We start from the raw sequence: 55241 nt of genomic DNA on the forward strand, positions 1-55241 counted from the left end.
CCCAGATCAAGTGGGGCCTGGACTACATGAACTCCCGCTACGGCAGCCCCGTCGGCGCCTGGAACTTCTGGCAGACCCACCACTGGTACTAAGCCGACCCGGCTAGGCACCCCAGTGGCAGCAGAGACCACAACAGCACCACCCGCACGCGCCCCCGCACCAGCGGTGCGGCAGCGCACCGACAGACGCCCGGCCGAGGATCCTCAGCCGGGCGTTCTGCATGTGCGGATGCGGACACGACCGCGACGCTCCCCAGCGGGCTACGCGGGGCCCTCCCAGCGCATCAGGTTCTGGAAGAGCTCGCCCTGCTCGATCGCGTCGTCCAGGGCGTTGTGCGTGTGGGGACGCGTAGACAGCAGGTGACCCGGCATCGACCGCTTCGTCGCCTCCCCGATCCGCACGTCGGCCTTGGCCGCGTACAACGACTTCAGGTCCATGCAGCGGGAATGGCCGAACGGCGAACCGCCGTCCGCGAACCGCATGAAGTACCAGTACATCCACATCCAGTCGTAACCCAGCGGGTAGGCGACGAACACCGGCGTGGCGCCCAGCTCTTGCGACACGGTGGCCAGCCACGCGGCCGCACCGTTCATCGCTTCGGCCGGATCCCGCCCTTCCCGCGCCAGCAGCCCCCGGTCCAGGCCGCTGACCGCCAGGGCCTCCGGGTCGAAGGCGTCACTGATCGGCTTCAGCTCGGCGTAGAAGGTGCGCTCGGCGGGATCGACCGCCCGGAACCCGTCCCCGTCGCGGACCCCCGCCACCGCCAGACCGAAGCTCGACATCGAGAACGGCCCGGGCACCGGCCCGTCGGCCTCGACGTCGGCCGAAACGTAGAACTCCGCTTTCGTCATGCTCTCGCCCTTCCGGGTACTAGGAGGGGACCTGGGCCGTGACGGTCAGCCCCGCGTGGGCCGCCGCGTCCAGAATCCTTCGCCGCAGCGCCTCCACCTCGTCGGCGGGCAGCGGGTCGCGCGCGTAGACGAGGGAGACCAGCCAGTCGTCATCCGCGTAGCGCCACAGCGACAGTTTCACCCGGCCCTCCTCCTTGGCGCGCAGCTCCAGCCTCCCGAGCTCCGCGTCCCAGTCGTCATTGACACGACCGCGCCGAGCCAGCCCCACCTGGTCGCGGAACACCGAAAGCCCTCCCTTGGAGAAGGCCCCCTTCAGCCGGACACTCAGCTGACTATCCATGTACGTCGCCTCCCGGGCGGTTGATGATCCATTCGGATTCACGAAAATGCGTGGGACCGTGCCGAGCCGGATCGGGCGGCGCCGGTCCGCCGCCTCCGGGGTTACGGCGAACTCGGGGCGCAGCGCGAACCGTACGCCGGGTACTTCCCGGGCCGGCAGGCGGGCCAGGGCCGCCGGCAGCTCCGAGCCAGGGTGGAAGGGGCAGCGTGCCACGCCCGGTGGGTTGGCCCCGGTCCCGGCCGTGAGCACCGGCGCCAGGTCGCCCGGTCGTGATGGTCGCGGGCGTGGAAGGCCAAGACGAGGGCGGCGAAACCGGTGCCCGCGCAGTTCGTCGTCGGGTCCGGCCGAGGCCGACGCGTCGGGAGGCTGGCGCGGCACCCCGGTCAGCGCGTCCGGGGACATGCCCTGGAGGCAGCGCCACGCCTCGGAAGTAGGTGCCGCAGCCGTCACCTACTGCGGCCCGGCGACGCTTCCGTGCTGCCTTCTCGCGGCATGGTCGACACAGCCCGGCCCCCGTAGATCGATCTCGACGGCTCATCCTAGGGTTGATCGAGATCGGGTCCAACTGGAGGGGCGGCGCCGGGATTCGGGACATTCGACTGGACGCCGGGCCAGTGTCGGCGAGCGGCGCGGCGCTCAGCTCACCGTGATGCACCCGCACCTGCGCGAGGGGGCCCAGGAGGTGATCGGCAGCGGCCCGGTCGGCTACATGAAGCCGGGCAGCCACCGGGAACGCGGCGCCCGGCGGCCCCGGCCCCCGTCCGCGTACGGAGGAGGGGGCCGGGGCCGCCGGTCCGGCGTCGGCTGACAGTCCCTAGAGGCGCTGAATGATCGTCCCCGTGGCCAGCGCGCCGCCCGCGCACATGGTGATCAGGGCGAACTCCTTGTCGCGCCGCTCCAGCTCGTGCAGCGCGGTGATGATGAGGCGGGCTCCGGTGGCGCCGACGGGGTGGCCGAGCGCGATGCCGCCCCCGTTGACGTTGACCTTCTCCAGGTCCTGGTCGAAGACCTTGGCCCAGCTGAGGACCACGGAGGCGAAGGCCTCGTTGATCTCGACGAGGTCGATGTCCCGGAGCGACATGCCCGCCTTGCCCAGTACGGCCCGCGTGGCGTCGATCGGACCGTCGAGGTGGAAGTGCGGGTCGGACCCGACCAGCGCCTGGGCGACGATGCGGGCGCGCGGGCGCAGCTTGAGCGCCCGGGCCATCTTGCGCGAGGCCCACATGACGGCGGCGGCTCCGTCGGAGATCTGCGAGGAGTTCCCGGCGGTGTGCACGGCCGTCGGCATGACGGGCTTGAGCCGGGCCAGGCCCTCCATGCTGGTGTCGCGCATGCCCTCGTCCCGGTCGACCAGGCGCCACATGCCCTGGCCCGCCGCCTGCTCGGCCTCGGTGGTGGGGACCTGGACGGCGAAGGTCTCGCGCTTGAAGCGTTCCTCGGCCCAGGCGGCCGCGGCCCGCTCCTGGGAGAGCACGCCCAGCGCGTCGACGTCCTCGCGGGTGAGGCCGCGGTGGCGGGCTATGCGCTCGGCGGCCTCGAACTGGTTCGGGAGGTCGACGTTCCATTCGTCGGGGAAGGGCTTGCCCGGGCCGTGCTTGGAGCCGGATCCCAGCGGGACGCGGCTCATGGCCTCGACGCCGCAGGCGATGCCGACGTCGATGACCCCGCCGGAGATCATGTTGGCGACCATGTGGTTCGCCTGCTGGGAGCTGCCGCACTGACAGTCCACGGTGGTCGCGGCGGTCTCGTACGGGAGTCCCATGGCGAGCCAGGCGTTGCGGGCGGGGTTCATGGACTGTTCGCCGGCGTGGGTGACGGTGCCGCCGACGATCTGTTCGACGCAGTCGGGCTGGATTCCGGTCCGGGCGAGGAGTTCGCGGTAGGTCTCGCCGAGGAGGTAGGCGGGATGGAGGTTGGCCAGCGCGCCCCCGCGTTTCCCGATGGGGGTGCGTACGGCTTCGACGATGACGGGTTCCGCGGCCATGAGCTCGTCCTCTCCTGCACAGCGCCAGCGCGGCGGGCCGTCCCGGCGCCCCGCCCGAACTAGTACGCGTTCTAGTTCTCCCCCGCAGTCTTATGACCTGGACCCCCGGCACGCAAGGGTCGTGCACACGGCTCCACGGATTCCACACGCAACAGTTGGCGTTCCGACCCTTGTCACTTGTAGAACTCGTTACTACCTTCAAGCCAACTTCTGATGGTCCGTCAGACTTTGGAGTTGCCCCGATGTCCTGCCCCGCGCTGCCCGAAGGCTTCGACGCCACCGACCCCGATCTGCTCCAAAGCCGCGTCCCCCTCCCGGAGTTCGCCCAGCTGAGGCAGACCGCGCCCGTGTGGTGGTGCCCGCAGCGGCGGGGCATCACCGGCTTCGACGACGAGGGCTACTGGGTCGTGACCCGGCACGCGGACGTCAAGTACGTCTCCACGCACCCGGAACTCTTCTCCTCCACCACCAACACCGCGATCATCCGCTTCAACGAGCACATCCCGCGCGATGCCATTGATGCCCAGCGACTGATCATGCTGAACATGGATCCGCCGGAACACACGCGCGTACGCCAGATCGTGCAGCGGGGCTTCACCCCGCGTGCCATCCGCGGCCTGGAACAGGCCCTGCGCGACCGGGCCCGGAAGATCGCCGACGAGGCCCTGGCGGCGTCGGCCGACGGCAGCTTCGACTTCGTCACGCAAGTCGCCTGCGAACTCCCCCTCCAGGCCATCGCCGAACTGATCGGCGTGCCGCAGGAGGACCGGGCGCGGATCTTCGACTGGTCGAACAAGATGATCGCCTACGACGACCCCGAGTACGCGATCACCGAAGAGGTCGGCGCGAACGCGGCCATGGAACTCATCGGCTACGCGATGAACCTGGCCGCCGCACGCAAGGAGTGTCCGGCCAAGGACATCGTCACGCAGCTGGTCGCCGCCGAGGGCCAGGGCAACCTCGGCTCCGACGAGTTCGGCTTCTTCGTCCTGCTGCTCGCGGTCGCGGGCAACGAGACCACCCGCAACGCCATCAGCCACGGCATGCACGCCTTCCTCACCCACCCCGACCAGTGGGAGCTGTACAAGGAGACCCGGCCGGCCACCGCGGCCGAGGAGATCGTGCGCTGGGCCACCCCGGTGGTGTCCTTCCAGCGCACCGCCACCCAGGACACCGAACTGGGCGGCCAGAAGATCAAGGCGGGCGACCGGGTGGGCATGTTCTACTCCTCCGCCAACCACGACCCCGAGGTCTTCACCGACCCCGGCCGCTTCGACGTCACCCGCGACCCGAACCCGCACCTCGGCTTCGGCGGCGGCGGCCCGCACTTCTGCCTCGGCAAGTCCCTGGCCATCATGGAGATCGACCTGATCTTCAACGCCCTCGCCGACGTCCTGCCCGACCTGCGCCTCACCGGCGAGGACCCGCGCCGCCTGCGCGCCGCCTGGCTCAACGGCATCAAGGAACTCCGGGTCACCCGCGGTTGAGCACGCGCGACCGCACCGGTTCCCGGGCGGCAGGGGCCGTTCCACCCACGCCCCGGCCCCTGCCGCCCGCCGCCCGGCGTGACCGCCCGAGTGGCGCGATCGCACCGGGGGCCCGATCCTGACAGGACGCGGCGATCCATCGGAGGGGCGCCGGGGCGGTGACGCCCGGGCGCCCCTCCGGCACGTCCGGGGCCGGGACGGCCGCAGGCTCCTCCCCTCCCCCGGGTCGGGGGTCAGGTACGCGCGGGGGCGCGGGCCTCTTCCCGGGCGGCCGCCGCGCGCTGCGCGGGCAGGCTCACCCGCACGCCCCGCGGCCCGGACAGGACGTGGACCAGAGCGAAGCCCGCGGCGACGACGAGCGCGCCGCCCACCGCGTCGAGGACCCAGTGGTTGGCCGTGGCGACGATCGCGCACACCGTGATCAGCGGGTGCAGCACGCCCAGCAGCTTCTGCCAGCCCTTCGGCGCGAGGACCACGATGACGATCCCGCACCACAGTGACCAGCCGAAGTGCAGCGAGGGCATCGCCGCGTACTGGTTGGAGATCGCGGTCATCGCCCCGTACGAGGGGTTCGCCAGGTCCTGCACACCGTGCACGGTGTCGATGAAGCCGAGGCCGGGCATCAGGCGCGGCGGCGCGAGCGGGTACAGCCAGAAACCGAAGAGGGCGAGGACGGTGGCGAGGCCGAGCGAGGCGCGGGCCCAGCGGTAGTCGCCGGGCCGGCGCCAGTACAGGACGCCCAGGATGCCCAGCGGGACCACGAAGTGGAAGGAGGTGTAGTAGAAGTTGAAGAACGCCTCCAGCCAGGGCGTGTTCACCACGGCGTGGTTCACGGCGTGCTCGATGTCGATGCCGAGCGCCCGCTCGATCCCGTGGACCTCGGCGGCGTTGCCCTCGGCGAGCGGGCGGCTCGCGGGGGCGGCGGCGCGGATGTGCGAGTAGAGCGAGTAGCCGACCCGTATCAGCAGCAGTTCCAGCAGCAGGTTGGGCCGGGTCATCACCCGCCGCCAGAACGGCAGCAGCGGTACCCGCGCCCAGCGGGACGCCCCGGGACGCACGTGGACGGTGGGCACGGGCGCGCGCCAGTACGGCGAGGAGCGCGGCAGGAACGGCACGGCGCAGGCGGCGGCGAGGGCCGTCAGGAGCGGCACGTTGTCCCGTACGGGGGCCAGCGCGGTCATGTTCGGCAGCAGGACCGAGCTCGGCAGGGTCATGGCGAGGACGACGGCGACCGGCCACACGCGCCGGTCGGCGGCCCGCTCGCCGACCTTGCCGGCCACCGCGAGCAGCACCCACAGCAGCTGGTGGCGCCAGCCGGCCGGGGAGACGGCGACGGCCACGCAGCCCGTGACGGCGACGGCGAGCAGCAGCTGGCCGTCGCGGGCGTAGCGGGCCGCGCGGCGCAGGCCGAACCAGGTGACGGCCGCGGCGAGGGCGAGGTAGAGGGCGATCTCGGCGGGGCCGCCGAGGCCGAGGCGCAGCAGCGCGCCGTGGAGGGACTGGTTGGCGAGGCCGTCCGGGGCTCCACCGAGGCCGGTGCCGGCGACGTGCTCGACCCAGTACGTCCAGGAGTCGCGCGGCAGGGAGGCCCAGGACAGGGCGGTGGCGCCGGCGAAGGTGACGGCGGCGGCCTGCGCGGAGGGGCGACGGCCGGTGAGCCACAGCAGCGCGGCGAAGACCAGCAGGGGCGGCTGGAGGGCGGCGGCGAGGCCGAGGAGGAAGCCGGCGGGGCGGTCGCCGGGTACCCGGAACACGGCCAGCAGCACCAGCAACACGGGCAGCACCGCGGTCTGCCCCGGGGAGGCGGCCTCGCGGACGGGCAGCGAGACCATCATCACCGCGACCGCCAGGGGCGCGGCGAGCAGAGCCGTGCGGCGGGGCACGGGGTCGGGTAGACCGCGCGCGGCGACGAGCCCGATCGCGGCGACGAAGAGCAGGGTCACGCAGGTCCAGGCCACCTCCAGGGAGGGGGCGGCGAAACCGGTCAGCGGCTTCAGGACGAGGCCCGCGAAGGGAGTACCGGTGAACTGGCCCGCGTCGTAGAGCGAACCGGGCAGGCTGCCGGGGAGGTGGAAGCCGCCGAGCCACTCGCCGGGCGGCACCCGCAGCACGGCAGCGGCCTGTCTGACGGCGAGTGCCCCGGCCAGCACCCACAGGACCAGGCGCACCGCGCCCAGCCGTGCGCCGCCACCGCCTATGGCCCCGGCACGTCCGTTCGCACCGCCGTGCTCCGCCGCGTCAGCCACGCCCCGTCGTCCTCCCGACCTGTCGCCCCGTCGACCGCGACCCCGACTTCGCCTGGCTGCCGCGCTGCGTACCGCGTTTGACTACCTGGACGACGATATCCCCCGCGGGGATACCTAGGATGGCGTCCATGAGCATCGTGAAGATCAACGCCCTGACCGTGCCGGCCGAGCAGCGGGAGGTCCTGGAGAAGCGCTTCGCCTCCCGGGCGGGCACCGTCGAGGGCTCGGACGGCTTCGAGTGGTTCGAGCTGCTGCGTCCCGTCGAGGGCACCGACCAGTACCTCGTGTACACCCGGTGGCGCTCGGAGGAGGACTTCCAGGCGTGGATGGAGGGCCCGATGAAGGCCGCCCACCAGGGCCCGGCGGGCGGCGACCGCCCGAAGCCGGCGTCCTCCGCCTCCTCGGTCTGGTCCTTCGAGGTGGTCCAGCAGACGGGGCCTAAGCAGGCCTGACGGCGGAGGGTTGGGGGGCGGGGCGGTCCCGGCCGAACGGCTGCGGCGGCCGCCCCGCGGCCACCCCTCGGGGTGACCCGGGGCTCCGGGGCTCCGGGCCTCCGGGCCTCCGGGACGGCTATCGCCTATCGACTTTCGCCTTTCGCCTACGGCCCGCTCGGGCCGCCGGAGCCCCGCCCCCGGGTGCGCCCTGCCCGGCCGGCGCCGAATCCGGCGGGCACCGCACCCGGCACCCGGGCGGCCGGCCGGGCGGCTGGCCGGGCGGCCGGAAGCCCCGCTACCCCCAGAACCCGTCCGACTCGTCGATGTCCTCCGTGCACTGGTCGACGTCCGTGATCTTCCCGCCGACGATGGTGAAGAAGAGGCCTTCGTGGATCTCGATGCCCCGGTCGCCGCGGTCGCCCTGCGCCAGGTGGAACGCCATCACGTGCCCCCGGCCGTCCGCCAGGACCTTGTCCAGGCGGATCCGGAGGGTGCCGCGGGTTTCCTCGCCGAGCCGCCGGTAGAGGTCGAGGACCGCCTCCCGACCCTTGTGGTGCCCGGAGAGCGGGCTGCTGCCGGGTACGTGGTGGATGACGTCAGCCGTCATCAGGGTGCCCAGCGTCTCCATGTCGCCCCTGCCGAAGGCCTCGTAGCCCCGGCGGACCAGCGCACAGTCCGGATGCTCCGCCATGCCTCTCACACCCTCCATTTGCCGTATTTTCACCTTTCCTCATCATCGACCCGTGCCTGTGGATATTCCACGCGGCCGACGCGGACCCCGCTCCACAATGGCGACATGAACACCGACGCGATCATCACCAGGACCCCGACGACCTCGACGACCTCCATGACCTCGACGACCTCGACGACGCCGACGACGACCCCCGTCACCCTCACGACCCCCGCCCCCGGCGCCTGGAGCGTCGTCCCGGAGCCCTACACCACCCCGGACGCGACCACCCTGCGGCGCGCGTACTACGCCGAGGTGGCCGGCCGCTACTGGAAGCGGTCCGTCACCGAGGCCGAGATCGACCAGGGGATGCTGGACTTCCCGGCGGACGACCTGGCCCCACCGGCGGGCCGTTTCCTGGTCGGGCGACTGGACGGGCGGCCGATGTCCTGCGGCGGCATCCGCCTCATCGACCCCGTCACCGCCGAGCTCACCCGGGTGTACGTCGACCCGCGCGCCCGCGGCACCGGCGGCGGGGCGGCCCTGCTCGGCGCGCTGGAGGAGGCGGGCCGGGCCATGGGCGCCGAGCGGGTCCGCCTCGACACCCGGTCCGACCTCGTCGAGGCCCGCGCCCTGTACGCGCGGCACGGGTACCGGGAAATACCGGCCTACAACTCCGGCCCCTACGCCGAGCACTGGTTCGAAAAGCCCCTGGTCCAGGCCGCCCCTTCCGCCTGACCGCCGCCGCCCTCAGTGCGCGGCGTGGTCCCTCCGCGCCAGCGTGTCGTACGGCTCCTCGGAGTCGGATCCGCACAGCTCCCGGTTGATCTCCTCGACCAGTTTGACCAGGTCGGTGGGGCGTTCCGGCCCCCACCAGTCGCCGAGCAGCTCGGCCAGGGATTCCTGGCGGGCATCGGAGAGACGGCGCGCGGCCACCCGCCCCCGGTCCGTGAGGACCAGCGCGATCCCGTCGCGGGAGGCGAGCCCCCGTTCCTCGACCTGCCGGGCGGCGTCCGTGACGGCCCTGAGCGGGACGATGGTGCGTTCCGCGAGCACCGCCGGTTCGGCGGAGCCGTACTTGTTGATCCGCAGCAGCAGCCAGCTCGCGGCGGGGAGCAGGTCGTACCCGGCCTTCTCGGTGATCTTCTCGTAGACGTGCCGCCGGCCCTCGCGGGTGCCCAGCACGGACAGCGCGCGGGCGACCTCCTCGTGGGAGGAGCGCTGGACGGGGTTGGAGGCGAGCGTTTCCGTCACGTCGGGCGCGGTGACGGACGCGCGGAGCTTGTCCTCCTTGAGGAACCAGGCGATCACGAAGGCGATCAGCACCACGGGCACCGCGTAGAGGAAGACGTCGGTGATGGAGTTGGAGTAGGCGTCGAGCACTCGGGTCCGCACCTCGGCGGGCAGTTGGGCGACGGCCCGCGGATCGGCCTCCAGCTGGGCGACGTCCACGCCCGGTGGCAGCGCGACGCCGGCCAGGGCGGCGGAGAGCTGGTCGCCGAGCCGGTTGGTGAAGACCGTGCCGAAGATGGCGACGCCGAAGGAGGCGCCGATGGAACGGAAGAAGGTGGCGCCGGAGGTGGCGACGCCGAGGTCGGCGTAGCTGACCGAGTTCTGTACGACGAGGACGAGTACCTGCATGACGAGACCGAGGCCCACGCCGAAGACGAAGAAGTAGACGCTCATCTCCCAGTCGGAGCTGTCGCGGTGCAGCTGGTGCAGGAGCAGCAGGCCCACGGCGGTGACGCCGGTGCCCAGGATGGGGAAGACCTTCCACCGTCCCGTGCGGCTGACGATCTGCCCGGATGCGGTGGAGGCGATCAGCAGGCCGAGCACCATCGGCAGCATGTGCACGCCCGACATGGTGGGTGAGACGCCCCGCACCACCTGGAGGAAGGTCGGCAGGTAGACCATCGCGCCGAACATCGCGAAGCCGATGACGAAGCTGATCACCGAGCAGAGCGTGAAGGTGCGGACGCGGAACAGGCCGAGCGGCAGGACAGGTTCGGCGGCCCGCCGCTCGACGGCCACGAAGACGGCCAGGAGCACGGCGCCGAGGACGGCGAGCCCGATGATCCGGGCCGAACCCCAGCCCCAGGTACCGCCGAGGGAGGCCACGAGCACGAGGCAGGTGGCGACGCAGGCGATGAGGAAGGTGCCCAGGTAGTCGATGGTGTGGCGGGAGGAGCGGGCCGGGATGCGCAGCGCCGTGGCGATGACGACGAGTGCGACGAGACCGATGGGGATGTTGATGTAGAAGACCCAGCGCCAGGAGAGGTGGTCCACGAACAGACCGCCCAGCAGCGGCCCGAGCACGCTGGTCGCACCGAACACCGCACCGAACAGGCCCTGGTACTTGCCGCGCTCGCGCGGCGGGACGATGTCGCCGACGATCGCCATGGACAGGACCATCAGCCCGCCGCCGCCCAGTCCCTGGAGGGCACGGAAGCCGATGAGCTGCGGCATGTCCTGGGCGAGGCCGCAGAGGGCTGATCCCACCAGGAAGATCACGATGGCGTACTGGAAGAGCTTCTTGCGTCCGTACTGGTCACCGAGCTTGCCCCACAGCGGCGTCGCCGCCGTCGAGGCCAGCATGTAGGCGGTGACCACCCAGGACAGGTGGTCCATGCCGCCGAGTTCGCTGACGATCGTGGGGAGCGCGGTGGAGACGATGGTCTGGTCGAGGCTGGAGATCAGCAGGCCCAGCAGCAGGGCCCCGATCGAGACGAGCACCTCGCGGGAGGGGCGCTCGGTGCCGGGACCGGGGTCCACGGCCGGCGTGGTCACTTCCTGAGCCATCGGCTCCTCCTCGGGCCGGATCAACATCTCCATCCTGAGCGGTCTGTCCGGTTATGGCCTGTCGGACGGGTTGGGTGTGGCCTGAGGGGTCTGCATAATCGCAGGCATTGGCCAGGGAGGGGTACCAGTGAGCGCTGAGCGCTGTCCAGAATGCGGCGCCGCGGGCGTCGAGTGCAGATGCACGCCGGGGGTGGGGTTCAACCCGCTGCGCATCCGCCCCTACGTGGCCCTGCCGGACCAGGGGCAGGCGGAGCCCGGCCCGACGCCGCCGCAGCCGGTCCTGGGCGCGGTCGCCCAGCCCTCCGACACCCCGGACCGGCCCCCGTTCCCGGCGGACCCGACCCCGCCGGGTGCCCCCCAGGCACAGGGGCCGACCCCGCCGCGCCCGGCGCCGGGTCAGGAGCCGGGTCAGGAGCCGGTACCCGCCGACCTGCCCGCCGACCCGTCGCACGTCCCGCACACCCCGGCACCGGTCCCGCGGGCGGCGAACCCGGGCCCAGCCGCCGGTCAGGGGGCCGTCCCGCCACTGCGGCCCGGGCAGGGCACGGCGCACGCGTCCGGGCAGCCGGAGGCGGCTCCGGACCCGGCTGCGGGCCCGGGCCCGCAGGCCGATGAAGCCGCGACGACCCTGCTTCCGCCGGTGCCGCCCGCCGGCCCGGCGGAGCCGAACACGCCCGCGTACGGGATACCGGTACTGGCGTGGCCGGACCAGACGGTGCAGCTGCGCGCCGTTCCCCCGCAGCCCCCGCGAACCGCGGGCGCCATCGACCGGGGTTCCGCCAAGCGGTCCCGGCGACTGGTCCCCGTCCTGGCCGGAGCAGGTGCGCTGGTAGCCGCCGGTGCGGTCGCCGTGGCACTGGGCTTCACGGGCTCCGGGACGGGCGACGCGGCCCTGAAGGACCCGAAACCATCGGCGTACGCGGCCAGCGTGGCCCCCGTCGGCCCGTCCGGCCCCTCGGAGGAGGCGACCGGCCCGACGGCGAGCCCGTCCGCGTCGGCCTCGCGCTCCGCATCGCCCAGCGCGTCCCGCTCCGCGTCCCCCTCCCCCAGCGCGTCACGTTCGTCGGCAGCGCCCACCACCACGCCGTCCGCCGGCCCCAGCCGTTCGGCCAGCCCCAAGCCGCCGCCCCCTCCGCCGCCGCCCGCCCAGGCCCCGACCCTGCGGCACGGCGACTCCGGCGCCGAGGTGGAGAAGCTCCAACGGCTGCTAGCGGAGCAGGGTCTGTACCGCGGCAGGTTCGACGGCAAGTTCGGCCGTTCGGTCCGCAGCGCCGTCGAGGACTTCCAGTTGGAGTACGGCGTCTACGAGGACCCGTGGGGCGTGTACGGTCCGGCGACCCGGCGCGCTTTGGAGGGATAAGTCACGTCCCTCGCGGTGGCGGGCACCGCCCCCCGTTTTGTATCGTGTGGGAACAAAGTGGTTCCGTCCTCAATCCCTGACCGGTGGACGGAACCACTTGTTCTCTTTCTCCCGCCCCGTCTGGAGTCCCACCGATGCCGGCCAGCACCACCACCGCCCCCGTCGTCCTCACCGCCAAGGCCCTGCTGCTGGACATGGACGGCACCATCGTCAACTCCGACGCGGTGGTCGAACGCTGCTGGCGCGACTGGGCGGTGTCGCACGGGCTGGACCCGCACGAGGCGCTGAAGGTGGTCCACGGCCGCCAGGGCTACGCCACCATGGCGATCCTGCTGCCCGACCGCCCGGTGGAGCTGAACCACGCCGAGAACGCGGTGATGCTCGCCCGGGAGACCGCCGACACGGACGGCGTGGTCCCCGTCGGGGGCGCCCCGGAGTTCATGGCGGCGATCGGCGCCCTGCCGCACGCCCTGGTCACATCGGCCGACGCAGCCCTCGCCACGGCGCGGATGACGGCGGCCGCACTGCCGATGCCGCGCGTGCGGGTCACCGCCGAGTCCGTCTCGGCGAGCAAGCCGGACCCCGAGGGCTTCCTCAAGGGCGCCGCCGAACTGGGCGTGGACCCGGCCGACTGCCTCGTCTTCGAGGACTCCGGCGCTGGAATCGCCGCGGGCCTCGCCGCCGGCATGCGCGTGATCGGCATCGGCCCCCGCGCCGCCGCCCACGGCCCGACGGCCCACGTAGCCGACCTCACCTCGGTCCACGTCGACACCACCCCCGACGGCACGATCCACCTCACCCTCACCCCACCCTCCGCCTAACCACAGCCTCCCGCCCCCACCCCGAACACCCCGACGGCCCCCCGCACCCAACCACCCCTCCACCGGCAAGGCCCGCCGGTCCGCAGAACGGCGCCCCGCCGACCCGCATGGACCCGCGCCCACCTCCGCCCCAGGCCCTCCGCCACACCTCGCCAGCCACCGGCCAGGCACACCCGCACCCCCGGCGGGCCCGTCCCCTCGACCACACCCGCCCACCCCCGGGCCGCCCACCCGCACCCAGCGGCCCCTCCACCGGCACGACCCCGCCGCTCCGCAGAACGACGCCCCAGCGCCCCCGCGTGAGCGAGCCCCGCCCATCCCCCGGCCGAGCACACCCGCACCCCCGGCGAGCGCCCAGCCCCCTCCGCCGCGCCCGACCACCCAGGGACCAGCCCAGCCGCCCCCTCCACCGGCACGGCCCCGCCGGTCCGCAGAACGGTCCCCCCGCCGACCTCGCGTCAGCAAGGCCCGGCCTCCGCCCTCAGGCCCTCCCCCACACCCCGACGGTCGCCGGCGAGGTACACCCGCACCCCCGGCGGCCCCGCCCCCTCCGCCCCGCCCAACCACCCACGGACCAGCCCAGCCGCACCCGGCGGCCCCTCCGTTGGCAAGGCCCGCCGCTCCGTAGAAACGGTGCGCGCCGACCCGCGTGAGAGCGCGCCCTCCTCCGCTCCGGGCCCTCCCCAACACCCCACCCAGCTACCGGCCCAGCAGTCCGCCGACCGTCCCGACGGTCCGCAGAACGGTGCCCCCACCACCCCAGCGCGCGAGCCGCCCCTCCCACCGCCACCCCGGGCGCCTCCACCACACCCGCCCACCGCCGGCAGGGCACACCCGCACCCAGCCACGACCTCCGTCGGCACTCCCCCCACGAGCCGCGATACGGCGTCCGCGCCGCCCCAGCAGGCGCCCCGCCACCCCGAGCCCTCCACCACACCCCACCCAGCTACCGGCCGAGCAGTCCACCGACCGCCCCGACGGTCCACAGAACGGTGCCCCACCGCCCCAGCGCGCGAGCCACCCCTCCCACCGCCACCCCGGGCGCCTCCACCACACCCGCCCAACCGCCGGCCGGGCACACCCGCCCCCCCCCTACAACCAGCCGCGCAGTTCGCCGGGACGGCCCGCCCTCACGGGACCGCGAAACGGTGCCTACGTCACCCCCAGCAGGCGAGCCCGCCGCGCCTCCTCCCGCGCCTCCACACCACCCCGCCCACCCACCGAGCGGGCACACCCGCACCCCACAGCCGGCAAGCCGCGAACTCCCCCGGCACGCCCCCGGCGGCTGCAGGACGGCGCCCGCTCCGTCCCCGGTGGCGAGCGGGACATCCCGGTACGTCCCGGCGCGCTTTCGCGGCCCAGCACAGCGGCGCCCGCCTTGCGAGGGCGCGCGCCCCGGGAGCCCCGACCCGCTCGGGCTCACCCGCCACCCCGCCGCCGCCCACGCCCACACACCCGGTCGGCCCCCAGGACCCGGGGCCCGCACTCCGCGCGGCGAACGGATCACCGGGTTACGACCGGCCCCGTCACCGCCCCTCGCGCCCGTCGACCCGCTCCCTCCGGAGATCGGCGTGGCCGTCGCGGCGGGGTCGCTCCTGGACCATGCGCACCAGCACCGCCGCCTCCCGCAGCCGCGTCGACTCCGCGCCTCTGCGGCCGATGACGCCGAGTTCGGGGTCCTGACCAGCCACTCGGCGAGGGCGGCGCCTCCCCCAGGTCACCCCCGCACGCAACGACCTCCGGGGAGGCCACGTCGCAGGCGGACCCCCTTCGCGACCGGCCCTCCGCCGAGCGGTGGTGGCGGCGAATCCCTCCCCCGACAGGGCGTGCCGGACCAGTACCGCCCCACGTCCGCGAGGTACCGCCCCAGCCCAGCAGCGACAGGACCGACAACTACCACGGCGACGGCAACGGCACCGACCGGCGAGCCGCCCCCCTCAGGCGCCGGGTCCGGACCCCGTCGTCTCCGGCGCGCCCCACCACGGACCCGGCGCACGGCAGCTGACCTCCCGGCAGCCCCCGAGCCGGAGCTCACGCACCGCACCGCGACGGCGCCACCGCCCCCTCGGCGTCCGGAATGCGAGCTTGGCCCCACCTCGCCCCCTCCCCTGTGTGCGGAATCTCAACTTCCCCTTGATTCCAGGGCATTGGATGGCTTGATGTGACGTGCGCATGTCGGCACGCTGTCACCTGGCGCCCACCCCAGCGACACCCAGCGGCGCCAGCATGGCCGCGTCCCGCCGGGGCAGCACGGCCACCACCCCCCGCACCCACGGAGCCCTCATGGCCCTCGCCTCGTTCCGCATGCCCTCCTTCTACGCGCGTCACCTCGGCCGCGCCGGAGTCCTCGCGTCCGCGGTCGCCCTCGCCTCGCTCACCTCGCTCGTCAACGCCCCCGGAGCCATGGCCGCTCCCCCCACCCCCATCAGCGCCGCGGCCGCCCGCGCCTACCTGGCCACCGTCACGCCGGCGGCGGAAGGTTCCACCAGCGGGTACAGCCGTGACCTGTTCCCGCACTGGAGCACCGTCTCCGGCACCTGCAACACCCGCGAGACCGTCCTCAAGCGGGACGGCGTGAACGTCGTCACCGACTCCGCCTGCGCCTCCGTCAGCGGAAGCTGGTACTCGGAGTACGACGGCGCCACGTGGACCGCCGCGTCCGACATCGACATCGACCACATGGTCCCGCTCGCCGAGGCCTGGCGGTCGGGCGCCAACTCCTGGACCACCGCCCAGCGCCAGCAGTTCGCCAACGACCTCACCCGCCCGCAGCTCATAGCGGTCACCGACAACGTCAACCAGGCCAAGGGCGACCTCGACCCCGGCAAGTGGCTGCCGTCGCGGACCGCCTACCGCTGTACTTACGCCCGCATGTGGGTCCAGGTGAAGCAGTACTGGGGCCTGCGCATGGACGCCGGCGAGAAGACGGCTCTGACGAACGTCCTGAACGGCTGCTGACCCTCCCCACCGCCGCCCTCCGCGCCTCCCCCACGAGGGGGCGTTTTCTCCCCCGCCAGGGGGAGGCCAGGCTCCCCCTCCACCCCGTACCGTGATCACAGGGGATGTGCGAGGAGGGGGAGTGGGATGGCCGGACTGCGTCTGGGGCCGCTGCTGCGGTACGTGGACTGGGACACGGGCGGCTCCGCCACCGTATGGGTGGAGGCGGACCGCCCGTGCACCGCCGAAGTGCGTTGCGCCGACGGCGCGGGCGGCAGCGCGCACACCTTCCAGGTGTCGGGCCACCACTACGCGCTCGTCCCGGTGACAGGCCTGGCCCCGGGCACCACCACGTCCTACGAGGTCCTGCTCGACGGGATCCTCGTCTGGCCCGCGGCCGGCAGCGGATTCCCGCCCAGCACGATCAGCACCCCTGCGGTGGGCGGGGGCCCGGGACGGCCCGCGCCGGGCGTGCGGATCACCTTCGGCTCCTGCCGTCAGGCGGCGCCCCCCGCCGACCAGCGCGGACCGCACGGCGCCGACGCCCTCGACACGCTCGCGGCCCGGCTGGCCTCCGACCCGGAGGCGGTCCGGCCGGACGTCCTGCTGCTGCTCGGCGACCAGGTGTACGCCGACCAGCTGTCCCGGGAGACCCGGCGGTGGCTCGCGGCGCGCCGGGACCTGCGCGAGGCGCCGGGCGCCCAGGTGGCGGACTACGAGGAGTACACCCGGCTCTACTACGAGTCCTGGCTCGACCCCGAGATCCGCTGGCTCCTGTCGACCGTTCCCAGCCTGCACATATTCGACGACCACGACGTCATAGACGACTGGAACACGAGCGCGGCCTGGCTGGCGGAGATGCGTGCCACGCCGTGGTGGCCGGAGCGGGTGCTCAGTGGGCTGATGTCGTACTGGGTGCACCAGCACCTGGGCAACCTCTCGCCCGCCGAGCTCGCGGCGGACCCGCTGTACGCGGCGGTACGGGCCACCCCGGACGGCACCGACGCGCTGCGCGCCTTCGCGGCCGACGCCGACGCCGATCCGGCCTCGGTGCGCTGGAGCTACCGGCGGGACTTCGGCCGGACACGGCTGCTGATGGTCGACACCCGGGCGGCCCGGGTGCTGGCCGAGGACGGGCGGGCCATGCTCGACCCGGCCGAGCAGCGCTGGCTGCGGGAGAACGCGCTCACGGGCCACGGCGGGTACGACCACCTGCTGATCGGGTCCTCGCTCCCGTGGCTGATGCCGCCGCTGATCCACGACGCGGAAGTGTGGAACGCCGCGCTGTGCCGGGGCGAGCGGGGGCCCCGGTGGGCGCGGATCGGCGAGAACCTGCGGCGGCGCAGCGATCTGGAGCACTGGGCGGCGTTCCCCGGGTCGTTCGAGGCGCTGAGCGACCTCATCGAGGAGGTCGGGACGGGCCCGCGCGCCCCGGCGACGGTGTGCGTGCTGTCGGGGGACGTCCACCACGCGTACGTGGCCGAGCCCCGAATACCCAGCACGTCGCGGGTGTTCCAGCTGACCTGCTCGCCGGTGCACAACTCCATCCACACGGCGGTGATGCTGGGCTTCCGGCTCGGCTGGTCGCGGGTGGGCCGGTGGCTGGGGCGGGGCTTCTCCCGGCACGGCCGGACGGGGCGGCCGCCGCTGAGCTGGCGGCGTACGGGTGGCCCGTGGTTCGGCAACCAGCTGATGACGCTGGCCCTGGCCGGCCGGAGCGCCCGGCTGGGACTGGACCAGGCCCGCAAGGGCCGGTCGGGGGCGCGCCTGGTGACCGTGCTGGACCGCGAACTCACCGATGCGGAGTAACGGCACCGGACTGACCTTCGGCGGTGACGGGGCGCGGCGTCCGGCAGGGGCCCGGATTCCGGTGGCGCGGAGGCTCCGGGGAGCGGCCCCGGGGCTCGGGGGATCCGGCTCCGGGCGTACGCTGTATGGCTGTCAAGCCGCCCCTGCCGCTCCCCGCGACGACGCGGCGCTTCGGACTGGGGAGTTCCGCCTTGCTTGAGACGCTGGGGTCGCTGACCGCGAGCCCATGGATCTACGTCGTGGTGGCGGTGTCGGTCGTGTTGGACGTGTTCCTTCCGGTGCTGCCGAGCGGGGTACTGGTGATCACGGCTGCGGCCGCCGCGGCGGCCGCGGGCACTCCCGCGCAGGTCCCGGACATCATGGCGCTGCTCGTGATCGCCACGACCGCGTCCGTCCTGGGTGACATGGCGGCGTACCGGCTGGCCCGGCGCGGCGGAGCCCGCCTGGACCGGGCCATCGCCCGCTCGCGGCGGCTGACCCGGGCCCACGAACGCCTCGGCACGGCCCTGGCCAGGGGCGGGGGCGCCCTCGTGGTGATCGCCCGCTTCGCCCCGGCCGGCCGGTCGGTGGTGTCGCTGGGGGCGGGCAAGACGCAGCGCAAGGTGCGGGAGTTCCTGCCCTGGTCGGTGCTGGCGGGCATGAGCTGGGCCGGTTACAGCGTGGCCCTGGGCTACTTCGGTACCCAGTGGCTGGGAGCGACCTGGCTCGGCGGCGCGGTCTCCCTGATCGCCCTGTTCGCGGCGGGTTCCCTGGCGGCCTTCCTCATCCGCCGCCCTCCGACGTCCCCGGCCCCCGCGACCTGAGGGTCACAGCAGAGCCCCGCCGGGCGCGCGGCGCTGCGTCGCCGCCCCCCTCAGACCCCCGACAGGAGCCTCCAGCACGGCACGGGCGGCCCGGTCGTCGGCCCGGCCGTCCCGGTCCGGGAGCCGGCCGCGTCACTCGTAGGAGCTATCCGGCTCCAGGTCGAGGCGCTGTCGCCCGCCGGTCGGTGAGACGCGCCCGCCACGCCTGGCACGGAACGCCGCATTAGGACGCGGGAGGACACGGCACCGTCCCGAATCGGCGTCCGAACGCCCGCGAACAGGGCAGCGGACCACCCGGCCGGGCCGCCACACACCGTGGCGGGGAGGTAAAGACCCCTCGACCGGCGCCGGACTGGGCCGAGCGGGGCATGCGCTCACCCGTTCACCCGGCAGCGATCGCCGCGCCGGGGCAGGGCTTCTAGCGTCCAGAGCACGGCGCGCAACCGAATCCGCGTCACATCCGTGCCCTGGCCGCGCCGTTTCGAGGAGCCCGAGGAGTTCTCTCCATGACCCGCACGCGCAACCGGCACCGCCTGGCAGGGGTCGCGGCCGCGGCACTCGCCGTCGCGGCAGCCGTCCCCGCCACACTCGCCTCCGCCGCCCCCTTCGCCACCGTCTCGCCCGGAACCGCAGCCCCGGGCGCCCGGGTCAGCCTCAACGTCGAGGGGTGCGGCACCAAGACCGGCCGGGCCACCTCCCGCGCCTTCGGCGACGTGTCACTGACCCCGGGCAACCTGGAGGCCACCAACCTCTTCGGCGCCGCCACCGTCTACCGGGACGCACCCGCCGGATCGCACCCCGTCACCTTCGAGTGCGGCGGCGCGGGCGGCCAGCGCGTCACCGTCTCCTTCCAGGTCACCCCCGGCGCCGCCCGCGGCGGTCTGGGCGGCAGCGTCGGATCGATCAGTACCGGCCAGATCGCCCTCGGCGGAGCGCTCGCCGCAGGCGCACTCGGCACCGGCGTGTGGGTGCTGCGCCGCCGCTCGGCCTCCACGGGCTGACCGGCCGGCGCCCGCCGGGCACGGAGCAGCGGTGTCCCCACCCGGCCCGGGCCACGGCCCGGGCCGGCCAGTCAGAACAGTCAGGCCTCGGCCGTCGCCCGCCCCCGTACGTGCACCCCGTCGAGCAGCAGCCGGGTCGCCTCGGCGACGGCGTCCACGGCGGCGTCGAACACCTCCCGGTTGTGCGCGGCGGGCGCCCGGAAACCGGACACCTTCCGTACGTACTGGAGCGCGGCCGCGCGGATCTCCTCCTCGGTGGCTTTCTCGGGGATGGCGGGCGGACGCAGAGTCTTAATGGAGCGGCACATACCTCCACTATGGCGCTACCGCGGCAGCTCGGCCCCGGACAATTTCATGATCAGTCCGGCCTGGAGCCGCCCCCGCAGCTCCGGATCGGCGACCTCCTCCAACAGTCCGATCGCCTGCTGCGTGCTCTCGGCGGCCCGCCGGTCCTCGCGCAGGGAGGCCGTCTGCGCGGCCATGTGCCGGAGGGCGATGTCGGCCCGCCGGTGGAAGAGCTGCCCGACCAGGGTGACGACCAGTCCGACGGAACTCGTCACGACCCCGACGTACGCGTCCCCTGAACTCTCGGCCTTCCAGACCGCCAGCCCGACCCCGAAGAGCAGGATGGCCGCCCCGGCCCCGGCGAACCGCTGGCTGGTCGCGAAGCTGCTGCGCGCCTGCGTCAGTCCGTAGGCGTAGTACTCGACGAGGATCGGCGTGAAGTCGTCCCGCCGGTCCCCCAGTTCGCCCGGCTGGCGGGCCCCGGCATCCACGAACCGCGGATTCCGCTCACCCTCCCCGGATCCTGCGCCCATCGACGCGATCAACCGCGCCCGCTCGACGTCCCGCCGCCGCTCGAACCGGTCACCGCCGAGCCGCTCGAACACCACCAGCGCGACGACCACCAGCACGACCGCCCCGACCCCCCAGAGCCACTCCCCCACGCCCACCACCCCCACCACCGGGATCCCCGCCCCCGGGCCCGGGAAACCCACCCCCGGCTCCCCCTGATGCGGGCGGCCCGCCCCGAACCTAGACTGACGAACGCCCGGATTGTCCGTGATGAGGGAGACGCCCCATGGCCAAGCGAGGAAACAAGCGCCGCGCCCGCAAGAAGAAGAAGGCCAACCACGGCAAGCGCCCCAACGCCTGACCCCCACGCGGAAAGGCCCCCGACCGCGACCGGTCGGGGGCCTTCTCGTCGGCGCACGCCGCTACGGCGAGGCCCGGCCCCACTGACGCCGCCGGCCGAGGACGCAGAACCCGTTGCCTGCGGGGTCCGCCAGGACGACCCACGCCTGATCACCCTGGCCGACGTCGACACACGAGCCACCTCGGCGTCCTGGTGGTCCGGCCTGAAGTCGAGGTGCAGCCGCCTCTTGGCCTTCTTGCCCTCGTCGATCCGCACGAAGCCCAGCCCGTGCAGCCACTCCGGCCCCGACCGGATCAACCGTCAAAGGCCCCCAGCCGCATACGACTGGAGGCCTTCTCACTGGTGGGCGCGGACGGTTTCGAACCGCCGACATCTGCTTTGTAAGAGCAGCGCTCTACCCCTGAGCTACGCACCCGTGGATGAGTGGACAGCCTACATGGAGGGCGCACCCCCCACGCAAACCCGTTCCGGTGGGGGAGAATGGACCGGGGCATGGCGGACGGGGCACGGGAGAGGGATTGTGACGACGGCATCCCGGCGGTGGTTCGGCGGGCGGGACGAGAGTCGACGGGCGGACGCGCAGGCGGCGAAGGATGCCGCGGCGGCCGCGTTCTACGAGCTGGACACGGCGCAGCGGGATCTGCGGATCTCGATCGAGACCATCGCCGCGGCGGACGGGTCACCGGCGGCGCGGCACGCGACCGAGGGGTTCGCCGCGCTGGGCCTGCGGATCGACCAGGTCAGCCAGGTGTACATCGAGGCGGTGGACGCGCACGACCTGGACCGGGTCGATCTGGAGGGCTCCGTCGCGGCGCAGGCGCGGGAGCAGCTGACGCGGGCGCGGGACGAGCTGGTGCGGGCCAAGGGGGAGCTGGAGCGGTTCGCGCAGGGGTTGCAGCCGCTGCTGGACAAGGCGGAGACGCAGTTGGCGCGGGTGGCGCCGGCCCGGGAGCGGGCCAGGGCGGCACTGCTGGCGGCGAGCGACGCGCTGGACTCGGTGCGCGCCAAGGGCATGCGGGCCGATGACCTGGCGGCGCGGCTGGCGGCGCTGGGCCCGGAGCTGACCAAGCTGAACCAGGGTGCGGCGCAGCACGGGGTGCAGGGGACGGTGCAGCGGGCCGACCGGATCCTGCGCGACGCGGAGGCGATACGGGCCGAGGCGGAGCGGCTGCCGGAGCGGGCGGCGGAGATCGACCGTCGGCTGGTGAGTCTGCGGACCCGGGCGCAGGCGCTGCGCAACCGGGCGGACCGGGTGGATCCGGTGCTCAGCGAGCTCAGGCGGCGGTTCAGCGCGGCGTGCTGGCAGGACCTCCAGCAGGTACCGGACGAGGCGGTACGGGACGTCGCGCGGGCCGAGGACCGGCTGGCGGAGGCCGGCCGGGCGCGGGACGAGCAGCGCTGGACGGATGTCGGCGAGGCCATCGAGGCGGTACGGGCTTCCCTGGACGCGACGGACGAGGCGGTGTCGGCGGCGCAGGACCGGCTGGACCGGCTGGAGGCGGTGGCGCGGGATCCGCAGGCGGAGGTGCAGCGGACGCGGTTCGCGATCCGGGACGCGCAGCGCCTGGCGATGGCGGGCCGCAGCGTGCCCGATCCCCGGCACGCACGGCCGCTGGACGAGTCGGTGGCGCGGGTCGAGCGGGCCCTTTCCGCGCTGGAGGGGCGGCACCCGGACTACTGGGCGTTCCTCCAGGAGATGGAGGACGTACGGGGCGCGGTGAACCGGGTGGTGAACGAGATCCGGACGGACCTCGGCCACGGCTGAACAGGCCGGGGCTGAACCGGCCGGGGCTGGACCGGCCGTGTCGTCGTACCCCTGGGCTCCCCAGGGGTACATGCCCCCGGGTTGTCGTCGCCCGGGGGACGGCGGATGCTGGAGGGGCGTACGGCCCGGCCGACACGGCCCAGGGCAGAGGAGGCCGTCATGGTTTCGCACGCGGCGCCGCGCATCCGCCGGCCGGTCGGGGCCCGGCTGGACGAGCACCTTCCGGTCGACCACAAGCTGAGCAAGGTGTACCGGGTGGGGGCCGGGCTGACCGGTCTGCTGCTGGTGGTGTTCGGGATCCTGGGGCTCATCGACCGGATCGGCTTCTTCGACACCGGCGGGGACACCGTCGCCGGCCTCAACACGAACGGCGCCCTGAGCGTGCTGTCGATCCTGGTCGGGCTGCTGCTGTTCGGCGGGATGGTCGTGGGCGGTAACTTCGCGTCGACCCTGAACATCGTGCTGGGCCTGCTGTTCATCGCGAGCGGCTTCGTGAACCTCGCGCTGCTCGACACCGGGCTGAACTTCCTTGCCTTCAAGATCCCGAACGTGCTGTTCAGCTTCGTCGTCGGCGTGATGCTGATGTGGTTCGGGATGTACGGGAGGGTGGGCAGCGCCCTGCCGCACGACAATCCGTACTGGCGCGCCCGCCACCCCGAGCAGGCGGCCCGGGAGGCTCGGACGGTGACGCGGAGGGGCCTGAACCAGTACCGCGGAGGGACCTGAACCGGAGGCCCGACAGACCCCGGACCGGTAGCCCGAAGCGCCCCGAACCGGCCCCGGCACGCCCCGGACCAGTTGCCCAGAGCAGCCCGGACCAGCCGGCCCGGCCACAACACCGGCCGCGGGAGGTACCCGTAGGCCGTCCGGCCGCATAGCCTGGTCCGCATGCCTCGCTACGAATACCGCTGCCGGACCTGCGACGACACCTTCGAGGTGAGCCGTCCCATGGCCGAGTCGTCCGCTCCCGCCGACTGCCCCGCCGGTCACGCCGACACCGTCAAGCTGCTCTCCGCCGTCGCCGTCGGCGGCAGCAGCGCCGCCCCCGCGGCCGCGGCCCCGGCCATGGGCGGGGGCTGCTGCGGCGGCGGGGGCTGCGGCTGAGGCCGGGAGGCCCGGGCGCTACCGCTTGCGCGACAGGGTCAGGCCGTCCGAGATCGCCAGGAGGACGGATTCCATCCGGGAGTCGGCCGCGACGTGCTCGTTGAAGGCGTGGACGCTCGTGCCCCGGCTCCCGGGAGACCCGTCGAGGACCGTGCCGTGGAACAGGGTGTTGTCCGTGACGATCAGCCCGCCCGGCCGGAGCCGGGGGACGAGTTCCTCCCAGTAGAGGATCTGGCTCTGCTTGTCCGCGTCCACGTACGCCAGGTCGATGTGCTCCTCGGCCGGCATCGCGCGGAGCGTGTCGAGCGCGGGGGCGATGCGCAGGTCGATGCGGTCCGCGACGCCCGCCGCCTCCCAGGCCTCGCGGCCGTACGCCGTCCACTCCTCCGACACGTCGCAGGCGATGAGGCGGCCGTCGGCCGGGAGGGCCTGGGCCATGGACAGGGCGGAGAAGCCGGTGAAGGTGCCCACCTCCACGATGTGGCGGGCGCCCGTCAGCCGGACCAGGAAGGCCAGCAGCGGCCCCTGCTCCTCCGCCGACTGCATGCCGGCCGACTCCGGGAACTTCTCGTAGGTCGTGGCCACCAGCCCCCGCTGGACGGCGTCCAGCGGGGGGTTGTGCGCCAGGACGTACTGGTAGAGCTCGTCGGTGATCTTGGTGCTGTTGCCCTTGGTCATGCGGTCAGTCTCGCAACCGTCCCGCCGAACGCGCGGATGATTTCCTCACCCGCCAGCACTCCGGCGGTCGTCAGGGCCGTCACCGACGGCGCCGTCCAGCCCGCGTCGGCCAGCTCCCCGTGCCCCGGCCGCCAGCCGCGGTCCGCGGCGAGCAGCAGGTCGGCGTCGAGGAGGGAGTCGCCGGCGGCGAGGGTCGTGGTGGCGCCCGTGCGCCGGGCCACTTCCGCCATCGCCGCGCTCTTGGTCAGGGGCCGGGGGACGGCATAGATCTTGCGGCCCTGGAGGGAGACCGTCCAGCCGCGCGCCTCGGCCCATTCGGCGAGGGCCTTCAGCCATTCCGCGGGGACCAGGTCGCGCTCCACGACCAGGTAGGCGAAGAGGTCCTCGGCCAGCCGCGCCTTGCGCAGCCACGCCGGGTCGGACACCGACAGCAGGTGCTGGTGCACCTCCTCCAGCGGGGCGCACTCCTGCGCGAGGCGGCCGGCGACGGCCCGCCGCCAGTCCCGGTCGGGGACTCCGTCGACCAGCAGCTGGCCGCCGTTGGCGCAGATCGCGTACGGGGCCGGGCGGCCGGGGAAGCGGATCCGCTGGTACTGCTTGCGGGTGCGGGTCGTGGTGGGGACCCAGACCGCCGCGGGGTTCTCGGTGAGCTCCGCCAGCAGCGCCGCCGCCGTTTCCGTCATGAACGACAGCGGCTTGCTCTCGTGCACCTCCACGCACAGCAGTCGCGGGGCCACCGGGTCGGGCATGGTCAGGCCGAGGGCGGCCGACGAGTAGATGAGCGTACGGTCGAGGTCACTGGCTACGAGGACGGTCACTTGGCGGCCACGGCCTTTCCGTCGGCGCCCGTGGCGCCGCGCGTGAATCGGGGGTGGATGAGTCCTACGCACGTGTAGGGCAGTCCGTCGACCTCCTCGACCGGCACCCCGCGCTGCTCGGCGAGCAGGCGTACGTGGTCCAGGTCGGCTCCGGCTCCGCGCTGGGCGAGGATCTTCCACGGCACGCGGCGCAGCAGCACCCGCGTCGTCTCGCCCACGCCGGGCTTGACCAGGTTCACGTCGTGGATGCCGTACTCCTCGCTGATCCGCTCGACTGCCGCCCAGCCCACCCAGGTGGGGGTGCGGTCGGCCGCGAGCAGTTCCTTCACCTCGTCGGCGACGGCGTCGGCGACGGCGTCGAAGCGGGCCGCGACGGCGTCGACGAAGCCGACGGAGACATCGGCTCCGGCGAGTTCGCGGTAGAACTTCGCGCCGTGGAAGTCGGCGGGCCCGACCAGGTCGGACCTCAGCACCGTACGCGAGACCAGTCCGGAGACGGTGGAGTTCAGGCAGGCGGAGGGGATCAGGAAGTCCTCGCGGGTGCCGTACGTGCGGACGCAGGAGCCGGGGTCGGCCAGGACCACGATCTCCGGGTCGAAGCCCGGGAACGCGGCGAGGGCCTCCTTCAGCTCCCGGGTGATGGCGCCCTTGCCGGTCCAGCCGTCGACGAAGACGACGTCGGCGGGGTCGTGGTGGGCGGCCAGCCAGCGCAGCGCGTTGGCGTCGATGCCGCGGCCCCGCACGATGGAGACGGCGTAGTGCGGCAGGTCCAGGCCGTGGCGGTCGCGGGCCCAGCGGCGCATCAGCACGCCGACGGGAGTGCCGGCGCGGGCCAGGGACACCAGCACCGGGGAGGGGGAGCGCTCGGCGAGGACGGTCTCGGTGACGGTTCCTACCGCCCGGGCTATGCGGGTGGCGGAGGCGGCCAGGGCGCTGCGGTAGAGCTCCTGGTAGGCGTCGGAGGGCTGGTACTCGACCGGCAGGGACTCGGCGTAGTGGGCGCCGCCCGCCTGGATGGCCTCCTCGCGTTCCTCGGTCGGGGCCTCCAGTTCCACGTCGGAGAGGTCCTGGAGGAGCCAGCCGACGTCCTCGGGGGCGTACGAGGAGAAGGCCGGGCCGCGCAGCGGCTCGGGCAGGGTCGGCTCGGGCATGGTCGGCTCCCGCCGGTCGGGTGCGTGGGGCGACGGTACGTAGGACGGTATGACGGCGAGCAGGACCCGGCCGGTGTGCGGGGCGAGGGCGGCGAGCAGGCCGGTGCGCAGTGCGGGGGTGTCGCCGGCCGAGTCCACGACGGCGACGACGGTGTCGAAGCGGGGGGCGTCGGTGCGGACGACGTTGTAGGCGTACCGGTCTCCGGGCCCGTCGGCGGGGTCGTCGTGGGCGGGGAACACCAGGCGGGTGCGGATGGCGTAGCCGGGGTCGTCGACGGGCAGCACGGGCGAGCGGGTCGTGGTGGAGAAGCGGACCTCGGCGGCCGCCCCGGACCGCTCCAGGGCCAGTGCGAGCCGCAGCGGGGCGTACATCAGCTCCTCGTTGCCGAGGACGAGGACCCGCCCGGGGTCGGCGCCCAGCGCGTCCGTGAGCTGCCGGGAGAGGCGGGGCAGGGCCTCTTCGAGGGCGGCGCGGTGGGCCGGGGTGAAGCCGTGCCGGCCGCCGTCGGGGACGCCGGCGGGCCAGTCGAGCTCGATCCGCCCGGCGGGGGCGGGGGCCCCGGCGGGCCCTCCCGGGACGGCTCCCGCGTCCTGCGCGGCCGCTCCGTCGTACTGCTCGACCAGCGCCCGGCCCTTGGCGAGTACCCCTTCGGGGAGGGACACCGTGCCCGCGGCGAGGGCGATCAGGTCGACACGGGCGCCGATCTCGGCGGCGAAGCCGGTCAGCCGGTCGCGGTCGGCGGCGGAGCGCACGTCCACGAGGGCGACGACCACGTAGTGCGTGCGGGGGTGGCGGGCGTGCAGGTCGCGGATGGTGTTCAGGACGGTGTTGCCGGTGGAGAACTCGTCGTCGACGAGGACGAGCGGCCCGGTGCCGGCCAGCAGCCGCGGGTCCTCGGGCAGCAGCAGGTGGGAGGTGGCGTGCGAGTGGGCCTCCTCGAAGCCGCCCGCGGCCGCCACGCCCGGTACGGGCCGCCGGGTGGAGTGCAGGTAGGGGGCGGTGCCCAGGCCGTCGGCGACGCAGTGGCCGAGGCCGGTCGCGGTCTCGGCGTACCCGAGGACCACCGCCGAGGCGGCGTCGGCGCCGAGCAGTGCCCGGACCCGCTCGCCGAGGCGGTACCCGGCGCCGTGGACGACCGCCGGGGACTGCGGGACGTGCTTGCCCAGCACCTGCGACACCAGCAGGTGGGCGCGCTTGGGGTTGCGCCGCAGCGCGAGCCCGAGCAGCTCGTCCAGCGGGGGCTGCTCCGGGTCTGCTCCGCCTTCCAGGCCCACGCCCAGCCGGTCCGCGACCCAGGTTCCCGACCACACCTCTTCGATCGTCTTGCCCTTCTCCGTAGGAAACTCCGCCGTCACCGGTCCGCGCCCGCTCACACCTGGAGCCCGGCCGTGAGGAGGTCGACGAAGCCGACCTCCTCCCTCGCCACACCGAAGGCCTCGGCGCGCCGCATGGTGCGCTCGGCCCAGGCCCGGTGGGGCTTCACCTCATTCATTTTGTTCGTATAGGCGGACCGCAGCACGCCGCCGCCCCCGCGCTCGGGGCGCAGGATGTCCTGGGCGTCGCTGAACTCCTCGTGGGAGACCACGGACAGTGCGTGGACGGGCGTGACGTGGGCGGGGTGGATGCAGGTCTTGCCCAGCAGCCCGTTGGCCCGGTCGAGCTCGATCTCGCGGAGCAGCCCGTCCAGGTCGTGCTCGATGAGCGCGGTGCGCAGCTCCTCCACGCCCTCTTCCAGGAAGGGGCTGCGGCGCAGCTGCGGCTTGAAGAGGCGCTGCTGGCTGCGGAAGTACTCCCAGACCGGGCCGGTGACGGTGAAGCCGGTGCCGTCGGCGCGGCTGAGGACGTTGACCACGTCCGCGATCACGCCGGCCACGATCTGGACGTCGTAGGCGGTCATGTCGGGGGTGCGCCGCAGCCCGTAGGCGGAGCAGAAGTCGGTCACGCCGAGCCGCAGGGCCAGGACGTGCTCGCGGTGGCGGTTGACGGTGCGCGAGATGCCCGCGAGGGTCTCGACCCGGGTTTCGAGGTGGAGGAGCTCGGGGGATTCGAGGACCGGCATGGCATACAGGCGGGGCAGTCCGGCGGCGGCCTGCGCGTCGGCGACGGCGTCGAGGAAGGCCGTGCCCCGGCTCTCGGTGAACTTGGGGAGTACGAATCCGGCCAGGTTCCGCACCGAGCGGCCGAGGCGGCGTACGAGATCGCCGATCTGCTCGGGCGTGCGGACGCGGATGAACAGCAGCGGCAGCTCGGCGGCGTCGGGGCCGTCCTCGTCGAGGTCCGCGAACTGCCGGACGAGGTTCTCCTCGCCGTCGACGACGTCCGCGTCGCTGATGGAATCCTCCAGGCAGAGGACCATGGAGACGACTCCGCGGGCGGCCTGCTTGCGGATGTCGGCGGCCAGGTGCGGCCGGGTGGCCGGGCTGTAGAGGGTGGCTCCGAGCGCGGCGGCGAGCGTACCGGCGGGGGAAGCGAGGGTGAACTCCGCGGGCTCCTGGTGGAAGAGGTCCTTGCGGACGCTGGGCGAAATGTGCCCGAAGTGACGCATGTGCTTCCCCCGTACTGCCTCGGCGGCCCAACTGGCGTGGCCGGTAATAGTACGTACGAATATGAGTCAAGAGTTCCTCAAGCACATGAAGTTCAGGTAACCCTCTTGCACCATGCCCAGCTCTCGCGTTCGGTACAAGGCCCAACGGGGGGCCGCATTGTCCCGGTCGGGCCCGGGAGGGCAGGATGACGGGCATGACGCACGCGATGCAGAAGGGCTCGAACATCCCGGTGGCCGCCGTGGCGGTCCGGGCGGTGCTGCGCTGGTCCACGGGGCCAGAGGTGCCGGACGTGGACGCCTCGGCGCTGCTCGTGGGCGCGGACGGGCGCGTGCGCTCGGACGAGGACTTCGTCTTCTACAACCAGCCCCGGCACCCCTCGGGAGCCGTGTGGCGGCTCGGGAAGAAGCAGCTCGGCGACGGGATCACCGACGCCGTCCAGGCCGACCTGCGCACCGTCACCCCGGAGGTGGACCGGATCCTGGTGGTGGCCTCCGCCGAGGACGTCCCCTTCGAGCGGGTCCACGACCTGCGGATCCTGCTCTACGACGCCACCCCGGGCGCCGGCCCCGAGCCGCTGGCCTTCTTCGACGTGCGGCCGGAGACGGGCGCCGAGACCGCGCTGATCTGCGGGGAGCTGTACCGCAGGGGCGAGGGCTGGAAGTTCCGCGCGCTGGGCGAGGGCTACTCCGACGGGCTCGTGGGGCTGGCGACCGACCACGGCATCTCCGTGGACGAGAACGCCGCCGAGGGCGGCTCCGAAGAGGCCGCGCCCGTGGCGGCCTCCGTGTCCGGCGCCGGGCCCACCGCCGAGCAGACGGCCGCGATGCGCCCGCCGCTCCCGGCCCCGCCCACGCAGGCCCCGCCGGCCGTCGAGCCGGCGTACGGATATCCGCAGCCGGTGTCCCCGGCGCCGGTGCCGGCCCCGGGCGGGGACCCGTCCTTCCGGCTGCCGGTGCAGGGCCCGCAGTTCATCCGCCGCTGACGCCGCTGACGCCACCCACGCCGCCCACGCCGCCCGTGCGGCTCACACCGCCCGTGCCGCCCGCCCCGGCGGTCACCGCCGGCTCCGGTCCCCCGGAGCCGGCCGGTCAGGCCTTGGTGCTCTTGTAGCCCCGCCCCCACTGGAGCCCCCAGCCGTACAGCCGGTCGAGCTCGGCCTGGAACCCGTAGACGAACTTCACCTCGCGCCGGACGATCAGCTCGCCCTTGACGTTCTCCAGGGACAGGACCGCGCAGGAGCGGGCCTGCGGCTGCCTCTCCTCCAGCGGGATCTCGATCCGCGGCCCGGTCACCGGGTACAGGGTGACGAGGGCGTGCGTCCGGTCGAAGGCCGGGGTCTGGTCGTAGATGTAGACGAAGACGAGCAGCCGCTTGATGTCCTCGGCGTGGTCGAGGTTGATGTAGAGCGTCTCCCCCGAGGCCGAGCCGAACCGGTCGTCCCCGCTGAGCTTCACGTACGGCGGGTCGTTGAGGTCGCCGAGGAGGTTCCCGAGGGGCTGCACGGCACCCCGGGTGCCGTCGGTCAGCTCGTACAGGCAGCCCATGTCGAGGTCGACGTTGACCATGCCCTGGGTGTGGGCCTGCACCATGTCGGGCTTGAACAGCCTGAGCGGGTGCCGCAGCAGCTGCCCGCTCTGCCCGGAGCGGCCGCCGATGTCCGAGGTCCGCATCCGCCACGAGAGGTTGACGCGCAGGTTGCCGTGGACCGCCTGCTGCTTGGTCAGCGACACCGTCGGATGTCGTTTGGTCAGCTCGATGGCGTTCGACGAGGCGTGCCCCGAGTCGAACCCCATGGCGCGCGCGCCCCTGATCCCGTCGAAGAACCCCATGGTCCCCTGCCCCCCTGCTGCCTCACGAGTACGAACCCCTCACCCATACGGAAGCGGGGCGGCCGCCGGGTCCGTGGACCCGTCCGGCCGCCCCGCAACTGGAGCGTTCCGCATTAGCGCCGAGGTCATGCCTCGGCTGCGGCACCCTCCAGCTCCAGGCGCTTGTTGCGGCGCACCGAGGACCAGAAGGACCAGCCGATGAGCACGACGCCGACGAGGCCGGTGATGACCTCGTTGATCTCGTACTGGATGGTGACGAGCAGGATCACGGCGAGCGCGCCGATGGCGTAGTGGGCGCCGTGCTCCAGGTAGACGTAGTCGTCGAGGGTGCCCTGGCGGACCAGGTAGACCGTGAGCGACCGGACGTACATGGCACCGATGCCGAGGCCGAGGGCCATGAGCACGATGTCGTTGGTGATGGCGAAGGCGCCGATGACCCCGTCGAAGGAGAAGGAGGCGTCGAGGACTTCCAGGTAGAGGAACATGAAGAAGGCGGCCTTGCCGGCCATGGCCACGGCGGAGACGGGCTTGCCGGTCTTCTTGGCCTCTTCCTCGGCCTCGTGCTCGGCTTCCTCCTCTTCCTCCAGCTTGTTCTCGAAGTAGCCGGAGAGACCGCCGACGACCATGTAGGTGATCAGGCCGAGGACGCCGGAGATCAGGACGGTCTGCGCCTTGTCGACGTGCGCGCCGCCGTGCTGGTGGGCGTTGGTGGCGAAGGTCATCGCGGTGATGACCAGGATGATCAGCGCGATGCACGCGGACAGCATGTCGATCTTGCCGAGCTTGGCGAGCGGACGCTCCAGCCAGGCGAGCCACTTGATGTCGCGGTCCTCGAAGATGAAGTCGAGGAAGATCATCAGCAGGAACATGCCACCGAAGGCGGCGATGGACGGGTGGGCGTCCGTGACGAGCTGCTGGTACTGGTCCTTGTCGGACAGTGCGAGGTCGACCGCCTCGATCGGCCCGATCTTGGCGCTGATCGCGACGATGACGACGGGGAACACCAGGCGCATGCCGAACACGGCGATCAGAACACCGATGGTGAGGAAGATCTTCTGCCAGAAGGCATTCATCTTCTTCAGGATTCCGGCGTTGACCACCGCATTGTCGAAGGACAGCGAGATCTCCAGGACCGACAGGATCGCCACGATCCCGAAGGCCTGCCACCCCCCGTAGAACACCGCTGCGACCAGACCGAGCGCAGTGATTGCGAACGACCAGCCGAAGGTTTTGAGAACCACTGGCACCCCATCGTCTTGTACGGCTTTACGAAACGTTGACCCCGAAGTCTAGAGCGATGCCCCGCAGGCCCGACGCGTACCCCTGCCCTACCGCTCGGAACTTCCATTCACCGCCGTACCGGTAGACCTCGCCGAAGATCATCGCGGTCTCGGAGGAGGCGTCCTCGGTGAGGTCGTAGCGGGCCAGTTCCTGGTCGTCGGCCATGTTGACGACGCGGATGAAGGCATTGCTGACCTGGCCGAAGCTCTGGCGGCGGGCGTCCGCGTCGTGGATCGAGACCGGGAAGACGATCTTGTCCACGTTCGCCGGCACCTTGGTGAGGTCGATGATGATCGACTCGTCGTCACCCTCACCCTCGCCCGTGAGGTTGTCGCCCGTGTGTTCGACGGAGCCCTCGGGGCTCTTCAGGTTGTTGTAGAAGACGAAGTACGCGTCCCCGAGCACCCGGCCGCTGTTGCACAGCAGCGCGCTGGCATCGAGGTCGAAGTCGGCTCCCGTGGTCGAGCGCGCGTCCCATCCGAGTCCGACCAGAACCCGGGTGAGGTTCGGTGCGGCCTTGGACAGGGAGACGTTGCCCCCCTTGGCGAGTGTGACGCCCATGTTGTGTTCCTCCCCGGACGACGTGATGTGGTGGCAAAGCCGGTCCGGCGCCGTACACACAGTGCACGGCGCCGGACGGACGGACTGCTGTCGGCTCAGACGTTGACGCCGAAGTCCTGCGCGATGCCGCGCAGGCCCGAGGCGTAGCCCTGGCCGATGGCGCGGAACTTCCACTCCGCGCCGTTGCGGTACAGCTCGCCGAAGACCATGGCGGTCTCGGTCGAGGCGTCCTCGGAGAGGTCGTAGCGGGCGAGCTCGGTGTTGTCCGCCTGGTTCACGACGCGGATGTACGCGTTGCGGACCTGGCCGAAGCTCTGCTGACGGCCCTCGGCCTCGTAGATCGAGACGGGGAAGACGATCTTCGCGACATCGGCGGGGACGCCGGCCAGGTTGACCTTGATCGCCTCGTCGTCGCCCTCGCCCTCACCGGTGGTGTTGTCACCGGTGTGCTCGACCGAACCGTCCGGGCTCTTCAGGTTGTTGAAGAACACGAAGTTCGAGTCGTTGGCGACCTTGCCCTGGTCGTTGGTCAGGATCGCGCTGGCGTCGAGGTCGAAGTCGACACCGGTGGTGGTGCGAGCGTCCCAGCCCAGACCGACGATGACCGCCGTCAGGTTAGGCGCGGCCTTGGTCAGCGAGACGTTGCCGCCCTTGCTGAGGCTGACTCCCACGGGTCCTCCATTGGGTATGTGTCTGGGGCGGGGCCCCGTCGTGCGGTTGCTACCGGATCAACGTTCCGATCCTAGTGACGGGTTCCCGTTCGTACACGGTTTTGGTACGGAATCTGCCCGCGAGGGCAGCAGAGACCTGCCGAGGCCTCAGAGGCTGTCGAGGGCCTTGATGTACTCGTTCAGGTCACGGGCGTCGGGCAGTCCGTTGACGACAGTCCACCGCACGACGCCGTCCTTGTCGATGATGAAGGTGCCGCGGACCGCACAGCCCTTGTCCTCGTCGAAGACCCCGTAGGCGCGGGAGGTCTCCCCGTGCGGCCAGAAGTCCGACAGCAGGGGGTAGTCGAGGTTCTCCTGCTCGCCGAAGACGCGCAGGGTCGGCACCGAGTCGTTCGAGACGGCGAGGAGCTGCACCTCGTCGTTCTGGAACCGGGGCAGCTGGTCGCGCAGCTCGCAGAGTTCGCCGGTGCAGACGCCGGTGAAGGCGAACGGGTAGAAGAGCAGCACCACGGCCTTCTCCCCCCGGAAGTCGGAGAGCCGCACGGTGGCGCCGTGATTGTCCTTGAGCTCGAAGTCCGGAGCCTTGTCGCCGACCTCGATGGCCATCTCTCTCATCCCTTCGTTCTGCATTCCTGCACGTGCGCGTTGGACCGTTCGGGTGAGCCCGCCGGTCCCGGGGCCCAGCCTAGGGGGTGTCCGGCCGATCGGAGCGGGCGCGGTCGCGCCCCGTCCGCCGGGCCCGGGGTGCCGCCGGGTGCCCGAACGACCGCGCCCCGCCGACCTCGGGTGATCCGGGTCGGCGGGGCGCGTCCGCTTGACTGCGGGGTTCGGCTCAGCGCTTCTTGGCGGCGGCCTTCGGGGTCGTCAGCTTGACGGCGGTCCAGTCGTCGCCCACCTTGACGGGCTTGGCCTGGGAGAGGCCGGCGGTCTCGACTGCCTCGCTGATGTCGCTGGCCTGCACGAAGCCGTCACGGCCCGTCTTGGGGGTCAGCAGCAGGACGACGGAGTTCTCATCGACCAGTTCGATGGCATCGACCAGCGCATCGGTCAGGTCACCGTCCTCTTCCCGGAACCAGAGGATCACGGCGTCGACCTCGTCGTCGTAATCCTCGTCGACGAGTTCGCTGACGTGCTTCTCGACGGCGTCACGGAAATCCTGATCGACGTCGTCGTCGTAGCCGATCTCCTGGACCACCTGTTCGGACTGGAAGCCAAGTCGGGTGACCGGGCTCTCCGCGTGGTCCGCGGTCGCGCTCACGGGGTGCCTCCTGCTCATGTTCGGTGAATGTCTTTCGGCGGCGCGCGTACGCGCAGCATTGGGCGTAGTCCACACGGGCGCGGCGGATCGCGCAAGTACCCGGCCGCCGAGACCGTCGAAACGGTGACGATTGCGGCCGTCTCGCCGCAACTTTCAGGCTTCCCGTTCACGCCCCTGGTGATTCATCCCACACCATTCCAGCTCATTCGGCATCGCATGAGGACTTTCCTACCTGTTTGAGGGACGAACGGCCTTACGAACCGGGTGATCGACCGGGGCGTAAGGTTGCGATTTGGCCCTACCCGCTCCTCCGCTCCTTCGCCGCTCCAGGTGTTACCCAGTGGTAGAGGTGAAGATTTCGGCCGAGCGTAAGACCATGGGAGGCGGCGACCCAAGGCACGACTCCCCCGACAGCGAAGGAACAGCGTGGCTTCCGCATCCGATCGCAATCCGATCATCATTGGCGGCCTGCCGAGTCAGGTCCCGGACTTCGATCCGGAGGAGACGCAGGAGTGGCTCGACTCCCTGGACGCCGCAGTCGACGAGCGGGGCCGTGAGCGTGCCCGGTACCTGATGCTGCGGCTGATCGAGCGGGCCCGCGAGAAGCGCGTGGCCGTGCCGGAGATGCGCAGCTCGGACTACGTCAACACCATCGCCACCAAGGACGAGCCGTTCTTCCCCGGCAACGAGGAGATCGAGCGCAAGGTCCTGAACGCCACCCGGTGGAACGCGGCCGTGATGGTCTCGCGCGCCCAGCGTCCCGGGATCGGCGTCGGCGGCCACATCGCCACCTTCGCCTCCTCCGCCTCCCTCTACGACGTGGGCTTCAACCACTTCTTCCGGGGCAAGGACGAGGGCGACGGCGGGGACCAGATCTTCTTCCAGGGGCACGCCTCCCCCGGCATCTACGCGCGCGCCTACCTCCTGGACCGGCTCTCCGAGCAGCAGCTCGACGCGTTCCGGCAGGAGAAGTCGAAGGCCCCGTACGGCCTGTCCAGCTACCCGCACCCGCGGCTGATGCCGGACTTCTGGGAGTTCCCGACCGTCTCGATGGGCCTCGGTCCGCTGGGTGCGATCTACCAGGCCCGGATGAACCGGTACATGGAGGCGCGCGGGATCGCGGACACCTCCAAGTCCCACGTCTGGGCGTACCTGGGCGACGGCGAGATGGACGAGCCGGAGTCGCTGGGCCAGCTGTCGATCGCCGCCCGCGAGGGCCTGGACAACCTGACCTTCGTCGTCAACTGCAACCTCCAGCGGCTCGACGGCCCGGTGCGCGGCAACGGCAAGATCATCCAGGAGCTGGAGTCGCAGTTCCGCGGGGCCGGCTGGAACGTCATCAAGCTGATCTGGGACCGCTCCTGGGACCCGCTGCTGGCCCAGGACCGCGACGGCATCCTGGTCAACAAGATGAACTCGACGCCGGACGGCCAGTTCCAGACGTACGCCACGGAGTCCGGCGCGTACATCCGCGAGCACTTCTTCGGCGGCGACCAGCGGCTGCGCGCGATGGTCGAGAACATGACCGACTACCAGATCCAGCACCTGGGCCGCGGCGGTCACGACCACAAGAAGGTCTACGCGGCCTACGCGGCGGCCAAGGCCCACAAGGGCCAGCCGACGGTGATCCTGGCGCAGACGGTCAAGGGCTGGACGCTCGGCCCGAACTTCGAGGGCCGCAACGCGACCCACCAGATGAAGAAGCTGACGGTCGACGACCTCAAGCGCTTCCGCGACCGGCTGCACATCCCGATCACGGACGCCCAGCTGGAGAGCGGCGCGCCGCCGTACTACCACCCGGGCCGCAACTCCCCCGAGATCCAGTACATGCACGACCAGCGCAGCGCGCACGGCGGTTACGTGCCGACGCGCGTGGTGCGCGCCAAGCCCCTCCAACTGCCGGAGGAGAAGACCTACGCGGCCGCGAAGAAGGGCTCGGGCCAGCAGTCCATCGCGACGACGATGGCCTTCGTCCGCATCCTGAAGGACCTGATGCGGGACAAGGAGATCGGCAAGCGCTTCGTGCTGATCGCGCCCGACGAGTACCGCACCTTCGGCATGGACGCGTTCTTCCCGAGCGCCAAGATCTACAACCCGCTGGGGCAGCAGTACGAGGCGGTCGACCGCGACCTGCTCCTCGCGTACAAGGAGTCCCCGACCGGCCAGATGCTGCACGACGGCATCTCGGAGGCCGGCTGCACGGCCTCGCTCATCGCCGCGGGTTCGGCGTACGCGACGCACGGCGAGCCGCTGATCCCGGTCTACGTCTTCTACTCGATGTTCGGTTTCCAGCGCACCGGTGACCAGTTCTGGCAGATGGCCGACCAGCTGGCGCGCGGTTTCGTCCTCGGCGCGACCGCCGGCCGGACCACCCTGACGGGTGAGGGTCTCCAGCACGCCGACGGTCACTCCCAGCTGCTGGCCTCGACGAATCCGGGCTGCGTGGCGTACGACCCGGCCTACGGCTACGAGATCGCGCACATCGTCCAGGACGGCCTGCGGCGCATGTACGGTCCCGACGCGGAGGACGTCTTCTACTACCTGACCGTCTACAACGAGCCGATCCAGCACCCGGCCGAGCCGGCGGACGTGGACGCCGACGGGATCCTCAAGGGCATCCACCGCGTGTCTCAGGGCTCCGCGGGCACCATCGGGGCGCAGATCATGGCCTCGGGCGTGGCGGTGCCGTGGGCCCTGGAGGCCCAGCGGATCCTGGCCGCGGAGTGGGACGTGAAGGCGGACGTCTGGTCGGCGACCTCCTGGAACGAGCTGCGCCGCGAGGCCGTCGAGGTGGAGGAGCACAACCTGCTCCACCCGGAGGAGGAACAGCGCGTCCCGTACGTGACGCGGAAGCTGTCGGGTGCGGACGGGCCGTTCGTGGCGGTCTCGGACTGGATGCGTTCGGTCCCGGACCAGATCGCGCGGTGGGTGCCGGGCGCGTACACCTCGCTGGGTGCGGACGGCTTCGGCTTCGCGGACACCCGTGGTGCGGCGCGGCGCTTCTTCCACATCGACGCGCAGTCGGTGGTGCTGGCGGTACTGACCGAGCTGGCCAAGCAGAACAAGATCGACCGTTCGGTGCTGAAGCAGGCGATCGACCGCTACCAGCTCCTGGACGTGACGGCCGCGGACCCGGGCGCCGCCGGCGGCGACGCCTGACGGCCGGTGGTGTGAGCGGCGGCGGCCTCCGGGGACTCCCCGGGGGCCGCCGCCGCTTTACGCGTTCCCTACGATGCTCGGCATGAAGGAACCCTCCCGCCAGCTGCTGTGGGAGCGGCGGAGCCAGACCCCGCTGCTCGTCCTCGCCGTGGCCTTCGCCGTCGCGTACGCCGTTCCGATCGTGGTGCCGGACGCTTACGCGCGGGTGCAGCGGGCGTGCACGGTCACCGAGTGGGTGGTGTGGGGGGCCTTCGCCGCCGACTACCTGGTGCGGCTGGGCCTGTCGCCGGCCCGGAAGGCCTTCGTACGGACGCACTGGCTGGACCTGGCGGCGGTGCTGCTGCCACTGATCCAGCCGTTGCGGCTGCTGCGGCTGGTGTCGACCCTGATGCTGGTGGGCCGGCGGGCGCGGATGGCCCCGCAGGTCCAGCTGACGACGTACGTCGCGGGCGCGGTCGTCGGCCTGCTGATGTTCGGTTCCCTGGCGGTGCTGAGCGTGGAGCGGGACGCTCCCGAGGGGAACATCAAGAACCTGGGCGACGCGGTGTGGTGGTCCTTCACCACCATGACGACGGTCGGCTACGGCGACCACTCCCCGACCACCGGGCTCGGCCGGGTCCTGGCCGTCGGGCTGATGCTGTCGGGAATCGCCCTGCTCGGTGTGGTGACCGCCAACATCGCCGCCTGGTTCATCGCCCGCTTCGAACGCGACGACCAGGTGGAGCGGCTGCAGCTGGCGGCCGTCCGCGAGCTCCAGGAGGAGGTGCGGGCGCTGCGCGCCGAGGTGGCCCGGCTGGGCCCGGTGGCCCCCGGCGCGGGGAGCGGCGTACCGCCGACCCGGGCGCCGGAGGACGCCGTGGGCGCGGCCTAACGGTCCCAGACCTTGAAGGCCCTCACCTGGTAGGGGGACTGGGGCAGGAGGACGCCGTCGCCCGGGTAGGTCTGGAACTCGCCGGTCTCCGCGCATTCGGCCGACTGGTAGGTGGTCACGGGGCGGCCGGTGCGGTTGACGAGGGACTGGGCGGTGGTGCCGGCGGGCAGCGCCGTGCAGCTGTTGATGTCCAGGGTGCTGAGTTCGTGGCTCTGCCGGGTCCCCTTGAAGTCCGCCTTGGCCCACAGGCACAGCTGTCCCGTGGCGCAGGACGACCAGGGCGGCGGACCGGCGGCGTGTGCGCGGGCCGCCGTGCCCGGGACGAGTGCGGTGGCGGCCAGGACGGCGGCGGCGAGCGCGGTGACGCGTGCGGTGCTGTTCCACGTACGCATGACAGGTCATCTCCTTGGTGGACGCAGGAGCCCCGGACCGGTTCCGAGGGCTCCGTCGACACCACGCTGACCTGCACGGACGCCGGTGCGGAAGGGGCTGTCGGCGGGTCCACCCGGATAGGCGACAGCCCCGCCGGAACCGTCCGGCGCGGCTTTCGTGCGCCCGGGGTTGACGGCGCCGGACCGCCTGACGGGGCGGTGCGGGGGCGTGCGGCGGCGGCCGCGCCGGCTCCCCCCGTCCCCGAGCCTGTCCCCGAACGTGTCACCGGCCCCCGGGTTCACCAACGGCTCAACGGGGCGCCGGCCGTCCGTCCGGTCACGGGTACCCTGACCGCTCACTCAGCGTCAGAAAGGACCCCGCGGTGATGACCGATCCGCGGCCGGCGCCGGCCGCCCCGCCGGCGGCCGGACTACGCGAACGCAGGAAGCGGCGCACCCGGGACGCGCTGCTGCGCGCCGCGCTGCTGCTGTTCGTCTCCCGGGGCTACGAGCGGACCACGGTCGACGAGATCACCGACGCGGTGGACGTCTCGCAGCGCACCTTCTTCCGGTACTTCGCGAACAAGGAAGAGGTCGCCTTCGCGGTCCAGGACCTCGTCGAGCCGCACTTCGTCGCCGCGCTGCGGGCCCGGCCCGCCGAGGAGGACCCCCTCACCGCGATGCGCCGCGCGGTCCTCGCCACCTGGGACACCATCGAGGAGGCCGTCTCCGGGGTGGTCCCCGTCGACCTGTACATGCGCAGTTACCGGCTGATCGAGTCCACCCCGGCCCTGCTCGCCGTGCACCTGCGGCGCTCGGCCGTGCTGGAGGAGGAGATCGCCCGGCTGATCGCCGCCCGCGAGGGCCTGGACGTGGACGCCGACCCCCGGCCCCGGGTGGCCGTCGCCGCGTTCTGCGGCGTGATGCGCGTCACCGGGCGGCTCTGGGGGCAGGGCGAGGACACCAGCGTGGACGCGATCCGGCGGATGACCGCGGCTCACCTCGACCGGATCGGCCCCGCCCTCGCCCGGGACTGGCGCCGCACCGTCACCGCGGACCACGACTGACCCGCGCGGCCGGAAGGTCACCTCCCCCGCGGCACGGCTGACGGAGCGTGAGCGACCGGCGGTCCCGGTCCCACGGTCGGCCGTGACCCCCGTCACCTGACGCGCCAGGGGCTCCGGCGGTCTTTTAGTCTGACTCCAGTGAAACTGTCCGGCCCCGCCCCCTCCGCCGCCGGCGCACCCACGCGCCCCGCCGCCCTGCGCACCCTGCTCGCGCTCGCGGTCGTCTTCGTCATGCTGGCCACCACCGGCTGGACCGCCGTGCACCGCCCCGAGGCCGGGACCCCGCCGCGGGCCGCCGCGCTCGCCGCGTGGGCCGTGGCCCGGATCGACGGCCGGGCCCTGCCGCCCGCCGACGCACCCGTACGGACGGTGGCCCGCTTCTTCGAGAGCCTGGACGGTGCCCAGCGGGCCCGGCTCACCAGCGGCTACCCGCTCGTCGTCGGCAACCTCGACGGGGTCCCCGCCCAGCTCCGCTACGAGGCCAACCGCACCTCCCTGCACCAGGCCGAACGCCTGGAGCAGGAACGCGCCCGCGACGTCGCCCTCAGCCCGGCCGACCGCGGCACGGCCACCCGGCGCGCCCACCGCTTCGCCTCCCTCGCGGACCCGGCCCGGCAGATCCTCGTCTTCGACCCCACCGGCAACGGCCTCGTCGCCGAGGTCTTCGGCGACCTCGACCGGGCCCGCCGGATCTCGGTGATCGTGCCCGGCGTGGACACCGACGCCGTCACCTTCGAGCGCACGCAGCGCCGCCTCACCGCCCCCGCGGGCATGGCGCAGTCCCTGTACGAGGCCGAGCGCGCGGCGGCGCCCCGTACCGACACCGCCGTCATCGCCTGGGCCGGGTACACGGCGCCCACGGGGGTCGGCGTGGACGCCGCCACCGGCCGCCTCGCCGTCCAGGGCGCGGCCCGCCTGCGCTCGCTGTCGGCGGCCCTGCCCGGGGACGCCAGCGTGGCCCTGTTCTGCCACAGCTACGGGTCCGTGGTGTGCGGGGTCGCCGCGCACGGGCTGCCCCGCCGGGTGACGGACGTGGTGGTCGCCGGCAGCCCCGGCATGCGCGCCGGCAACGTCGCCGAGCTGGAGACCGGCGCCCGGGTGTGGGCGACGCGGGACGAGGGCGACTGGATCGAGGACGTACCGCACCTGGAGCTCGGCGGGCTCGGGCACGGGGCGGACCCGGTGTCGCCGGAGTTCGGCGCGCGGCTGCTGTCCTCCGTCGGCGCGAAGAGCCACACCGGCTATTTCGAGCCAGGCACCGCCTCGCTCGACAACTTCGCGCGGATCGGAACCGGCGCGTTCGGTTCCGTCACCTGTGTGGGAGACACCGACGACTGCCGCCGCGAAATTTCCGGCACGGAGGGTGACTGACGGGGACCGACGTCGGCCGGGCCCGCCCGGCACCGGCAGAACCCCGCGAGAACCCGACCCGGCGACGAGGAAGACGCACGGGGCCGCGTCCCTCTACGATGTGCCGCATGGGTGACGTACTGGCCGGAAATCATGCCGTCTGGGAGTTCGACTCGGACTCGGTGCTCATCCGCTTCGCACGGGGGATGCGAACTCCACGGCTCTGGCACGCGCTGGGGCCGCGCCGGATCCCCCTCGAAGCGCTGACCGGGGCGAACGTGACCGCAGGCCGGAGGGACACGGTGATCCTGCGCGCAGAACCACGGCCCGGCGCCGACCCGCTCGTGGAAGCGGCCGCCGGGCAGCTCAAGGACGCCTGCGATCCCTACCGCCTCGTGCTCCCCCGCGACCGGGCGGCCGACGCCGACGCCTTCGCGCGGTCCCTGCGCGAACGGCTCGACCCGGACGCCGCGACCGAACCCGCCGACCGCTTCCTCGTCGAGGTCCCCGGAGCGCCCCTCCAGCTCAAGGCCTACGACGCCCGCGTCGGCTTCGACGGCACCACCGTGGCGTTCCAGTGGTCCCGCACCGGCGCCACCAGCACCAAGTGGAAGGCCGGCGACCAGCGCTACCCGCTGACCTCCCTCACCGGCGTCGAGTGGACCTCACCCGACCGCCCGGGCGGCGGCCACCTGCGGCTCCTCCCCCGCGACACCGCCACCGACGCCCGCCCCGACCACGACCTCGCCGCCGCCGTCTTCGGCGTCGGCTACGGGGCCGTCCACGAATCGCTGCCCTTCGCCGCGGCCGTCCTCGCGGCCCTGCGCGCCCGCACCCCCGTCGCCTCCGTCCCGCCCGCCCGCCCCGCCGAGGACGACCGGCTGCGGCACCTCACGGAACTGCACGGCGCGGGCCTCCTCACGGACGCCGAGTACTCGGCGCTCCGCGCACGGTTCTCCGAGGACTGAGGCCGCGAACCGGGGCCGCGAGCCGGGGACCGGGGCCGCGAGCCAGGGCCGTCAGGCTTCGCGGGCGGCCGACGTGGAGCTCATGTCCGGGTAGCGGTCGCCCGCCACGCCCGCCGCGATCGGCTCCAGCAGGGCCAGTTCCCCGTCCGTCAGGGTGATCCGGGTCGCCGCCGTGTTCTCCGCGACCCGGGCCGGCCGGCGGGTGCCGGGGATCGGGACCACCGTCAGGCCGTGGACCGACGCCCGCTGCTGCACCCACGCCAGCGCGACCTGCGCCGCCGTGACCCCGTGCACGGCCGCGATCTCCCGGACCGGAGCCAGCAGCTCCGCGTTCGTCCGGGCGTTGTTCCCGGTGAACCGCGGCTGGAACTGCCGGTAGTCCCCGGCCGACAGCTCCGCCGACGCGTCCGCGAAGGAGCCCGTCAGGAAGCCGCGCCCCAGCGGGGAGTACGGCACGAAGGCCACCCCGAGCTCCGCCGCCGCGCCCACCGCGCTGCGCTCCACGTCCCGGCTGAACAGCGACCACTCCGACTGGAGCGCCGCGATCGGGTGCACCGCGTACGCCTCGCGCAGCTCGGCCCCCGTGACCTCGCTCAGCCCCAGGTGCCGCACCTTCCCCTCCTCCACCAGTTCGGCCATGGCGCCCACCGACTCGGCGAACGGCACGTCCGGGTCCCGGCGGTGCATGTAGTAGAGGTCGATCACGTCCGTCCCGAGCCGCCGCAGGCTGTCCTCGACGGCCCGGCGGACGTACGCCCGGTCGTTGCGGACGCCCCGGTAGTGGGGGTCGTCGGTGCGCTCGATGCCGAACTTCGTGGCGAGGGTGATCGCGTCCCGGTGGGCGGCGACGAAGGGCGCGAGGAACTCCTCGTTCGCGCCGCGCCCGTACACGTCCGCCGTGTCGAAGAGGGTGACCCCGGCCTCCAGCGCCGCGTCCAGCGTCGCGCGCGCCGCCGCCTCGTCGGTGTCCCCGTAGAACTCGCTCATGCCCATGCAGCCGAGGCCCTGGACGCCGACCACCGGTCCGCCCTTGCCCAGCCCGGTCCGCTCGATGGTGCTTCCGTGCTCCGTCATGTCCGTGCCTTTCCGGCCGTGCGCATCTCGTACATTCCGATCTTGAAGTCCAGTACGCCGAGGGCGTCCGTCAGTTCCGTGATCCGGGCCCGCACCTCGGTACGGGTGCGTTCCAGCAGCTCACGGCGCTGCTCGACGGTGTGCTCGCCCTCGCGGACCAGTTCGGCGTACCGGACCATGTCCGCCACCGACATGCCGGTGGCGCGCAGCTTGCCCACGAAGGACAGCCAGTCGAGGTCCCTGTCGCTGAACCGGCGCTGCCCCGAGTGGGAGCGGTCCACGTGCGGCATCAGGCCGATCCGCTCGTACCAGCGCAGCGTGTGCTGGGTCAGGCCGGTCCGGGCCTCGACCTCGCTGATCGTGTACCGCGTCTGCGTCAGGCTCATGGCCCCACGCTAAAACCTTGGAGTGCACTCCAAGCAAGTAGGCTCGGCCGCATGGAGAGCATGGAGGCCGGCAACGGCATGGAAAGCCTGCGGATCATCGAGAGCTGGCCGGTACCGACGGCCGCGGCGGCCGTCGTGCGCGCCGACGGGAGCCTGGCCGGCTCGCACGGGCCCCTCGGCCACCGGTTCCCGCTGGCCTCGGTCACCAAGCCGCTCACCGCGTACGCCGTCCTCGTCGCGTACGAGGAAGGTGCGGTCGAACTGGACGAGCCGGCCGGGCCCGAGGGGTCGACGGTCCGTCACCTCCTCGCGCACACCAGCGGGCTGGCCTTCGACGAGCACCGCGTCATGGGTCCGGCCGGGCAGCGCCGGCTGTACTCCAACGCCGGGTTCGAGGTGCTGGGCGACCACGTCGCCAAGGCCACCGGGATCCCCTTCGCCGAGTACCTGCACCAGGCGGTGTTCGAGCCGCTGGGCATGACCTCCTCCGCGCTGGAGGGCTCGCCCGCGAAGGACGGCGTCTCCACCGTCACCGACCTGGTGCGCTTCGCCGCCGAGCTCCAGGCGCCCCGGCTGCTGGACGTGCGGACGGTCGCCGACGCCACCTCGGTGGTCCACCCGGGCCTCAAGGGCGTCCTGCCCGGCTACGGACACCAGTCGCCGAACGACTGGGGCCTCGGCCTGGAGATCCGCGACGGCAAGTCCCCGCACTGGACGGGCCTGACCTCCTCGCCGCGCACCTTCGGGCACTTCGGCCAGTCCGGCACCTTCCTGTGGGTGGACCCGGACGCCCGCGCGGCGTGCGTCGCGCTGACGGACCGCGCCTTCGGCCCGTGGGCGGCGGAGGCCTGGACCCCCTTCACCGACGCGGTCCTCGCGGAGCTCCGGGGCTAGCCGGTCAGAGCGGCAGTTCCCAGATCAGCAGTTCCCCCGGGGAACCGGCGGTGATCTCCAGGCCCTTCTCGGCCGTGATCCGCGCCGAGTCCCCGGGGCCCAGCTCCTCCCCGTCGAGCCGCAGGTCCCCGCGGACCACGTGCAGGTAGACCCGGTCGGCGTCCGGTACGGGGATCCGTTCGCCCGCGCCCGGACGCCGTACGTGCAGCACCGCGCCGGCCGCCGGGACCTCGTACGGGGTGCCGTCGGCGAGGCCGCGGACCACGTCGTACGAGGGCTCCCCGCCGCCGGCGAGCGGCGCGAGCCACGTCTGTACGAACCGCAGCGGGACGGCTCCGTCGTTGCGCTCCACGTGCCGCGCCCCGGAACCGGCGCCGAGCCGCTGGACGTCACCGGGCCGCACCAGCCCCGAACGGGTGGAGACGCCGTCCCGGTGCGTGAGCTCGCCCTCGACCACCCAGGTGACGATCTCGGTGTTGGAGTGGGGGTGCTCGTCGAAGCCCGCACCGGGCGCGAGCCTCTCCTCGTTGCAGGCCAGCACCGGGCCGAAGCGGATGTTGTCCGGATCGTAGAAGGACCCGAAGGAGAAGGCGTGCCGGGTGGTGATCCCGGCACCCGGATCCCCTCCCGCGTACCGGTCTGCGGCGCGGCGTACATCAATCATGGAGGCCACCGTAGCCCCCGGCACGGGACGGGGCCCGAGACCGGAGTCCGCGCCGGGGCGCCGATAAGGCAGTCTTGTCCCGTGCCCCAACCCGAACGTGAGCAGTCCCCCGAGACCCGTCCCGCGCATCCGGCCCACCCGCACGCCGCGACGCTGCGCCGGCTGGAGAAGTCTTCCGGCCGGCTCGCCGCCAACGCCATCGCGCGCATGGACGAGACCCTGCCGTGGTACAGGGCGATGCCCCCGGAGAACCGGTCGTGGATCGGTCTGGTAGCCCAGGCCGGCATCGCCGCGTTCACGGAGTGGTTCCGGCACCCCGAGACCCCCCAGGCGATCTCCACCGACGTCTTCGGGACGGCTCCGCGCGAGCTGACCCGGGCGATCACCCTGCGCCAGACCGTCGAGATGGTGCGGACGACGATCGAGGTCATGGAGACCGCGATCAACGAGGTGGCGGCCCCCGGCGACGAGTCGATCCTGCGCGAGGCGCTGCTGGTGTACGCCCGGGAGATCGCCTTCGCGACCGCCCAGGTGTACGCGCAGGCCGCCGAGGCGCGCGGGGCGTGGGACGCCCGCCTGGAGTCCCTCGTCGTGAACGCGGTGCTGTCGGGCGAGGCCGACGAGGGGGCCCTGTCGCGGGCCGCCGCGCTCGGCTGGAACTCGCCGGAGCACGTGTGCGTCGTACTGGGCACCGCGCCGGACGGGGACAGCGAGCTGACCGTCGAGGCGATCCGCCGGGCGGCCCGCCACCACAAGCTCCAGGTCCTGACCGGGGTGCTGGGCGACCGCCTCGTGGTGATCGCGGGCGGCAGCGACAACCCGATGCAGGTGGCGAAGTCGCTGATCGGGCCGTTCGCGGCCGGTCCGGTGGTGGCCGGTCCGGTGGTCTCCGACCTGCTGAACGCGACGAAGTCGGCCCAGGCCGCGGCCGCCGGCCTGAAGGCCTGCACGGCCTGGCAGGACGCCCCCCGCCCGGTGCTGGCGGACGATCTCCTGCCCGAGCGCGCGATCGCCTCCGATCCCTCGGCCAGGGAGCAGTTGGTGGAGGAGATCTACAGACCGCTGGAGGAGGCGGGGTCGGCGCTGCTGGAGACGCTCAGCGTCTACCTGGAGCAGGCGAGCAGCCTGGAGGGGGCCGCCAGGATGCTGTTCGTGCACCCCAACACGGTGCGCTACCGGCTCCGACGTGTGACCGACGTCACCGGATGGTCACCCTCCGATGTTCGTTCGGCGTTCACGCTGCGAATCGCCCTGATCCTGGGGCGTCTGGCCGACGGAGATCCGCAGTCCTAGACTTTTGTCGGACATCAACAATTACCCCGACGGTTCTTCGTCCCTGTCCCCACGGGCGGCGGAGACCATCCACAAGAGAGAGTGTGAGGGTGCTCGTACTCGTCGCTCCAGGCCAAGGCGCTCAGACGCCCGGCTTCCTGACTCCTTGGCTCGAACTGCCCGGTGCCGCTGACCGCGTCGCCGGCTGGTCCGACGCCATCGGGCTCGACCTTGCCCACTACGGCACGAAGGCCGACGCGGACGAGATCCGCGACACGGCCGTGGCACAGCCGCTGCTGGTGGCAGCGGGTCTGCTGTCCGCTTCCGCCCTCGGTTCCCCTGCGGCCTTCGGTGCCGTGGCGGGCCACAGTGTCGGTGAGATCACCGCCGCCGCGTACGCGGGCGTACTGTCCGACGCGGACGCGCTGTCGTTCGTCCGTACCCGTGGTCTGGGCATGGCCGAGGCCGCCGCCGTCACGGAGACCGGCATGGCCGCCGTCCTCGGCGGTGACCAGGACGTGGTGGTCGCCCACCTGGAAAAGCTGGGGCTGACCCCGGCCAACATCAACGGTGCGGGCCAGATCGTGGCCGCCGGCACCGCGGAGCAGATCGCCGCTCTGGTGGCGGAGAAGCCCGAAGGCTCCATCAAGGTCGTCGCCCTCAAGGTCGCGGGCGCCTTCCACACGCACCACATGGCCCCCGCGGTGGCCGAGCTGGCGAAGGCCGCCCAGGCCCTCACCCCTGCCGATCCGACGCTGAAGTACGTGTCGAACAAGGACGGCCTCGTCGTCGAATCGGGCGCCGACGTCGTCGCCCGTCTGGTCGGCCAGGTGGCGAACCCGGTCCGCTGGGACCTGTGCATGGAGACGTTCGGTTCGCTGGGCGTCTCCGGGATCGTCGAACTGTGCCCCGGCGGCACGCTGACGGGTCTGGCCAAGCGCGCGCTGAAGGGCGTGCCGAGCGTGGCCCTGAAGACCCCGGACGATCTCGACAAGGCCGCGGAGCTCCTCGCCGGGCACGCGGCCTGAGAGAAGGAGCCCACACAGCATGTCCAAGATCAAGCCGGCCAAGGGCTCCCCGTACGCCCGCATCCTCGGCGTCGGCGGCTACCGCCCGACCCGTGTGGTGCCCAACGAGGTCATCCTGGAGACGATCGACTCGTCCGACGAGTGGATCCGTTCCCGTTCCGGCATCGCGACGCGGCACTGGGCCGGACCGCACGAGACGGTCGCCCAGATGTCGGTGGAGGCCTCCGGCAAGGCGCTGGCCGATGCCGGGATCTCTCCGGAGCAGATCGGTGCCGTGATCGTCTCGACGGTCTCGCACTTCAAGCAGACTCCGGCCGTGGCGACGGAGATCGCGCACCGGATCGGCGCGGTGAAGCCGGCCGCGTTCGACATCTCCGCGGGCTGTGCCGGTTTCGGCTACGGCCTGACCCTCGCCAAGGGCATGGTGGTCGAGGGGTCGGCGCAGTACGTCCTCGTCATCGGTGTCGAGCGGCTTTCGGACCTGACCGACCTGGAGGACCGCGCGACGGCCTTCCTGTTCGGCGACGGTGCGGGTGCCGTGGTCGTGGGCCCCTCGGACGAGCCGGCCATCGGCCCCACGGTGTGGGGTTCGGAGGGCGACAAGTCCGAGACCATCAAGCAGACCGTGCCGTGGGACGAGTACCTCGGCAAGGACAGCGGGGAGAAGTTCCCGGCCATCACGCAGGAGGGTCAGGCGGTCTTCCGCTGGGCCGTCTTCGAGATGGCGAAGGTGGCCCAGCAGGCGCTCGACGCCGCCGGGATCACCGCCGAAGACCTGGACGTCTTCATTCCGCACCAGGCGAACATGCGGATCATCGACTCGATGGTGAAGACTCTGAAGCTGCCGGAGCACGTCACGGTCGCCCGTGACGTGGAAACCACCGGCAACACGTCGGCCGCCTCGATCCCGCTCGCTATGGAGCGGCTCCTGGCGACCGGAGCGGCGAAGAGCGGCGACACCGCGCTCGTCATCGGCTTCGGGGCGGGACTCGTCTACGCCGCGACGGTCGTTACCCTCCCCTAGGACCGGAATCCGTTCCGGTCCTGCTCAACCCATTCAGCTAGAGAAGGAGCGCCACATGGCCGCCACCCAGGAAGAGATCGTCGAAGGTCTCGCGGAGATCGTCAACGAGATCGCCGGCATCCCGCAGGAGGACGTCCAGCTCGACAAGTCCTTCACCGACGACCTGGACGTCGACTCCCTGTCCATGGTCGAGGTCGTCGTCGCCGCCGAAGAGCGCTTCGACGTCAAGATCCCGGACGAGGACGTCAAGAACCTCAAGACGGTCGGCGACGCCGCTTCGTACATCCTGAACAACCAGGCCTAAAGCCTGCCGAGCGTTTGTCGCCACCTGGCGGTGGCGCCGTGACAATTCAGCACCCCCTGAGACGTGGAGAAAGAATTCCTGTGAGCCCGACCAATCGCACCGTGGTCGTCACCGGTATCGGCGCAACCACTCCGCTGGGTGGCGACAGCGCTTCGACCTGGGAAGGCCTGCTCGCCGGCCGGTCCGGAGTCACGCCCCTGGAGGGCGAGCGCTTCGCCGAACTCCCGGTCCGTATCGCCGCGCAGGCCGCCGTGGACCCGAGCGAGGTACTCCCCCGCCCCCTGGCCCGCAAGCTCGACCGCTCGGCGCAGTTCGCCGTCATCGCCGCCCGTGAGGCCTGGGCCGACGCCGGCTACACCGCTCCGGCGGGCGAGGACGAAACGATCGTCCCCGAGCGCCTGGGCACCGTGATCGCCTCCGGCATCGGCGGCGTCACCACCCTGCTCGACCAGTACGACGTACTGAAGGAAAAGGGCGTGCGCCGGGTCTCCCCGCACACCGTCCCCATGCTCATGCCGAACGGCCCGTCGGCCAACGTGGGCCTGGAGGTCAACGCCCGCGCCGGTGTGCACACGCCGGTCAGCGCGTGCGCTTCGGGCGCCGAGGCCATCGGTTACGCCGTCGAGATGATCCGTACCGGCCGTGCCGACGTGGTCGTCGCGGGCGGCACCGAGGCGGCGATCCACCCGCTGCCGATCGCCGCGTTCGCCAACATGATGGCGATGTCGAAGAACAACGAGAACCCCACCAAGGCCTCCCGCCCGTACGACAAGGGCCGTGACGGCTTCGTCCTCGGCGAGGGCGCGGGCGTCGTGGTGCTGGAGTCCGCCGAGCACGCCGCCGCGCGCGGCGCCCGCGTCTACTGCGAGGTGCTGGGCCAGGGCCTGTCCGCGGACAGCCACCACATCGCGCAGCCGGAGCCCACGGGCCGCGGCGTCGCGGCCGCGGTGCAGAACCTGCTCGACAACACCAACCTCGACCCGTCCGAGCTGGTGCACCTGAACGCGCACGCCACGTCGACCCCGCAGGGCGACACGGCCGAGCTGAAGGCCCTGCGCAAGGTCCTGGGCGACGACCTCGACCACATCGCGATCTCCGCGACCAAGTCGATGACCGGTCACCTGCTGGGCGGCGCGGGCGGCATCGAGACGGTCGCGACCGTCCTGGCGCTGTACCACCGGATCGCCCCGCCGACCATCAACGTCGACGAGCTGGACGACGACATCGACGCGGACATCGTGCGCGGCGAGCCGCGCAAGCTGCCCGTCGACGGTCCGATCTCGGCGATCAACAACTCCTTCGGTTTCGGCGGCCACAACGTCACCCTGGCGTTCCGCACCGTCTGACCCCGTACGACGTGAAGGGCCCCGTCCGGCAGCTGCCGGGCGGGGCCCTTCGCGTGCGGGGGGGCCGCCGGTCCTAGACGACCTGGTGGAGCCAGCGGACCGGGGCTCCCTCGCCGGCGTACCGGAAGGGTTCCAGCTCGTCGTCCCAGGGCTTGCCGAGGAGCTTGGCGATCTCCGCTTCCAGGTCGGTCTCACCGCGCGCGGACCGGGCGAGGGCGGCGCGCAGCCGGTCCTCGGGGATGAGGATGTCCCCGTGCATTCCGGTGACGGCGTGGAAGATGCCGAGTTCCGGCGTGGAGCTGTAGCGCTCGCCCTCGGCGGTCGGGCAGGGTTCGGCGGTCACTTCGAAGCGGAGCAGGTGCCAGCCGCGCAGGGCGGAGGCGAGTTTCGAGGCGGTGCCCGCCTCGGCCTGCCAGGAGAACTCGGCTCTCCAGGTGCCGGGGGAGGCGGGCTGCCGGATCCAGTCGAGGTTCACCCGCACCCCGAGCACGCCCGCAACAGCCCATTCCACGTGCGGGCAGAGCGCGCGCGGCGCGGAATGCACGTACAGAACTCCACGTGTCGTCACCGGGACCTCCAGTGTGGGACGAGGTCGGGAATAAACTCCAGAAAACGGACAGTATGTGACGTGATGTAATGTAACGGAAATTATTTGACATTGCGCACCGGCACTTGCGGCCGAAACGCCACGGGAAAAAGCTACCGTGCGCCAGGGGTCATGGTGTGACGTACGGTCGCTCCGAGGCCGGTAAACACAGAGCATTCACTCAGCAGGACGCCCCCGGAAGGACGCGGGGCGACGAGGGAGGGACCACCCCATGCGCACCACCGCTCCGCGCCGCAGCGCGCGCCGGGCCTTCGCGGGCGCGGGCCTGGCGGTGGCCGTCCTGGCCGCGTTCGTCACCGGCTGTGACGAGGGCGTTCCGGAGGCCGAGGGCGAGCGGGGGGCGCAGGCCGCGCCGCGCTGGAACACCGCGCCCGCGTCGGTCGCCGCCGTCGGCGATTCCATCACCCGCGGGTTCGACGCCTGTTCGGTGCTGGCGGACTGTCCCGAGGTGTCCTGGGCGACCGGGAACGACCCCGCGGTCCGCTCCCTCGCCGCGCGGCTGCTCGGGGAGGCGGAGGTGCCCGCGCGCAGCTGGAACTACGCGGTGACCGGCTCACGGATGGCGGACCTGCCGGTGCAGCTGACGGCGGCCGCCGCGCACAAGCCCGACCTGGTCACGGTGATGGTGGGCTCGAACGACGCCTGCCGGCCCACCGCTTCGTCGATGACTCCGGTCGCGGAGTTCCGCGACGGGTTCGAGAAGGCCCTGAAGGAACTGCGGACGGCTTCGCCCTCCTCCCAGGTGTACGTGTCCTCGGTGCCCGACCTCCAGCGGTTGTGGGAGCAGGGCAAGGACAGTCCGATGGTCCGGCAGATCTGGAAGCTGGGGATCTGTCAGTCCATGCTGGCCGAGCCGCTGTCGGCCACGGCGGGGGCGACGGCCCGCCGGGAGCAGGTGCGGGCGCGGGTGGTCGAGTACAACGAGGCGCTGCGCGAGGTCTGCGCGAAGGACGCCCTGTGCCGTTACGACGGCGGCGCGGTGTTCCAGTACCCCTTCTCGGCGGATCAGTTGAGCCGCTGGGACTGGTTCCACCCGGGGAAGGACGGGCAGGCGCGGCTGGCCGAGCTGGCGCACCGCCAGGTGACGGCGGCCGAGCCGCCGCGTTGACGCGGAGGACCGGAGGCGGGTGTCAGGGCCCGCCCCCGGTCCGTTCCGGGGCCGCAGCGGGGACGATTTCAGGCCATTCGGCCTTCCGGCGTGTCGCGCGGCGGTTCGTGTCCGGCCGTCAGGTCGCTCCTGCCCCGGCCGGGGCGGCTCACGCCAGGTCGAGCGCGGCCGTCAGGCGGGTGTCGGTGTACGAGCCGCCCGCGCGGACCTCGTAGCCGCCGCCGATCCGCCGCCAGGCGCCCGTCTTTTCGTCCCAGATCTGGAAGGCCCGGGCGGGCAGGGTGATCTCGGCCTCGACGCTCTCCCCCGGCCCGGCCTCGACGCCCGCGAAGCCGGCCAGCCAGGCGGCGGGGCGTTCCACGGTGTCGGCGACGGGTGCCAGGTAGACCTGGACGACCTCCCGGCCGGGCCGGGTGCCGGTGTTGGTGATCCGGACCCGGACGCTCTCGGGGGTGGCCTCCAGGGACTCGTAGGACCAGTCGGTGTAGCCGAGGCCGTGCCCGAAGGGGTAGGCGGGCACGACGGAGCGGGCCTCGTAGGCGCGGTAGCCGATGAGGAGCCCCTCGGCGTACTCCAGGCGTCCTTCGGCGGGGACCACCTCGGTGACGGGCGCGTCGGCGAACGCGGCGGGCCAGGTGGTGGGCAGGCGCCCGCCGGGCTCGGCGTCCCCGAGGAGCACGTCGGCCAGCGCGGCCCCGCCCTCCTGCCCGGGGAACCAGGTCAGCAGGACGGCGGCGACCTCCTCGCGCCAGGGGAGCTCCACCGGCGAGCCGGCGTTGACGACGACGACCGTGTTCGGGTTGACGGCGGCGACGGCGCGCACGAGGTCGTCCTGCCGGCCGGGCAGGGTGAGGTCCTTGCGGTCGAAGCCCTCGGACTCGACCCGCTCGGTGGTGGCGACGACCACGACGGCCGTGTCGGCGGCCCGGGCGGCCTCCACGGCCTCGGCGATCAGCTCGTCGGCGTCCCGGCGCGGGCCGAGGTGGAGCAGCGAGAACATGATCGCCTTGAGCGGGAGGGTGCTGGTGTCGGGGACCTGGTAGGTCAGCGAGACCTCGACGGGCCGGCCCTCGGCGAGGGGGAGACGGGCGCGCTCGCTGGGGGCGCCGAAGAAGGCCTCGAAGGGGTCGGCCTCGTCGCCCATCTCCTGGACGCCCTCCCACAGGGGCGTTCCGTCGACGGTGAGGGCGAAGGCGCCGAGTCCGCGGGTGCCGAAGGCGTGCTCGCCGCTCTCGCGCGGGGTGAAGGTACCGGTGACCTCGATGGTGGCCATCGTCTCGTACGCGGCGCCCGCGGGCAGGTCGTCGCCGATCCACTGGACCTGGCCGCTCGGCAGGCTGCCCTCGCCGAGGACGGCCCCGGAGGCGTCGCGGCAGACGGCGCGCAGTTCGAAGCCCTTGCCGGCGGGGGTGAGTTCCTCGCTGGGATCGGCGCCGACCGCGAAGGTCAGGGTCCCTTCCGGGAGGGCGGCGGTGAGGCCGTCGAGGGGGGACACGACCCGCTCGGGGAAGACGGTGGCGCTGCCGCCGCCGAGGACGCGGGCGTCGCGGGCCGCGGCGCCGAGGAGGGCGACGGTGCGGCCGTCGCCGGCGGCGAGCGGCAGCGTGCCGCGTTCGTTGCGTACGAGGACGAAGCCGCGGGCGGCGATCTCGCGGGCCAGGGCCTGTCCGTCGACGGCGTCCGGCACCTCGGTGACCACGGGCGGGGCGCCTTCCAGGGCGCCGACGCGGGCCGCGAGGCGCAGGACGTTGCGCACGGCGGCGTCCACGGCGGACTCGGGGACCTCCCCGTCCCGGACGGCCGCGGCGAGGGCGGGCCCGTAGACGGTGGTGGGGCCGGGCATGGCCACGTCGAGGCCGCCGAGGATGTCGCCGGTGGTGGAGCGGGCGGCCATCCAGTCGGAGACGTTGTAGCCGTCGAAGCCCCACTCGGCGCGCAGGACCTCGTTCACCAGGTGGGCGTTCTCGGTCATCGTGGTGCCGTTGACCTGGTTGTAGGAGGTCATGACGCCCCAGGGGCGGGCGTTGGCGACGATGGCCTCGAACGGCGCCAGGTACAGCTCGCGCAGCGGGCGCGGGGCGATCGCGCAGTCGACGGTGAAGCGTTCCGTTTCCGCGTCGTTGCCGACGAAGTGCTTGACGGTGGTGCCGACCCCGCCGTCCTGGACCCCGTTGACGTAGCCGCTGCCGATCTCGCCGGTCAGGTACGGGTCCTCGGAGTAGCACTCGAAGTGGCGGCCGCCGAGCGGGGAGCGGTGCAGGTTGACCGTGGGCGCGAGGAGGACGTCAACGCCCTTGCGGCGGGCCTCCTGGGCCAGGAGCCGGCCCGCCCGGCGGGCGAGGACGGGGTCCCAGGACGCGGCCAGGGCCGTCGGGGAGGGCAGGGCGATCGACGGGTCGTCGGCCGTCCAGCGGACGCCCCGGACGCCCACGGGCCCGTCGGACATGACCAGCGACCGCAGTCCGATCTCGGGGAGGGCGGGCAGGGACCACATGTCCTGGCCGCCCAGGAGGCGGGTCTTGGCATCGAGGTCCAGCTTGCCGAGCGCCGCCTCGACGGCGTCCTCGCGGACCCGGTCGGGGGTCTGGTCTCGGCTCTGATCACGGGTCTGCGCGGCATCGGTCACGGCCGTAACTCCTCGCTGAGTGCGGTGCGGTCGCCCCATCGTGGACCCGTTGCCTGGTGAACGGTAGGGTTCGTGATGGATTCGTGACATTGGGATGCCGTACGGTCCTGCTGGCGGGCGAGAACGGAAGGAGTGCCGGCGATGGCCAGGGCGAGGAGCGAGGAGCGGCGCGGCGAGATCGTCCGCGCGGCGGTCGAGGTGATCGCGGAGCGGGGCTACCGGGGGGCTGCCCTGGGTGCGGTCGCCGAGCGCGTGGGCCTGACCCAGCAGGGGTTGCTGCACTACTTCCCCACCAAGGAGTCCCTGCTGGTCGCGGTGCTGGAGGAACGCGACCGCTGGGACACCGGGGGCGGCTCGCGCGTCGCGGGCGGCGCCTGGCGCCTCGACCTACTGGCCTCCCTGGTCGAGTACAACGCCATGCGGCCCGGCATCGTTCAGACCTTCTCGGCGCTGCTGGGCGAGAGCGTGACGGACGGTCACCCGGCGCGGGAGTTCTTCACGCAGCGCTACGCGCAGGTGCGCGGCGAGATGGCGGCGGTGCTGCGCGCCGAGTTCGGGGAGCGGCTGCCCTCGGGCCTGACGCCGGAACAGGCGGCCCCGCTGCTCACGGCGGTGATGGACGGCCTCCAGTACCAGTGGCTGCTCGCCCCCGAGTCCGTGGACATGCCGGCCGCGTTCCAGGCGTTCCTGACCCTGCTGCGGGGAACGGAACCCGCCAACTGACCTGGCAGGGCGGCCGGATACCTTGATCGGCGAGCGGT

General features: G+C 72.6%; 52 protein-coding genes, 1 tRNA gene and 2 pseudogenes. 28 read left to right on the plus strand and 27 right to left on the minus strand.

The window, feature by feature from the left end:
- Positions 1 to 92: pseudogene (locus ABZZ17_RS29585) on the plus strand (lytic transglycosylase domain-containing protein); the annotation flags it as partial.
- A gap of 168 nt (positions 93 to 260) precedes the next feature.
- Here the strand turns inward: ABZZ17_RS29585 and ABZZ17_RS29590 are convergent.
- Together ABZZ17_RS29590 and ABZZ17_RS29595 are read right to left on the minus strand one after the other, a co-directional pair.
- Positions 261 to 851: an exonuclease gene (locus ABZZ17_RS29590; RefSeq protein ID WP_356880411.1), complete on the minus strand. Its 591-nt coding sequence runs from the start codon at positions 849 to 851 to the stop codon at positions 261 to 263.
- A gap of 19 nt (positions 852 to 870) precedes the next feature.
- The gene (locus ABZZ17_RS29595; protein WP_356880413.1) at positions 871 to 1191 is read right to left on the minus strand and encodes a hypothetical protein; all 321 of its coding nucleotides are present in this window, start codon (positions 1189 to 1191) and stop codon (positions 871 to 873) included.
- Between the two features lie 649 nt (positions 1192 to 1840).
- Here ABZZ17_RS29595 and ABZZ17_RS29600 point away from each other — a divergent pair.
- A complete protein-coding gene (locus tag ABZZ17_RS29600; RefSeq protein WP_356880415.1) occupies positions 1841 to 1999 on the plus strand; it encodes a hypothetical protein in 159 nt (52 codons plus the stop codon).
- Positions 2000 to 2005: 6 nt separating this feature from the next.
- Here ABZZ17_RS29600 and ABZZ17_RS29605 read toward each other — a convergent pair whose 3' ends face one another.
- Complete coding sequence (locus ABZZ17_RS29605; RefSeq protein WP_356880417.1) at positions 2006 to 3175, minus strand: steroid 3-ketoacyl-CoA thiolase; 1170 nt, start codon at positions 3173 to 3175, stop codon at positions 2006 to 2008.
- 242 nt (positions 3176 to 3417) lie between these two features.
- Here ABZZ17_RS29605 and ABZZ17_RS29610 point away from each other — a divergent pair, with 242 nt between their 5' ends.
- Complete coding sequence (locus ABZZ17_RS29610) at positions 3418 to 4662, plus strand: cytochrome P450 (RefSeq protein ID WP_356880419.1); 1245 nt, start codon at positions 3418 to 3420, stop codon at positions 4660 to 4662.
- 233 nt (positions 4663 to 4895) lie between these two features.
- Here the strand turns inward: ABZZ17_RS29610 and ABZZ17_RS29615 are convergent, their stop codons facing one another.
- On the minus strand, positions 4896 to 6908 hold the full coding sequence (locus ABZZ17_RS29615) for a bifunctional glycosyltransferase 87/phosphatase PAP2 family protein (RefSeq protein ID WP_356880421.1): 2013 nt from the start codon (positions 6906 to 6908) through the stop codon (positions 4896 to 4898).
- A 128-nt stretch (positions 6909 to 7036) separates the two neighbouring features.
- Between ABZZ17_RS29615 and ABZZ17_RS29620 the strand changes: the two genes are divergently transcribed.
- Complete coding sequence (locus ABZZ17_RS29620; RefSeq protein ID WP_356880423.1) at positions 7037 to 7360, plus strand: antibiotic biosynthesis monooxygenase; 324 nt, start codon at positions 7037 to 7039, stop codon at positions 7358 to 7360.
- Positions 7361 to 7637: 277 nt separating this feature from the next.
- Here ABZZ17_RS29620 and ABZZ17_RS29625 read toward each other — a convergent pair whose 3' ends face one another.
- Positions 7638 to 8033 (minus strand): nuclear transport factor 2 family protein, encoded by a 396-nt coding sequence (locus ABZZ17_RS29625; RefSeq protein WP_356880425.1) that lies wholly within the window; start codon positions 8031 to 8033, stop codon positions 7638 to 7640.
- A gap of 105 nt (positions 8034 to 8138) precedes the next feature.
- Here ABZZ17_RS29625 and ABZZ17_RS29630 point away from each other — a divergent pair, with 105 nt between their 5' ends.
- Positions 8139 to 8750, plus strand: coding sequence for a GNAT family N-acetyltransferase (locus tag ABZZ17_RS29630; RefSeq protein ID WP_356880427.1), 612 nt, complete (start codon positions 8139 to 8141; stop codon positions 8748 to 8750).
- A 12-nt stretch (positions 8751 to 8762) separates the two neighbouring features.
- Here ABZZ17_RS29630 and ABZZ17_RS29635 read toward each other — a convergent pair whose 3' ends face one another.
- A complete protein-coding gene (locus ABZZ17_RS29635; protein WP_356880514.1) occupies positions 8763 to 10838 on the minus strand; it encodes an MFS transporter in 2076 nt (691 codons plus the stop codon).
- Between the two features lie 100 nt (positions 10839 to 10938).
- Between ABZZ17_RS29635 and ABZZ17_RS29640 the strand changes: the two genes are divergently transcribed.
- Both ABZZ17_RS29640 and ABZZ17_RS29645 read left to right on the plus strand, forming a co-directional pair.
- Positions 10939 to 12171, plus strand: coding sequence for a peptidoglycan-binding protein (locus ABZZ17_RS29640; RefSeq protein WP_356880429.1), 1233 nt, complete (start codon positions 10939 to 10941; stop codon positions 12169 to 12171).
- A gap of 134 nt (positions 12172 to 12305) precedes the next feature.
- Entirely contained in the window at positions 12306 to 12992 is a 687-nt protein-coding gene (locus ABZZ17_RS29645) for an HAD-IA family hydrolase (RefSeq protein ID WP_356880431.1), read from the plus strand.
- 1526 nt (positions 12993 to 14518) lie between these two features.
- On the opposite strand, the gene ABZZ17_RS29650 is transcribed toward ABZZ17_RS29645, so the two are convergent.
- Positions 14519 to 14683: a hypothetical protein gene (locus ABZZ17_RS29650; protein ID WP_356880433.1), complete on the minus strand. Its 165-nt coding sequence runs from the start codon at positions 14681 to 14683 to the stop codon at positions 14519 to 14521.
- 613 nt (positions 14684 to 15296) lie between these two features.
- On the opposite strand from ABZZ17_RS29650, the gene ABZZ17_RS29655 reads away from it, so the two are divergent.
- The 4 genes from ABZZ17_RS29655 to ABZZ17_RS29670 all read left to right on the plus strand — a co-directional run bounded on the left by ABZZ17_RS29655 (position 15297) and on the right by ABZZ17_RS29670 (position 19542).
- Complete coding sequence (locus ABZZ17_RS29655) at positions 15297 to 15950, plus strand: HNH endonuclease family protein (RefSeq protein WP_356880516.1); 654 nt, start codon at positions 15297 to 15299, stop codon at positions 15948 to 15950.
- 126 nt (positions 15951 to 16076) lie between these two features.
- Complete coding sequence (locus ABZZ17_RS29660; protein WP_356880435.1) at positions 16077 to 17738, plus strand: alkaline phosphatase D family protein; 1662 nt, start codon at positions 16077 to 16079, stop codon at positions 17736 to 17738.
- 191 nt (positions 17739 to 17929) lie between these two features.
- Positions 17930 to 18541, plus strand: a complete 612-nt coding sequence (locus ABZZ17_RS29665) for a VTT domain-containing protein (protein WP_356880437.1) — start codon at positions 17930 to 17932, stop codon at positions 18539 to 18541.
- A gap of 506 nt (positions 18542 to 19047) precedes the next feature.
- A complete protein-coding gene (locus tag ABZZ17_RS29670) occupies positions 19048 to 19542 on the plus strand; it encodes a hypothetical protein (protein WP_356880439.1) in 495 nt (164 codons plus the stop codon).
- 80 nt (positions 19543 to 19622) lie between these two features.
- Here the strand turns inward: ABZZ17_RS29670 and ABZZ17_RS29675 are convergent, their stop codons facing one another.
- The 4 genes and pseudogenes from ABZZ17_RS29675 to ABZZ17_RS29690 form a co-directional block, all read right to left on the minus strand.
- Positions 19623 to 19850: a DUF2277 domain-containing protein gene (locus ABZZ17_RS29675; RefSeq protein WP_356880440.1), complete on the minus strand. Its 228-nt coding sequence runs from the start codon at positions 19848 to 19850 to the stop codon at positions 19623 to 19625.
- A gap of 15 nt (positions 19851 to 19865) precedes the next feature.
- Positions 19866 to 20489, minus strand: coding sequence for a hypothetical protein (locus ABZZ17_RS29680; protein ID WP_356880442.1), 624 nt, complete (start codon positions 20487 to 20489; stop codon positions 19866 to 19868).
- 270 nt (positions 20490 to 20759) lie between these two features.
- Positions 20760 to 20992: pseudogene (locus ABZZ17_RS29685) on the minus strand (VOC family protein); the annotation flags it as partial.
- Positions 20993 to 21038: 46 nt separating this feature from the next.
- Positions 21039 to 21113: transfer RNA gene (locus ABZZ17_RS29690), tRNA-Val, on the minus strand.
- Between the two features lie 21 nt (positions 21114 to 21134).
- On the opposite strand from ABZZ17_RS29690, the gene ABZZ17_RS29695 reads away from it, so the two are divergent.
- From ABZZ17_RS29695 to ABZZ17_RS29705, 3 genes are all read left to right on the plus strand, one after another.
- A complete protein-coding gene (locus ABZZ17_RS29695) occupies positions 21135 to 22463 on the plus strand; it encodes a hypothetical protein (RefSeq protein ID WP_356880518.1) in 1329 nt (442 codons plus the stop codon).
- Positions 22464 to 22622: 159 nt separating this feature from the next.
- Positions 22623 to 23189 (plus strand): DUF4383 domain-containing protein, encoded by a 567-nt coding sequence (locus ABZZ17_RS29700; protein ID WP_356880444.1) that lies wholly within the window; start codon positions 22623 to 22625, stop codon positions 23187 to 23189.
- A 162-nt stretch (positions 23190 to 23351) separates the two neighbouring features.
- On the plus strand, positions 23352 to 23567 hold the full coding sequence (locus ABZZ17_RS29705; RefSeq protein ID WP_356880446.1) for a zinc ribbon domain-containing protein: 216 nt from the start codon (positions 23352 to 23354) through the stop codon (positions 23565 to 23567).
- A gap of 18 nt (positions 23568 to 23585) precedes the next feature.
- Here ABZZ17_RS29705 and ABZZ17_RS29710 read toward each other — a convergent pair whose 3' ends face one another.
- From ABZZ17_RS29710 to ABZZ17_RS29725, 4 genes are read right to left on the minus strand one after another with little or no spacing between them, the layout of a single operon-like run.
- Positions 23586 to 24245 (minus strand): class I SAM-dependent methyltransferase, encoded by a 660-nt coding sequence (locus tag ABZZ17_RS29710; RefSeq protein WP_356880448.1) that lies wholly within the window; start codon positions 24243 to 24245, stop codon positions 23586 to 23588.
- Entirely contained in the window at positions 24242 to 25063 is an 822-nt protein-coding gene (locus ABZZ17_RS29715) for an HAD family hydrolase (protein WP_356880450.1), read from the minus strand. The genes ABZZ17_RS29710 and ABZZ17_RS29715 overlap by 4 nt, the downstream gene beginning before the upstream one ends.
- A complete protein-coding gene (locus ABZZ17_RS29720; RefSeq protein ID WP_356880520.1) occupies positions 25060 to 27525 on the minus strand; it encodes a phosphoribosyltransferase in 2466 nt (821 codons plus the stop codon). Before ABZZ17_RS29720 ends, ABZZ17_RS29715 begins: the two co-directional genes overlap by 4 nt.
- Positions 27526 to 27584: 59 nt before the next feature.
- Positions 27585 to 28760 carry an HpcH/HpaI aldolase/citrate lyase family protein gene (locus ABZZ17_RS29725; protein WP_356880452.1) on the minus strand — a complete coding sequence of 392 codons (1176 nt, stop codon included), beginning with the start codon at positions 28758 to 28760 and terminating at the stop codon, positions 27585 to 27587.
- 194 nt (positions 28761 to 28954) lie between these two features.
- On the opposite strand from ABZZ17_RS29725, the gene ABZZ17_RS29730 reads away from it, so the two are divergent.
- Positions 28955 to 29743: a TerD family protein gene (locus tag ABZZ17_RS29730; RefSeq protein ID WP_356880522.1), complete on the plus strand. Its 789-nt coding sequence runs from the start codon at positions 28955 to 28957 to the stop codon at positions 29741 to 29743.
- Positions 29744 to 29849: 106 nt separating this feature from the next.
- On the opposite strand, the gene ABZZ17_RS29735 is transcribed toward ABZZ17_RS29730, so the two are convergent.
- From ABZZ17_RS29735 to ABZZ17_RS29760, 6 genes are all read right to left on the minus strand, one after another.
- On the minus strand, positions 29850 to 30590 hold the full coding sequence (locus tag ABZZ17_RS29735; protein ID WP_356880454.1) for a Tellurium resistance: 741 nt from the start codon (positions 30588 to 30590) through the stop codon (positions 29850 to 29852).
- 125 nt (positions 30591 to 30715) lie between these two features.
- Complete coding sequence (locus tag ABZZ17_RS29740) at positions 30716 to 31831, minus strand: DUF475 domain-containing protein (protein ID WP_356880456.1); 1116 nt, start codon at positions 31829 to 31831, stop codon at positions 30716 to 30718.
- A gap of 25 nt (positions 31832 to 31856) precedes the next feature.
- On the minus strand, positions 31857 to 32432 hold the full coding sequence (locus ABZZ17_RS29745; protein WP_356880458.1) for a TerD family protein: 576 nt from the start codon (positions 32430 to 32432) through the stop codon (positions 31857 to 31859).
- 95 nt (positions 32433 to 32527) lie between these two features.
- A complete protein-coding gene (locus tag ABZZ17_RS29750) occupies positions 32528 to 33103 on the minus strand; it encodes a TerD family protein (RefSeq protein ID WP_356880460.1) in 576 nt (191 codons plus the stop codon).
- 147 nt (positions 33104 to 33250) lie between these two features.
- Complete coding sequence (locus ABZZ17_RS29755; RefSeq protein WP_356880524.1) at positions 33251 to 33709, minus strand: peroxiredoxin; 459 nt, start codon at positions 33707 to 33709, stop codon at positions 33251 to 33253.
- 226 nt (positions 33710 to 33935) lie between these two features.
- Positions 33936 to 34361, minus strand: coding sequence for a DUF3052 domain-containing protein (locus ABZZ17_RS29760; RefSeq protein WP_281206266.1), 426 nt, complete (start codon positions 34359 to 34361; stop codon positions 33936 to 33938).
- A gap of 426 nt (positions 34362 to 34787) precedes the next feature.
- Here ABZZ17_RS29760 and aceE point away from each other — a divergent pair, with 426 nt between their 5' ends.
- Positions 34788 to 37520, plus strand: coding sequence for a pyruvate dehydrogenase (acetyl-transferring), homodimeric type (gene aceE, locus ABZZ17_RS29765; RefSeq protein WP_356880462.1), 2733 nt, complete (start codon positions 34788 to 34790; stop codon positions 37518 to 37520).
- Between the two features lie 82 nt (positions 37521 to 37602).
- Positions 37603 to 38391 (plus strand): potassium channel family protein, encoded by a 789-nt coding sequence (locus tag ABZZ17_RS29770; protein WP_356880464.1) that lies wholly within the window; start codon positions 37603 to 37605, stop codon positions 38389 to 38391.
- Here ABZZ17_RS29770 and ABZZ17_RS29775 read toward each other — a convergent pair.
- On the minus strand, positions 38388 to 38783 hold the full coding sequence (locus tag ABZZ17_RS29775) for a peptidase inhibitor family I36 protein (RefSeq protein ID WP_356880466.1): 396 nt from the start codon (positions 38781 to 38783) through the stop codon (positions 38388 to 38390). The genes ABZZ17_RS29770 and ABZZ17_RS29775 overlap by 4 nt on opposite strands.
- Positions 38784 to 39148: 365 nt before the next feature.
- On the opposite strand from ABZZ17_RS29775, the gene ABZZ17_RS29780 reads away from it, so the two are divergent.
- The 3 genes from ABZZ17_RS29780 (at position 39149) to ABZZ17_RS29790 (ending at position 42147) form a co-directional block, all read left to right on the plus strand.
- On the plus strand, positions 39149 to 39829 hold the full coding sequence (locus tag ABZZ17_RS29780; protein ID WP_356880468.1) for a TetR family transcriptional regulator: 681 nt from the start codon (positions 39149 to 39151) through the stop codon (positions 39827 to 39829).
- A 144-nt stretch (positions 39830 to 39973) separates the two neighbouring features.
- Positions 39974 to 41200, plus strand: coding sequence for an alpha/beta hydrolase (locus ABZZ17_RS29785; protein WP_356880526.1), 1227 nt, complete (start codon positions 39974 to 39976; stop codon positions 41198 to 41200).
- Between the two features lie 98 nt (positions 41201 to 41298).
- A complete protein-coding gene (locus tag ABZZ17_RS29790; protein ID WP_356880470.1) occupies positions 41299 to 42147 on the plus strand; it encodes a DUF4429 domain-containing protein in 849 nt (282 codons plus the stop codon).
- Positions 42148 to 42198: 51 nt separating this feature from the next.
- On the opposite strand, the gene ABZZ17_RS29795 is transcribed toward ABZZ17_RS29790, so the two are convergent.
- Positions 42199 to 43221 carry an aldo/keto reductase gene (locus ABZZ17_RS29795; protein WP_356880472.1) on the minus strand — a complete coding sequence of 341 codons (1023 nt, stop codon included), beginning with the start codon at positions 43219 to 43221 and terminating at the stop codon, positions 42199 to 42201.
- Positions 43218 to 43607 (minus strand): MerR family transcriptional regulator, encoded by a 390-nt coding sequence (locus tag ABZZ17_RS29800; protein WP_356880474.1) that lies wholly within the window; start codon positions 43605 to 43607, stop codon positions 43218 to 43220. The genes ABZZ17_RS29795 and ABZZ17_RS29800 overlap by 4 nt, the downstream gene beginning before the upstream one ends.
- 78 nt (positions 43608 to 43685) lie before the next feature.
- Between ABZZ17_RS29800 and ABZZ17_RS29805 the strand changes: the two genes are divergently transcribed.
- The gene (locus tag ABZZ17_RS29805; RefSeq protein ID WP_356880528.1) at positions 43686 to 44501 is read left to right on the plus strand and encodes a serine hydrolase domain-containing protein; all 816 of its coding nucleotides are present in this window, start codon (positions 43686 to 43688) and stop codon (positions 44499 to 44501) included.
- A gap of 4 nt (positions 44502 to 44505) precedes the next feature.
- On the opposite strand, the gene ABZZ17_RS29810 is transcribed toward ABZZ17_RS29805, so the two are convergent.
- Complete coding sequence (locus tag ABZZ17_RS29810) at positions 44506 to 45165, minus strand: pirin family protein (RefSeq protein ID WP_356880476.1); 660 nt, start codon at positions 45163 to 45165, stop codon at positions 44506 to 44508.
- 81 nt (positions 45166 to 45246) lie between these two features.
- On the opposite strand from ABZZ17_RS29810, the gene ABZZ17_RS29815 reads away from it, so the two are divergent.
- The 5 genes from ABZZ17_RS29815 to fabF all read left to right on the plus strand — a co-directional run bounded on the left by ABZZ17_RS29815 (position 45247) and on the right by fabF (position 50139).
- The gene (locus ABZZ17_RS29815; RefSeq protein ID WP_356880478.1) at positions 45247 to 46458 is read left to right on the plus strand and encodes a helix-turn-helix domain-containing protein; all 1212 of its coding nucleotides are present in this window, start codon (positions 45247 to 45249) and stop codon (positions 46456 to 46458) included.
- An 89-nt stretch (positions 46459 to 46547) separates the two neighbouring features.
- Positions 46548 to 47465, plus strand: a complete 918-nt coding sequence (locus ABZZ17_RS29820; RefSeq protein ID WP_356880480.1) for an ACP S-malonyltransferase — start codon at positions 46548 to 46550, stop codon at positions 47463 to 47465.
- Between the two features lie 19 nt (positions 47466 to 47484).
- Positions 47485 to 48489 (plus strand): ketoacyl-ACP synthase III, encoded by a 1005-nt coding sequence (locus ABZZ17_RS29825; RefSeq protein WP_356880482.1) that lies wholly within the window; start codon positions 47485 to 47487, stop codon positions 48487 to 48489.
- Between the two features lie 55 nt (positions 48490 to 48544).
- Positions 48545 to 48793, plus strand: a complete 249-nt coding sequence (locus ABZZ17_RS29830) for an acyl carrier protein (protein WP_356880484.1) — start codon at positions 48545 to 48547, stop codon at positions 48791 to 48793.
- 80 nt (positions 48794 to 48873) lie between these two features.
- Positions 48874 to 50139, plus strand: a complete 1266-nt coding sequence (fabF, locus tag ABZZ17_RS29835) for a beta-ketoacyl-ACP synthase II (RefSeq protein ID WP_356880486.1) — start codon at positions 48874 to 48876, stop codon at positions 50137 to 50139.
- Between the two features lie 73 nt (positions 50140 to 50212).
- Here the strand turns inward: fabF and ABZZ17_RS29840 are convergent, their stop codons facing one another.
- Entirely contained in the window at positions 50213 to 50707 is a 495-nt protein-coding gene (locus ABZZ17_RS29840) for a DUF3145 domain-containing protein (protein ID WP_030160508.1), read from the minus strand.
- Between the two features lie 250 nt (positions 50708 to 50957).
- Here ABZZ17_RS29840 and ABZZ17_RS29845 point away from each other — a divergent pair, with 250 nt between their 5' ends.
- Entirely contained in the window at positions 50958 to 51854 is an 897-nt protein-coding gene (locus tag ABZZ17_RS29845) for an SGNH/GDSL hydrolase family protein (RefSeq protein WP_356880488.1), read from the plus strand.
- Positions 51855 to 52002: 148 nt separating this feature from the next.
- On the opposite strand, the gene ABZZ17_RS29850 is transcribed toward ABZZ17_RS29845, so the two are convergent.
- Positions 52003 to 54480: a glycoside hydrolase family 3 C-terminal domain-containing protein gene (locus ABZZ17_RS29850; RefSeq protein ID WP_356880490.1), complete on the minus strand. Its 2478-nt coding sequence runs from the start codon at positions 54478 to 54480 to the stop codon at positions 52003 to 52005.
- 141 nt (positions 54481 to 54621) lie between these two features.
- On the opposite strand from ABZZ17_RS29850, the gene ABZZ17_RS29855 reads away from it, so the two are divergent.
- Positions 54622 to 55203 carry a TetR/AcrR family transcriptional regulator gene (locus ABZZ17_RS29855; RefSeq protein ID WP_356880492.1) on the plus strand — a complete coding sequence of 194 codons (582 nt, stop codon included), beginning with the start codon at positions 54622 to 54624 and terminating at the stop codon, positions 55201 to 55203.
- The last annotated feature ends 38 nt before the right edge of the window (positions 55204 to 55241 follow it).

The sequence above is a fragment of the Streptomyces sp. NPDC006512 genome (genome assembly GCF_040611935.1).
GTDB lineage: Bacteria > Actinomycetota > Actinomycetes > Streptomycetales > Streptomycetaceae > Streptomyces.

Bases quoted from the DNA above. Each gene is read 5' to 3' on its own strand.
- ABZZ17_RS29605 (WP_356880417.1), bottom strand. From the start codon at position 3,175: ATGGCCGCGGAACCCGTCATCGTCGAAGCCGTACGCACCCCCATCGGG.
- ABZZ17_RS29775 (WP_356880466.1), bottom strand. From the start codon at position 38,783: ATGCGTACGTGGAACAGCACCGCACGCGTCACCGCGCTCGCCGCCGCC.
- ABZZ17_RS29825 (WP_356880482.1), top strand. From the start codon at position 47,485: ATGTCCAAGATCAAGCCGGCCAAGGGCTCCCCGTACGCCCGCATCCTC.
- ABZZ17_RS29800 (WP_356880474.1), bottom strand. From the start codon at position 43,607: ATGAGCCTGACGCAGACGCGGTACACGATCAGCGAGGTCGAGGCCCGG.
- ABZZ17_RS29730 (WP_356880522.1), top strand. From the start codon at position 28,955: ATGACGCACGCGATGCAGAAGGGCTCGAACATCCCGGTGGCCGCCGTG.
- ABZZ17_RS29725 (WP_356880452.1), bottom strand. From the start codon at position 28,760: ATGCGTCACTTCGGGCACATTTCGCCCAGCGTCCGCAAGGACCTCTTC.
- ABZZ17_RS29735 (WP_356880454.1), bottom strand. From the start codon at position 30,590: ATGGGGTTCTTCGACGGGATCAGGGGCGCGCGCGCCATGGGGTTCGAC.
- ABZZ17_RS29595 (WP_356880413.1), bottom strand. From the start codon at position 1,191: ATGGATAGTCAGCTGAGTGTCCGGCTGAAGGGGGCCTTCTCCAAGGGA.
- ABZZ17_RS29780 (WP_356880468.1), top strand. From the start codon at position 39,149: ATGACCGATCCGCGGCCGGCGCCGGCCGCCCCGCCGGCGGCCGGACTA.
- ABZZ17_RS29600 (WP_356880415.1), top strand. From the start codon at position 1,841: ATGCACCCGCACCTGCGCGAGGGGGCCCAGGAGGTGATCGGCAGCGGC.
- ABZZ17_RS29745 (WP_356880458.1), bottom strand. From the start codon at position 32,432: ATGGGCGTCACACTCGCCAAGGGGGGCAACGTCTCCCTGTCCAAGGCC.
- ABZZ17_RS29845 (WP_356880488.1), top strand. From the start codon at position 50,958: ATGCGCACCACCGCTCCGCGCCGCAGCGCGCGCCGGGCCTTCGCGGGC.
- ABZZ17_RS29810 (WP_356880476.1), bottom strand. From the start codon at position 45,165: ATGATTGATGTACGCCGCGCCGCAGACCGGTACGCGGGAGGGGATCCG.
- ABZZ17_RS29710 (WP_356880448.1), bottom strand. From the start codon at position 24,245: ATGACCAAGGGCAACAGCACCAAGATCACCGACGAGCTCTACCAGTAC.
- ABZZ17_RS29700 (WP_356880444.1), top strand. From the start codon at position 22,623: ATGGTTTCGCACGCGGCGCCGCGCATCCGCCGGCCGGTCGGGGCCCGG.
- ABZZ17_RS29625 (WP_356880425.1), bottom strand. From the start codon at position 8,033: ATGGCGGAGCATCCGGACTGTGCGCTGGTCCGCCGGGGCTACGAGGCC.
- ABZZ17_RS29805 (WP_356880528.1), top strand. From the start codon at position 43,686: ATGGAAAGCCTGCGGATCATCGAGAGCTGGCCGGTACCGACGGCCGCG.
- ABZZ17_RS29620 (WP_356880423.1), top strand. From the start codon at position 7,037: ATGAGCATCGTGAAGATCAACGCCCTGACCGTGCCGGCCGAGCAGCGG.
- ABZZ17_RS29795 (WP_356880472.1), bottom strand. From the start codon at position 43,221: ATGACGGAGCACGGAAGCACCATCGAGCGGACCGGGCTGGGCAAGGGC.
- ABZZ17_RS29590 (WP_356880411.1), bottom strand. From the start codon at position 851: ATGACGAAAGCGGAGTTCTACGTTTCGGCCGACGTCGAGGCCGACGGG.
- ABZZ17_RS29830 (WP_356880484.1), top strand. From the start codon at position 48,545: ATGGCCGCCACCCAGGAAGAGATCGTCGAAGGTCTCGCGGAGATCGTC.
- ABZZ17_RS29790 (WP_356880470.1), top strand. From the start codon at position 41,299: ATGTGCCGCATGGGTGACGTACTGGCCGGAAATCATGCCGTCTGGGAG.
- ABZZ17_RS29755 (WP_356880524.1), bottom strand. From the start codon at position 33,709: ATGGCCATCGAGGTCGGCGACAAGGCTCCGGACTTCGAGCTCAAGGAC.
- ABZZ17_RS29645 (WP_356880431.1), top strand. From the start codon at position 12,306: ATGCCGGCCAGCACCACCACCGCCCCCGTCGTCCTCACCGCCAAGGCC.
- ABZZ17_RS29670 (WP_356880439.1), top strand. From the start codon at position 19,048: ATGACCCGCACGCGCAACCGGCACCGCCTGGCAGGGGTCGCGGCCGCG.
- ABZZ17_RS29855 (WP_356880492.1), top strand. From the start codon at position 54,622: ATGGCCAGGGCGAGGAGCGAGGAGCGGCGCGGCGAGATCGTCCGCGCG.
- ABZZ17_RS29635 (WP_356880514.1), bottom strand. From the start codon at position 10,838: ATGTTGATCCGGCCCGAGGAGGAGCCGATGGCTCAGGAAGTGACCACG.
- ABZZ17_RS29610 (WP_356880419.1), top strand. From the start codon at position 3,418: ATGTCCTGCCCCGCGCTGCCCGAAGGCTTCGACGCCACCGACCCCGAT.
- ABZZ17_RS29770 (WP_356880464.1), top strand. From the start codon at position 37,603: ATGAAGGAACCCTCCCGCCAGCTGCTGTGGGAGCGGCGGAGCCAGACC.
- ABZZ17_RS29655 (WP_356880516.1), top strand. From the start codon at position 15,297: ATGCCCTCCTTCTACGCGCGTCACCTCGGCCGCGCCGGAGTCCTCGCG.
- ABZZ17_RS29660 (WP_356880435.1), top strand. From the start codon at position 16,077: ATGGCCGGACTGCGTCTGGGGCCGCTGCTGCGGTACGTGGACTGGGAC.
- ABZZ17_RS29695 (WP_356880518.1), top strand. From the start codon at position 21,135: ATGGAGGGCGCACCCCCCACGCAAACCCGTTCCGGTGGGGGAGAATGG.
- ABZZ17_RS29675 (WP_356880440.1), bottom strand. From the start codon at position 19,850: ATGTGCCGCTCCATTAAGACTCTGCGTCCGCCCGCCATCCCCGAGAAA.
- ABZZ17_RS29705 (WP_356880446.1), top strand. From the start codon at position 23,352: ATGCCTCGCTACGAATACCGCTGCCGGACCTGCGACGACACCTTCGAG.
- ABZZ17_RS29630 (WP_356880427.1), top strand. From the start codon at position 8,139: ATGAACACCGACGCGATCATCACCAGGACCCCGACGACCTCGACGACC.